This window comes from Streptosporangium sp. NPDC004379 (assembly GCF_042873875.1).
GTDB lineage: Bacteria > Actinomycetota > Actinomycetes > Streptosporangiales > Streptosporangiaceae > Streptosporangium.
The window spans coordinates 1-56,537 of record NZ_JBIAMC010000027.1 but is presented as its reverse complement, the minus strand read 5'-3'; the positions used below and the strand labels follow the sequence as shown (position 1 = coordinate 56,537).

The window sequence follows — 56,537 nt, the reverse complement described above, 5'->3', positions numbered from 1 at the left end:
CGGTGGTGGCGCCGGTCTCCTCCAGGTCGCGGAGGATGACACGGGCCAGGGTGCGCCGGCGGTGGACTGCTACGGAACGCGACAGAGTGCTCATATGCCTCACTCTGCCGCCTTCCACTTGCCGATCACTTAAAACCCTGTTGACGGCGATTGCGGAACGTGCCAAGCGGTGCCGGGAGACGTGCCGGATCGTGCCCTGGGACGCGGCGGGTCGGCCGCGCCGGGCGCCGGACGGTGGCCCGCCTTGGGCGATTGGCCCAAGGCACCCGACGGCACTAGTCTTTGCCGCAGATCATTCCGCCTTGCGTCCGCGGAGCTGCCTCGGCTCGGAGGAAGCTTTTCCCATGGCTCAAGGTGATGGACCATCCCGGCCCGTCGGCTACGACCCGGACCCCCGGCGCGGAGTTCCCCGCGCCGGCGCGCGCGGGCGGCACGTCGACCGGCCGCCGGGAACCCGGCGGCCGGGCCACCCGTGACCGAACCCCCGCACCCGGGTCGCCCCGGTCGCCGGCTCCGGACTCGAACCCGTACCCGGACTCGGACCGCCCCGGCTCCCGAGACCGGACCGGCGGTGAACGGCGGCCCGTGAGATCCCGGGCAGGAGAGCGTCCCATTGGACTCGGGGTGACCGCCCCAAAGATAATAACCGTTATTTCTCCTATTTCTGGGCAGTTATAACGCTCACGTCAAGTAGGTAGGCCGACGCTGAAAGGCGCCACACATATGACCCATGTCGATCCGGACTCACTGGTCGCGAGTCTCAGACGCCTCCAGACGGCCTCGTCCGCCCAGGGGAAGGGCATCATCCACCAGCTGGAGCGGGCCGTGGACGTTGTGGACACCCTCTTCGGCTACTCGGGCGCCGGCCTGATGTTCGCCGAGGAGGGCGGCAAACTGCGCTACCTGGTCGCCACCGACGACCGGGGACGCAGCCTCGAAGGCGCGCAGCTTCACCTCGGCCAGGGCCCGTGCGTGTCCGCCTACGCGGAGGACACCGCGGTCACCTCGACCGACGTCCGTTCGGACCGGCGCTGGCCGAAGCTCGCCGACCTGCTCCACCCGGAGGTGCGGGCGGTCGCCGGGGTCCCGGTGCGGCTCGGCGGCGACCCCGTGGGCACCCTGAACGTCTACCAGGCCGAGCCGTACGAGTGGGACGAATCGGATGTCCAGGCCCTCTACGCCTACGCCGACGTGATCGAGCAGCTTCTCAGCGCCGCGATGGCCGCCGAGGAGAAGAGCGCCCTGGCCGAGCAGCTCCAGTACGCCCTGGACTACCGGGTCGTCATCGAGCGGGCCATCGGCTACCTGATGGGGAAGCACGACCTCACCGCGGCCCAGGCGTTCACCGGCCTGCGCAAGCGGGCCAGGGACAGCCGCCGCCGGGTGGCCGACCTCGCGGCCGAGGTACTGGGCGAGGAGGCGGGCGAGCCGAGGTGAACGGGCGGCCCGCGGCGAGCCGTACCGCTCGCCGGGGGCACTAATCTGATCGGTGATGTATCGATTCGTGTTCACGCAGGTCCTCAGCCGCTTCGACCCGGAGGATGTGCACCATCTGACGGTCCGCGCGCTCCACCTCCTGTCGGCGACGCCCGTGGCCAAGCGGCTCGTCCACCGGCGGCTCGCCCCCCGTGACCCCGCCCTGCGCGTACGGGCGTTCGGCGTGCACTTCCCCGGGCCGTTCGGGCTGGCGGCGGGCTTCGACAAGGACGCCGGGTGCGTGGAGGCCATGTCCGCGCTCGGCTTCGGTCACGTCGAGGTGGGCACGATCACCGCGCACGCCCAGCCGGGCAACGCCAGGCCCCGCCTGTTCCGCGTCCCCCGGGCCCGGGGCATCGTCAACCGGATGGGCTTCAACAACGCCGGGGCGGACGCGGCGGCCCGGGCGCTGAGCCGGCCCCGGGGGGTCCCAGCCGTCGTGGGCGTCAACATCGGCAAGACCAAGGTCGTCCCCGAGGCCGAGGCCGTCCAGGACTACGTCGCCGGCGCCCGGAAGCTCGCCCCGCCGGCCGACTACCTCGTCGTCAACGTCAGCTCCCCGAACACCCCCGGCCTGCGCAGCCTCCAGGCCGTCGAGCTCCTGCGTCCGCTGCTCGCGGCGGTCAAGGAGGTTGCCGACGCCACCCCCCGCCGCACCCCGCTGCTGGTCAAGATCGCTCCGGACCTGACCGACGACGAGATCGACGCGATCGCCGACCTCGCCCTCGACCTCGGCCTCGACGGCATCATCGCCACCAACACCACGATCCGCCGCGACCTGGACGCCGGGCGGAACGGCCGAGCCGACGAGCACTGGGACGAGACCGGCGGGCTGTCCGGCCGCCCGTTGAAGGACCGCTCGCTCGCGGTCCTGCGCAGGCTGCATGCCCGGGTCGGCGACCGCCTGACGCTCGTCTCGGTGGGCGGCGTGGAGGACGCCGACGACGTCTGGGAGCGCCTGCTCGCCGGGGCCACCCTCGTCCAGGGCTACAGCGCGCTGATCTACGAGGGGCCGCTGTGGGCCCACCGGATCAACCGCGAGCTGTCCCGCCGGCTGCGCCGCCGCGGCGTCACCGACCTGCGCGAGATCATCGGCCTCACGGCGGACTGAGGCCGTACGGGGCGGACCGGGAGCCATGCCGGACCGAGGGCCCACGGCGGACCGGGGGCCCATACCGGGTCGAGGCCGTACGGCGGGCTGAGGCGTACGGCGGATCAGGGTCGTATCGCGCGAATCGGGTATCGCGCCACCTGGACCGCGGCGCGCCGGTCCGGGCGGATACCCTCACCGGAGGAAAACGAGGGTTGGAGGCGCCGATGAGCGTGATCACGTATACCGTCACCGGGATGACCTGCGGACACTGCGTCAGCTCGGTCAAGGAGGAGGTCGGCGCGGTCCCCGGGGTCACCGGGGTCGAGGTCGACCTGGGAAGCGGCCGGGTCGAGGTCTCCGGCGACTCCCCCGACGACGCGGCGATCCGCGCCGCGATCAAGGAAGCCGGCTACGAGGTCGCCGGCTGACCCATGCTGGGCCGGGTGGAGTCGGCGAGGTGGGTCATCTCCTCCAGCCGCCGCATGACCTCCTCCACCTTGACGGCCCGCGGCCGGTGACGGCGGTGGCCCGCGCCGCCCAGCTGCCAGGGGCGCGGCCCGGACGGCGGACGATACTCGACGCCCAGCGCGTCCAGACGCTCCAGGTGGCCGGTGAGCCGTCCGGGGAGGTCGGCGCCGGCCGCGCCGGACCAGGTGACCTCGGCCAGCGCGCAGCCGCGGGGCCAGGCGCGGTAGTCCACCGCCCGCCCGTCGGGCAGCCGCTCGCTCCACAGCTGGAACTGCGCCCCCAGCACGTGCCCGCGCTGCCCGGCCGTCCACGAGGCGGGCGCGGGGTCGAAGGCCGCCACGTCCGCCACGGTGATCGCGTCACCGATGGCGATCGGCTCGTCCTCCGAGGCGGACTCGGCGTAGTCGAAGTACAGCGGGAAGACCGGCGTCTGCACCACGTCGTGGCCCGCCTCGGCGGCGCGCCGGGCCACCCCCGTCCCGCGCCAGGGCATCACGATCGTGTCGGGCCGCAGCGCGCCGCTGACGAACGCCTCGTCCCAGACGACCGCCCGGCTGCCCCGGCCCGCCAGGTCGTCGGCCAGCCGCCGCAGGAACCAGGCGTGCAGGTCGCTCGGCCGGGCGAGCCCCAGCTCCTCGCGGAACGCGGTGATGGCCGGGGAGGCGGCCCAGTCGTCGAGCACGCACTCGTCGCCGCCGATGTGCACGTAGGGCGTCTCGCCCAGCGCGCCGAGCAGCTCGTCGAACACGGCGGTCAGGAACTCGATCGTCTCCGGCAATGGGGACAGGATCGCGGGGGAGATGCCCCAGCGGTCCAGCACGGCGAAGGGCTCGGGCTCCCCGCCGTCGGCGGCCCGCGCGCCGAGCGAGGGGTAGGCGGCGAGGATCGCCGAGGCGTGGCCGGGCACGTCGATCTCCGGCACGACCGTCACGGCCCTGGCCCTGGCGTAGGCGGCGATCTCCGCGAGGTCGGCGAGCGTGTAGTGACCGCCGTGCGGCACCTCGTCGAAGGCGTCCTCCTCGCCGCGGAGGCTGGTGATCGTGCGGGGCCGGTGCGAGCCGATCTCGTGCAGCCGGGGCGCGACGCGGCTCTCGGTCCGCCAGCCCTGGTCGTCGGCCAGGTGCAGGTGGAGCCGGTTCAGCTTGTGCGCCGCCATGAGGTCGACCATCCGCAGCACCTCGCGCTTGGGCAGGAAGTGCCGCGCCACGTCCAGGTGGACCCCGCGCCAGGAGAACGCGGGCGCGTCCTCGACCCGGCCGCACGGCACCGTCCAGGAGCCGCGGGCCGTCGCGGCGCGGAACGCCTCGGCGCCGAGCGCCTGCCGCAGGGTCTGGCCCGCGTAGAACGCGCCGGCCGGGCCGCCGGCCGCGACCCGGACGCCCTCGGGCGTCACCTCCAGCGTGTAGGCCTCCTCGCCCAGCGCCGGGTCCTCCGTCATCGTGACCGGTCCGTGCCCGGCGGGACGCAGGTCCAGCGCGGGCAGCGCCCGCCGCAGGGCGTCCACCGGCCCGGCGGGGCCCGTGACGCCCGCCCCGGCGGGGAGGTCGAAGGACCCGCCGGCCGGATCGAAGCGGACAGGACGCGGCAGAAGGTCAGTCATGCCTTCAGATCATGCCAACTCCGGCCGGACCACGCACCCCCGGGATCGCGCCGCGCGTCACCTCAGGTAGGTCTGCAGCCCGGCGGCCAGCGCGGCGGCGGCCCGCTGCCGGAACTCGGGGCTCTTCAGCTTGGCGGCGTCACCGGCGTTGCGCATGTTGCCGGTCTCGATGAAGACCTTCGGGACCGTGGAGAGGTTCAGCCCGCCCAGGTCGCTGCGGAAGCTCAGCGCCTTGGAGCCGATGTAGGTGGAGTACGGGACGCCGGTGCCCGAGCGGTAGGCGTTCCTGATGTCGAGGCCGAGCCGCCGGGAGTCGGCCACCACCGGGTCGACCGGTCCGCCGATCTTCTTCGGGATGATCACGTGGAAGCCGTGGTCGGCCGGGCCCGCGCCGTCGGCGTGGATGGAGATCGCCGCGTCGGCCTTCGCCTTGTTGCCGATCGCGGCCCGCTCGGTGATGCAGGGGCCCACGCCGTCGTTGCCGTGCCGGGTGAGCTTCACCGTCGCGCCCCGGCTTTCGAGGATCTTCGCCAGCCGCCGGGAGACGTCCCAGGTGAAGGCGGCCTCGCTGTAGCCGCTGTCGGTGGCGGTGCCGGTGGTGTCGCACGCCTTGCGCTGGGTCAGGACGTCGACCTGCTTGTTGATCTTCGCTGGGTACTTGTAGTTCATCCCGTTGTGGCCCGGGTCGATGACCACGGTCTTGCCGCTCAGCGGCTTCGCCGGGGTGCTCCCGGCCGCCGGCGGGGTGGTCCGCGCAGCGGTCGCCGGGGTCGCCGGGGTCGTCTCCGTCGCGGGGCCGCTCGGGGCCGCCGCCGGATTCGCCGCGCGGGGCGCGGGCTCCGCGTCGCGCGCCGGGCCCGCGGCGGCGGCGCCGCCACCGCACGCGGCGGCGCTCAGGCCGCAGGCGACGAGAACCGTCGCCAGTGCTTTGCTGGTCACGCTCATCCCCCTCGAAGGAGTCGTCAACCACCCAACTTACGTGGCTCGGAGCGTGACCGGCGCCACCGTCACCAGACGTGGTCGCCCATCTCCTGCTTGGTGAGGAGCGAGGCGAGCTCCCGGGCGTCCTCGGCGTCCAGCCCGAGGACCACGCGCGGGCGCCCCCACGGGTGGTCGATCGAATGGGCCACATAACTCGCCACGGACTCGGCGCCGACGTCCCCGGCGCGGCCTCGGGCGGCCCTCCAGTGTGCCCACGCCCGCTCCAGCTCGGCGGCCGCGCGCTGGGCGCATGAAACCAGTTCTGGATCACGCATCGTCAACCCCCTCCTGTCATCCAGGAGTGAACACCGGTGGCTTGCCGCCACTTCGGGGGTTGACCAGGTCTTGACGGGAATCTGGGGCCCGCCTGGGCGCGGTGCGGCGCATCCAGGCGGGCGCCTCAGTCCGGAGCCGGGCCGGTGGTGCGCCGTACGACCAGCTGCGGTGTCACCTGGCGCAGCCGCGAGGCCTTGCCGGGGTCGCCGATCCGGTCGCTGAGCAGTGCCGCGGCCGAACGGCCCATGTTCCGGCGCGGCTGCTCGACGGTGGTCAGCGAGATCGGCGCGGTCCCCGCGAGGTGGGTGTTGTCGTACCCGACCACCGACAGGTCCTCGGGCACCCGCAGGCCGAGCTCGGCCGCCGCGGTGAGCACGCCCATGGCGACCGTGTCGTTGGCGGCGAAGATCGCGGTCGGCCGGGGGGTGCGGGTGAGCAGGACGCGCGCCGCCGCGGCGCCGCCCTCCTCGGTGCAGTCGCCCTGCTCGACCATGATGTACGGCGCGAGCGCGCGGCGGCGCATCGCGACCAGGTATCCCTCGCAGCGGAACCACCCCGAGGAGAACCGGGAGCTCTCGATGTGGGCGATCCGGCGGTGGCCGAGCTCCACCAGGTGGTCGATCGCCAGGCGGGCGCCGAGTTGGTCGTCGTCGACGACGATGTCCACGCCGCCGAGGTCGGTCTCCCGCTCGCCCACCACGACCGTGGGCGTGTAGGAGGTGGCCTCGATCAGCGTCTCGCTGGTGGGCGCGATGCCGAGCAGCACCAGGCCGTCCACCCGCAGCTCCAGGAACGCTCCCACGGCCTCGTCCTCGAAGGCGGGGTCCCACTGGCTGTTGCCGATGAGCAGCCGGAGCCCGTCGCCGTGCAGGCTCTCCTGCAGGCCGTCCAGGAACTCGGCGTAGAACGGGTTGTGCAGGTCGGCGACGAGCGCGCCGACCAGATGGGTGCGGCCCTCGACGAGGCTGCGGGCGACCGCGTTGGGCCGGTAGCCGAGCTCCCTGGCCGCCTGCAGTACGGCCTGCCTGCGATGCTCGCTGACGTGCGGCGACCCCCGTAGGACGAGTGACACCAGCGATTTGGAGACACCGGCGCGTTCGGCGACGTTACGGATCGTCGGTCGCGGGCGGGGTCCGTAGCCGTCGGGCGCGACGGGCTCGGTGAGCCCTCGGGCTCGGGTGGCGGTGGCGTTGATCGGCGGACCTGACATGGCTCTCCCCCGTGATGGTGGATGGGCACCTGTCACTCAAAACGATCGAGAACCCGATGGGGTACGGCCTGTGTTCAGGAAGTCCGATCATGCGATGGCCGCGGTCGTCCGGCCCCGCGGGCGGGCCCCGGGCGGAGCGCCGCGCGGAGGGGGCCTCCGACCAGGCAGGACATCGCCGATGAGGATCGACGAGGGTGTCGTCCGCGCGGCGTGGCGCGCGGGGAAAACGGCTGCGGGCCGCCGGACGGATCCGGGAGGGCCCCCTCAGCCGGTTACGGAGCGGATACGGAACGATTCACCGGACAGACCGGACGGGGCGCGACACGCACGGACGGTACGGCCGTCGCACGACACGCACGACACGCACGACACACGCGGAGCATGACACACGCGACGCACGCGGACGGTACGGCCGGTGCCGTGCCGGGGCGGCGCCGGGCGGGCGGCGCCGCTCCCCACACAACCGGTGTGGTCTGCGCGCCCACGACGTGAGCGCGCGGTTGGTCCCCCTAGTTTCTGAAGCGATCGATCCCCGTCTTACTCGGAACGCTGTTGCGGAATCCCCGCGAGCAGCGCCCGGACCTCGGTCTCCCGGTAGCGGCGGTGACCACCCAGGGTGCGGATGGATGTCAACTTGCCCGCCTTCGCCCACCGTGTGACGGTCTTGGGATCGACGCGGAACATGGTTGCGACCTCCGCCGGGGTGAGCAGCGGCTCTGCCTCGGGTGTACGAGCTGACATTTGTGCGGCCTCTCCTCCATGTGGACCGGCGACAGCGATCCTGCGACTTGACGCTTGTCACGGATGTCCGCTTATGGCCCCTTGCGTGCGGCTGTTCGGACCATATGCGGCATCACCCGATGTGACCATACAGCCACGTAGAGCGATTGGCGAGCCTTTGCGGGGCTCATCTCTCTTGTGCACCTGTTGTTGTCACGCTCGGTGATTCTAGCGACACGTTTCGTGGTATCGCAGTGAAAACGGCAAACTACTCAGTTCGTAGATGTGTCACCGGTCATCGACTGAACTACTTATGCAGGTCAGAGGGATGATTTGCGACTCAGTTTGCTGATTCGAGAAGTTGTATTGATCTCCAGCGGAGAATCACCCGCCGGTACATGGCGAAGGCCAACTCTTCCTCGCCGGTTTCCAGACCCGTCAGGGCCGCCGAGATCTCCGCGACCGAGTGGTCGGCCTGCAGCGTGTCGTCGTCCATGAGGTGGACGATGCCGCCGTAGTCGAGCTCCACCAGCGAGTGGGGGTGGAACTCCTCCAGCCAGCGCGCCACCTCCTCGACCTCGGAGACCAGCGTGGCGTCGCCCACGTGCCTGCGGACGATCTGCAGGGCGCGGGCGCTGCGGCGCCTGGCGTGGGCCATGGACGTCACGTAGATCAGGTTGCGCGTGGTGGTCGCGCCGCTCCCGGGCCGGCCGTCGTCCAGGACGAGCCACCGCTCGTTGTGGTCGAAGGGGACGAACCACGCCGTGGGAACGTGCCACGTCGAGGTCCGGATGTTGGTGCGCAGCGCGGCCGAGCCGCCGCGCCGCTTGAACCTGTCGAAGTCGTCGGCCGTCTGCTGGGAGACGGTGAGCGGCACGAACCGCTCCGCGAGGCGGGGGGGCGTCGCCCCCCGGAACCGGGAGAAGGCCAGCCACGACCTCAGCCGGCTCTGCCAGGGGCAGACGTACAGCACGTCCTCCACGCGCCTGAGATAGGCGTTGGGGCTCTCGTGGGGAGGAGCGGGGGCCGGGGGCACGCCGAGCAGGCGCCGTACCGCCTCGCCGTGCTCGGCGCGCAGGGCGACCGCGCGGCGGGGCCGGTCGGAGGCCTCGGCGTAGGCGGTCCAGGACGCGCGTTCCCGTGGGGCGAACGCGGCCAGCGGTTCGTAGACGCGGAGGTAGGCGGCATAGGGCAGCACGACCGTAATCGTGTCATGAAGGACCGCTCCCTGTCCGGTGCCGACGCCGGGCCCGCCGGACGGGCCCGGCGTCGGCCCGCCGCCGTCCGGGCGTCCCACCTGGTGGAAAGGCGGGGTTTCCTCCTCCGCCGTCCCTGAAGTTGTGGTTACCCTGAGACTGATTTCCGCCGCGACGGAGCGGCGGACCTGACGACCGGGAGTCACCACAGTGACCGACGTCTTCGGGCTGTCCCACCAGGACACCAGCCCCTCGAACGGCCAGACCAAGCACGAGCAGGTGGTTTTCTGCTCCGACGAGCGCAGCGGTCTGTACGCGATCATCGCGATCTACAACACGGCCCTCGGGCCGGCGCTCGGCGGCACCAGGTTCTACCCCTACGAGAGCGAGCAGGCGGCGCTGGCCGACGTGCTCAACCTCTCGCGGGCCATGGCCTACAAGAACGCCCTGGCCGGACTCGACCTCGGCGGAGGCAAGGCCGTCATCATCGGAGACCCGTCGGCGGACAAGAGCGAGGCGCTGCTGCGCGCCTACGGCCGGTTCGTGCAGTCGCTGGGCGGCCGTTACTACACCGCCTGCGACGTCGGCACCTACAGCGAGGACATGGACGTCGTGGCCCGCGAGTGCTCCTTCGTGACCGGCCGCACGCCGGCGCAGGGCGGCGCGGGCGACTCCTCGATCCTGACCGCCTTCGGCGTGTTCCAGGGCATGCGCGCCGCGGCCGAGCACACCTACGGCTCGCCGAGCCTGCGCGGCAGGCGCGTCGGCGTCGAGGGCGTGGGCAAGGTCGGCCACCGCCTGGTCGAGCACCTCCTCGCGGACGGCGCCGAGGTCGTGATCTGCGACGTCAGCGAGCAGGCCGTCGAGCGGGTCAGGTCGCGGCACCCCGAGGTGGACGTCGTCGCCGACAAGGCCGAGCTCACCGGGGCCGACGTCGACGTCTACGCGCCGTGCGCGCTGGGCGGGGCGCTGGACGACGAGACGGTCGCCCGCCTGCGGGCCGGGATCGTCTGCGGCGGGGCCAACAACCAGCTCGCCCACCCCGGGGTGGAGAAGGAGCTCGCCGAGCGCGGCATCCTCTACGCGCCCGACTACCTGGTCAACTCCGGCGGGGTCATCCAGGTCGCCGATGAGATCGGCGGTTTCGACATGGACCGTGCGAAGGCAAAGGCCACCCAGATCTACGACACGACTCTCAAGATCTTCGCCATGGCCGCTGAGGACGGGGTCCCCCCGGCGGTCGCAGCCGATAGGCTTGCCGAACGCAGAATGTCGGAAGTCGGGCGAATTAGGGGCATTTGGCTGGGCCACTAGCGCCTCGCGCCCATACGGCGTACCGAGCCGGGCGTAAAACAGGTACGGTTGTAGTCGAACGAGAGCTGACGCCTCAAGTCAGGTGGCGTCAGTGCGTGGTGCGTTAGCGACGAGGGGTCGGGCACGACCCCACACGAGGGGGTCGAGCCAATGGGGCGCGGCCGAGCAAAGGCCAAGCAGGTCAAGGTTGCTCGCCAGCTGAAGTACAACAGCGGTGGCACTGATCTTGAGCGTCTTCGCAACGAGCTCGGGGTCAGGGACGACTCCAACCACGGTGACGACGCCGACGACGCCTACGACGAGCTGGCGGATCGCTATGCCGATTACGCCGACGACTTAGACGACGACCGCGACGGCGGCTCGTCCGGTCGCCGTTAGGCAGAACTTCAGACCGAGTATGAGCGGGACACCCGGTGGCCTCGGGCCACCGGGTGTTTTCTCCGTCTTCTGACCGAAGAGCGCCCCGGATCCCCGGGGCGCTCTTCGTCGTGTCTGGCGGTGGCCCGTCGTATCTAGCGGTAGCGGGCCAGGCCGGAGCCGGGGACGACCTCGCCGAGCACCCAGGCGGGGAGGTTCCGCTCCGCGAGCAGGGCGAGGGCGGCGTCGACGGCGTCCGGCGCGACGATCGCCGCCATGCCCACGCCCAGGTTGAAGGTGCGGTCCATGTCGGCCCGCGCCACCCCGCCGTGCCCGGCGAGCACCTCGAAGATCGCCGGAGGGGTCCAGGAGGACCGGTCGAGCAGGGCGTCCAGGGTCGGCGGCAGGGACCGCGACAGGTTGCCCTCCAGGCCGCCGCCGGTGATGTGGGCGTAGGCGTGGACGTCGACGGAGCGGGCCAGCTCCAGGCAGTCGAGGGAGTAGATCCTGGTCGGCTCCAGCAGCTCCTCGCCCAGCGTCCGGCCCAGCTCGGGGATCTCCGCCGAAAGGGAGAGACCGGCCAGCTTGATGATGTGCCTGACCAGCGAGTAGCCGTTGGAGTGCACGCCCGAGGAGGCCAGGGCCAGCACCACGTCGCCCTCGCGGACACGGGCCGAACCCAGCATCGCGTCGGCCTCCACCACGCCGGTGGCGGCGCCCGCGAGGTCGTACTCGTCGGCGCCCATGGCCCCGGGATGCTCGGCCGTCTCGCCGCCGATCAGCGCGCAGCCCGCGAGGCGGCAGCCCTCGGCGACGCCGCCCACGATCTCGGCGATCCGCTCGGGGACGACCTTCCCGCAGGCGACGTAGTCCGTCATGAACAAGGGCTCGGCGCCGCACACCACCAGGTCGTCCACGACCATGCCGACCAGGTCGATGCCGATCGTGTCGTGCTTGCCGAGCGCCTGCGCCAGCATCACCTTGGTGCCGACGCCGTCGGTGGAGGTGGTCAGCAGCGGCCGCCGGTAGGACAGCAGCGCGGAGGCGTCGAACAGGCCGGCGAAACCGCTCGGGTCGTCGACCACCTCGGGCCGCCGGGACCGCGCGACCTTCGACTTCATCAGCTCGACGGCGCGCTCGCCGGCGTCGATGTCGACGCCGGCCGCGGCGTAGCTGGTCACAGCTTGGCCTCCAGGACGTACTTGCCCACGTTGTCGCGGTCGATGGGAATCGGGTACACGCCGTCGAAGCAGGCCCGGCAGAGCCGCTCGGCGGGAAGCGTGGTGGCCCGGGTGAGGCCCTCCATCGAGATGTAGCCGAGGGAGTCGGCCCCGAGGGAGGCGCGGATCTCCTCCACGCTGAGCGAGCCGGCGATCAGCTCGGCCCGGGTGGCGAAGTCGATGCCGTAGAAGCAGGGCCAGGAGACCGGCGGGGAGGAGATCCGGACGTGGACCTCGCGCGCGCCCGCCTCACGCAGCATCTTGACGATCGCCCGCTGGGTGTTGCCGCGCACGATCGAGTCGTCCACGACGACCAGGCGCCTGCCCGCCACGACCTCCTTCAGCGGGTTCAGCTTGAGCCGGATGCCGAGCTGGCGGATCGTCTGGGACGGCTGGATGAAGGTCCGGCCGACGTAGGAGTTCTTGACCAGGCCCTGGCCGTACGGGATGCCGCTCTCCTCGGCGTAGCCGACCGCGGCCGGGGTGCCGGACTCGGGGGTCGGGATGACCAGGTCGGCCTCGACCGGGTGCTCGCGGGCCAGCACCCGCCCGACCTCGACGCGGGTGGACTGCACGCTGCGCCCGGCGATCGTGGTGTCGGGGCGGGCGAGGTAGACGTACTCGAACAGGCAGCCCTTGGGGTCGGCCGCGGCGAATATGCGCGAGCGCACGCCGCGCTCGTCGATGGTGAGAAGTTCGCCCGGCTCGACCTCGCGGACGAACGTGGCGCCCACGATGTCCAGCGCCGCGGTCTCGGAGGCGACCACCCAGCCGCGCTCCAGGCGGCCGAGCACGAGCGGGCGGATGCCCTGCGGGTCGCGGGCGGCGTAGAGGGTCTTCTCGTCCATGAAGACGAGGGAGTAGGCGCCCCTCACCTGGGGGAGGAGTTCGGACGCGGCCTCCTCGATGGGCTGGCTGCGGTCCTGCGCCAGCAGCGCCGCGAGCACCTCGGTGTCGGTGGTCGCCCTGGTAGAGCCGGGGGCGAGGCGCCGCGACAGCTCTGGGGTGTTGATCAGGTTGCCGTTGTGGGCGAGCGCGAGCCCGCCGTCCTCGGTGGAGCTCAGCGTCGGCTGGGCGTTCTCCCAGACGCTCGACCCGGTCGTCGAGTAGCGGCAGTGGCCGACGGCGATGTGGCCGCGCAGCGTGCCGAGCACCGACTCGTCGAAGACCTGGGCCACCAGGCCCATGTCCTTGTAGACGAGGATGCGGCTGCCCTCGCTGACCGCTATGCCCGCGGACTCCTGCCCGCGGTGCTGCAACGCGTACAGCCCGTAGTAGGTGAGTTTGGAAACTTCCTCTCCCGGCGCCCAGACACCGAAGACGCCACAGGCGTCCTTCGGCGGACGGTCTTGGGGATCAAGGTCATGGCTCAGCCGGCCGTCGCCCTTCAGCACATGCCTCAGTCTAGGTCGGCCGAATCGCTGCTCGTGCTCCGGGGGGCGCCCGGCCTTGGCCGAACTATGATCTGCCGTTTGCCGTGTCGGACTGTTTCGGGGCACAGGCCGGGGGGAGTGTGAGGTATCCGGCATATCTAGCGTCGGGAGAAGAGACGTGACAACACCTGAGGATCCGCACCGGCCCGACCCCCGGCGGGAGCCGGAGGAGGAGGGCCCGGAGGAGACCCGGCCGCGTTCTCCGGAACCGGACGTCCCCGACGAGGACACCGGGTGGCCGCCGGTCTCCACCCCCTCGGAGCCCACGCTGCCGGGTCACCCGGACGTGCCCGCCGCCCCGGAGGTCCCCGAGCCGATCCGCTCGGAGCCGGAGGGCGCCGCCGCACCGGGTGGGCCGCCTGACGTCCCGCCCGAGCGGCCGGAGCCCGAGCGGCCGGAGCCCGAGCGGCCCGGGAGCGAGCGACCGGAGCCCGAGCGGCCCGGGAGCGAGCGACCGGAGCCCGGACGACCGGAGCCCGGACGACCGGAGCCCGGACGACCGGAGACCGAGCGGCCGGAGACCGAGCGGCCGGAGCCCGGACGGCCCGAGCCCGGACGGCCCGAGCCCGGACGGCCCGAGCCCGGACGGCCCGAGCCCGGACGGCCGGAGACCGAGCGGCCGGAGACTCCCTATGTGGTGCCGGGTTCCACCCCGTCCGCCTACCCCGGGTGGGAGAGCGCGCCCGAGGGGACGGCCCACGAGCCGTTCGGCGAGCCGGGCGCACCGCCGGTCGCCGCGCAGCCCTCCCGCTTCGAACCCCCGTCGGGCGGGGAGGAAAGACCGGGCGGGGAGGAACGACCGGGCGGAGCGGAACGACCGGGTGAGGCGGGACGGCCGGGTGAGTGGGATGAGCCGGAGCGGCCGGGTGGGCGTGCCGAAGCGGGTGGAACAGGAGGACCGGGCGGAGTGAACGAGCCGAGCAGAGCCGGTGAACCGGGTGAGAGCGCAGGGCAGGGCGGAGCAGGCGGAGCAGGGCAGGGCGGAGCAGGCGGACAGGGCGGAGCGGGTGAACCCGGCCGGGCCGTGCCACCGCCAGCGGACGAGGAGCCGGGCCGGAGCGCCGCACCCCCGCCGGGCGGCGGGCCGTACGAAGGCGCTCCGCCGCACGAGGGGACTCCGCCCTACCAGGGGACTCCCCCCTACCAGGGGGCCCCGCCGTACGAGGGGACCCCGCCGTACCAGGGGGCTTCCGGCTATCCGGAGAGAGGCGCGGGGGAGACATCGGCCTATCCGGCCGCGGGCGGCGGCGAGCCGTACGGGACGGGCGGCGCCTACCCGGGATCGACGCCCTACCCGGCGTATCCCGGAGGTCAGTGGGCGCCGGAGAAGCCGAAGACGGGGCTCGGCACCGCCGCGCTCGTACTCGGCATCGTGAGCCTCTTCCTGCTCCTGGTGTGCGGCCTGGGCGTGCTGACGGCCGTGGTCGGACTGGTGATCGGCATCGTCGCGGTGGCGAAGAACTCCGGCCGAGGCCGCGCCTGGGCGGGCATCATCCTGAGCGCGCTGACCCTGATCATCGCTGTGATCCTCCTGAGCTGGCTCTACAGCAAGGTCGGTGACTGCGCGAACCTGCCACCGGAACTCCAGCGGCAGTGCATCGAGGACCGGCTCGGCATCCAGGTGAGCACGCCGTGACCACCGGACGGCGGCCATGAGGCGACCGTGGCCGCCGTGAGGCGACCGTGACGGCCGTGAGATGGCTGTGACGGCCATGAGGTGATCGTGACACCTGTGACAGCCGTGACACCTGTGACAGCCGTGACATGGCCGTGGCGGTCGTGAGGTGGCCGCGACGCCGTGACCGCCGTGGTCGCCGTGTGACCCGTCAGGACACCGGGAGATGCGCCGACAGGTCGGCCCTGGCCCCGCTCGCGGAGACCTTCCCGCCGGCCATGGCCTCGGCCCATGTCGCCCGTCCGGTGGCGAGCTCCAGCCAGGTCCGTGCGTCGGTCTCGATCACGTTCGGCGGGGTGCCGCGGGTGTGCCGGGGTCCTTCCACGCACTGCACGGCGGCGTACGGCGGGACCCGCACCTCGACGGTCCGCCCGGGAGCCTCCGCCGCCAGCCGGTCCAGCAGGTGCCGTACGGCCAGCCGCGCGATCTCCCGCTCGGGCCGCAGACCGCGGTCGTAGGCCCGCAGCACCACCGGCACGCACGCGGCCAGCAGCGCCGCGGGGCTCTCCGGCCCGTCGTAGGGCGGCTCGTCGAGCGCGGAGAGCTGGGCGTCCAGCGCGGCGCGTACCTTGGCGGGATCGGGCTTGTGAGGTGGCACGCCCCCATCATGCCCGGCCCCGGGAGCGGCGCGGCCGGTGGGACACAGGCCGTCATGCCCGTCCCCGGGACGGTGACCGGTGGGACACAGGCCACCGTCCCGGGGACGGGAGCGGTGCGGCAGAGGAGTCGCCTCGGCCTCACGCCCGTCCGCGGAGGGGTCAGGCTCCGGCGCGGGGGGTCACGAGCCCGTGGTCGTAGGCGGCGATGACGAGGTGGACCCGGTCCCGCGCGCCGAGCTTGGCGAGCAGGTGGGAGATGTGGGTCTTCACGGTCTTGACGGAGATCGTGAGGTGGTCCGCGATCTCTCCGTTGGAGAGCCCGGCGCCGATGAGCGCGAGTATCTCGACCTCCCTGGCGGTGAGCGCGCCGACCGGCGCCTGCTCGCGGACGGCCGGCGTCCTCAGGTAGTGCTCGACGAGCCTGGTGAGGATCGAGGGGGCGAAGAGCGCCTCGCCGGAGTGGGCGCGCCGGATCGCGGCGATGAGCTCGCCGGGCTGGATGTCCTTGAGGAGGAACCCGGACGCCCCGGCGCGGAGGGCCTCGTGGACGTACTCGTCGAGTTCGAACATGCTGAGCACGAGGACCCGGGTCGCCGTCAGAAGCGGGTCGGCGCATATCCGGCGGGTGGCCTGAATGCCGTCGAGCACGGGCATCCGCACGTCCATCAGCACGACGTCGGGGCGGGCGGCCCGGACGGCGGTGAGCGCGCCGACGCCGTCGTCGGCCTGGCCCACGACCGTGAGGCCGGGGTCATGGTCGATGACCATGGCGAGGCTGCGCCGGAGGAGCGGCTGGTCGTCGACGAGCACGACCCGGATCGGGGGGTCACCGCCGTCCGCGGTCATGCCGCCTCCTCGCCAGGGATCACGTCGCCTCTCCTCCCGCGGTCACGCCGCCTTCGTTCGCGGTCATGCCCCTCTTCGCCCGGCATCACGCCGTCTCTCCGTCCGTGGTCATGCCGCCTTCTCGCCCGGCATCACGCCGTCTCTCCGTTCGCGGTCATGCCGTCTCTCCGTCCGGGATGCGGGCGGTGACGTGGAAACCGTGCCCGGCGTGCTCCGTGCCGAGGACGCCGCCGAGCGCGGACACCCGCTCGTTCAACCCGAGCAGGCCGTGACCGGCGCCGGGCCTGGCCGTCCAGTGGCCCATGGGTCCGTCGTCGTCGACGGTGACGACGACGGTGCCCGCGTCGCGGCGGAGACGCACCCGGACATCGGTGGGGCCGGCGTGCCGCGCGGCGTTGTCGAGGGCCTCACGGATCACCTTGCACACCGCCAGCTGGACGCCCGGCGACACCTCCCCGACCGGTTCGAGGTCGAGCCGGACGCGCAGCCCGGCGAGCCGCGCGGCCCGGACGATCTCGGGGACCCGGCTCAGGTCCTCCACGGGGTCGAGGGTCTCGGGCCCGTCGGTCCGGCGGAGTACGGCGAGCATGCGGCGCAGCTCGGTGGTGGCGTTCCGGCTCGCCTCCTCGATGTCGGCCAGAGCCTCCCGCGCCTCGCGGGCGGCGACGCCACAGGCGGTCTCACAAGCGGTGCCACAGGCGGTCTCACAAGCGGTCTCACAAGCGGTGCCACAGACGGTCTCACAAGCGGTGCCACAGACGGAGCCACAGGCGGTCTCACAGGCGGTGCCACGGGCCGCGTCGCGGGTGGCGTCACGGACCGCACCACGGGCCGAGTGACGGGTGGTGTCACCGGCATCGATGACGTGCCGGGCCGCGGCGGCGCGGACGGTGACGAACCCGAGGCCGTGGGAGACGATGTCGTGCAGGTCGCGGGCGACGCGCAGCCGTTCGACCAGCACCGCCTCGGACGCCGCCCACTCCGTGAGCCGGGCCTCGTGGGCGGCGCGCTCGGCGCGGCCCCGGCGGACGGCCCACACCGCGACGCCGAACGCCGTCACCGTGATCACCAGGGGCATGACGACCGCGAGGGGCCCTCTCGCCCCGACCGCGAGGAGGGCCACGGCCAGTACGGCGAAAGCCGTCCCGGCGAGATATCGCACGCGTGACCGCCACACCGGCCGTCCCGGAGTGTTCATCGCCACGATCCTACGGTTCGCCCGCCCCGGCGGCATCGGACCGGGGTCTGACGTTCCGTGGGCCGAGCCCGTCCCGGCGGGCCCGCTCCGGGACCGATGCGCCCACCCGGGTGGGGGCCGTTGGCTGGGTTCCGTGGATCCCCGCCGTGTCGGGGGTCCACGGAACGGAGCCCAGGGACGGCGACGATCCGGCGACGACGGGAGACACATGATCACGATCGACCAGGTCAGCAAACGACGGGGGAGCAAGCGGGTCCTCACCGAGGTCGGTTTCGAGGCCCGCCCCGGACGGGTGACCGGGTTCCTCGGCCCGAACGGGGCCGGGAAGTCGTCCACCCTGCGCATCCTCCTCGGCCTGGACCGCCCCGACGCCGGGGTCGCCCTCGTGGCGGGGCGGCCGTTCGCCCGGTTGCGCCGGCCCCTGACGACGGTGGGCGCGGTGCTCGACGGCAGCGGCGCGCACCGCTCCCGCACCGGCCGCGGGCACCTGCGCTGGATCGCCGCCTCCAACGGGCTGCCCCGTGCCCGGGTGGACGAGGTCCTCGACCTCGTCGGTCTCACCGAGGCCGCCGGGCGGCGTGTGGGCGGCTACTCGCTCGGGATGGGCCGGCGCCTCGCCCTCGCGGCGGCCCTGCTGGGCGATCCGCCGGTGCTGGTGCTCGACGAGCCGGTCAACGGGCTCGACCCCGAGGGCATCCGCGCGCTCCGCGGGCTCCTCCGGGACCGCGCCGCGGCCGGCGGGACCGTGCTGCTGTCCAGCCACCTCATCGGTGAACTGGCCGAGACCGTCGACGACGTCGTGGTCATCGACCGCGGACGTGTCGTGGGGCTGGGCACCCTCGCCGAGGTCACCGGCGCCCACCGCAGCCTTGAGGACGCGTTCTTCGCCCTCACCTCGGGCGCGGATCTCCGAGCCGGGTACGGGGGCCGGCCGTGAGAGCGTTCCACGCGGAACTCCGCAAGCTCTCCGGGATCCCGTCGGCGTGGGTGGCGGTCGTGGTCGGCCTGGTCGTTCCCTTCGCCATCGCGGCCCTCAACGCCGGGGCACGGAACTCCGGCCGGGCCGCGGGGGGCTCCGACCCGGCCGGCGTCGACGCCGGGTTCCAGGAACTGGCCTTCGGCGTCATCGGCGTGATCATCCTCGGGGTCGTCGCGGCGAGCAGCGAGTACTTCGCCGAGGGAGGGGACTCGGCGGGCAGCCGGCAGATCACGGCGAGCCTGACCGCGGTGCCGTCCCGCGTCGGGTTCCTCGCCGCGAAGGCGGGTGCTCTGGCGTTGTCCGCCGCCGTCCTCGCCGTCGTCTCCACGGCGGCCACGCTCGCCGTCAGCCGGGCCGCGTCCGGAGGACCCGCGGCGCCGCTCGTCCTCGCGGACGCGCCGCGTGCCCTCGGCGTGGTCGCCTACTGGGTGCTGACCGCGCTGCTCGCCCACGGCCTCGCCCTCCTCACCCGCGGCGGCGTGGTGCCCCTCGTCGTGCTCATCCTGAACACCTCCGTCGTCAGCGTCACCTACCTGCTGACCCGGGTCACACCTCTGGCGAACTACCTGCCCGACATGGCCGGGGCACGGATGTTCATCCGGACGTTCCGGTCGTCCGTGGAGATCACGCCCCTCGTCGGCGGCGCCGTCATGGCCGCCTGGACCCTCGCGCTGCTCGGTGTCGCCGCCGCCGTCTTCCTCCGGAGGGACGCGTGACCGCCGCCGCCCGGTTTCCGGGGCCGGGCCCGTCCGGCGCTGCCGGCCCTTCCGGCAGGTCCGGCTCGACCCATCCTTCGGGCGGATCCGGTGGATCAGGTGGATCCGAGATGTCCGGCAGGCCCGACCCATCGGGCGTGTGCGGGATGTCCGGGGTGTCCGGCCTGCGCGCCGCGGCCCGCACGTTCCACGCGGAGGTCCTGAAGCTCCTCACCCTCCCGGCGCTGTACCTGACGGCCGCGGTCACCTGGGCGGCCACCCCGCTCCTCGCGGTCGCGTACGTCTCGGCCGCCGCCCGGGGAGGAGGCGGGTCCGGCACGGGGCAGGACGCGGGTCTGGCCCCGGTCGGATACGCGCAGGCCGGGTTCGTCGTCCTCGGCGTCCTCGCCGCCGCCTCCGAGTACCGGGGCGGGCAGATCAGGACGACGTTGACGTGCGTCCCCCGCCGGGTCGAGGCGCAGCTCGCGAAGGCGGCGGCCCTGGCCGTGACGGCCCTTCCCGTCGCCGTGGCGACCGCCGCGTCCGGCGTCCTCGCCGCCCACGCCGCGCATGCTCCGCCGTACGGCGCCGCCGTGCCGGTGGACGTGCCGGGAGCGGTCCGGGCCGTGGCGGGGGCGGCCGTCTACCTCGTCCTCACCGTGCTGCTCTCCTCCGCCGTCGCGACGTTGACGCGCGGGACGATTCCTGCCGTCACGGTGCTCCTCGGGCACTACTTCGTCGTCGGCCCCTATCTGGACGGCCGGACCGCACTCGCCGCGTACCTGCCCGGCACCGCCGGTCTGTGGCCCGGCGGCGGCGCGGACGTCGGCGGGGTGCCAGGCACAGGGGGGAGGTGGGTCGTCGTCACCGGGTGGACCGTCGCCGCGCTCTGCGTCGCGATCGTCTCGTTCCGGCGCCGGGACGCGTAGGGTCCCGGCGCACGGCCGTAACGCCGGACTCCGCACCGTCATATGACCGCACCGCCGTACAGTCGCGCCCTCGGATCCGGCCGCATCTCCGTACCGTTGTACGGGCGCGCCGCCGGGTCCCGTCCGCGCGGTGCGGCCCGCCCGGCTGACGGCCTCCGGGTTCACCGCTCCGGGAGGCGCCGCGCGTCCGGGAGGCGCCGGGCGTCAGGAGAGATGGCGGCCCGCCGGAGGTTCCGGGTCGGCGGCGCACCGGACGAGCCGGAGGCACGGATCGAAGAACTGCCAGATGCTGAACCTGCGGACGATCAGGGGCGCCGAGTCCCGGCCGACCACCCGGATGTGCCTGATGCGGGTCCTGAGGTTCATCGTGACCTTCACGCACCTCAGGCAGACCTCGTGGAAGCCCGGCAGGGCGTAGTAGGAGATCTGGGCGGCGCGGTGTCCCAGGCCCCTGTTCGACAGGCCCAGTCCGACCTCCCGGTAGATCCGGCGCGACCCTTTCAGGTTGAAGGCGGTCGAGCCGATGAGCGCGTGGTTCGCCGTCTTGGGACAGTGCACGAATATCCGGACGCTGCTTGCCTGACGGGGGTCGAAGGGCAGGACCCGGAGCGACGGGACCTTCTTCAACGGCCCGGGGATGTGGTTGCGTCCCCCGGTGAACGGTGTGGACACCGTCTGGTCGATCCGTGCCCTGACGTAGGCCGTGCTCGTGGCGCTGGCCGTGGCCGTGGCCGTGGCGGTGGCGGTGGCGCTCGCACTGGTACTCGGACTAGGGCTGGCACTGGCGCTCGGACTGGTACTGGCACTGGCGTCGGGACCGGCGCTCGGGGTGGCGCTCGCGCTTGAGCTCATGCCCGGATCGGCGCTCACACCCGCGCCCGTGCCGACGCGAGGGGTTTCACTCCTCCGGGCACCGGGGCCGGTGGCCGGACGCCCGCCCGCGCCGGGACCGGCGCCGGGGTTCGCGAGTGCTCTCGAACGGTTCGTGAGCGTTCCCGGGCGGTTCGCGAGTGCTCCAGGGCGGTTCGCGAGCGCTCCGGGGCTGGGGGCGGGAACAGCCGCGGAGCCGGGCGCGAGTGCGCCGGCGACCGGGGCGGTGCCGGGCCAGGTCACGACGGCCGGGACCGCCAGGAAGGCGGCGGCCACCCCGGTGCCGGCGACGAGACGCATGCGATCCTCCTGCCCGGACGGGTGCCCGTGCCGGTGGAGTGCTTCCGCCGGGCACGGCACGGGTGACGGTGGAGGGTGCTTCGCCGGGGCCACGCTCCGCGGGTCTCCGCCATGGCGTGGATCCACGGCCCGGGCCCCGGGCGATCCGGGCGAGAGCGCCCGGATCATCGCCCTGACCAGGCTGTTCGTCTTAATTATGTGTGCCCTGTCGCGAAAAAAGGGGAGGCACGCTGATCCGGCGTGCCGCGCCCTACCCGATCGGCGCCCCGGCGTTCGCGGTCCCGGCGGGCTCGGCCCCGGGCCCGACTTCGGTCCCGGGTCCGACTCCGGCGGTCTCGGCTCCGGACACCGCTCCGGCTACGGCCAAGGTTCCGGCGGGCTCGGCCCCGGGCACGGCTCCGGTCGCCGTCTCCGCTTCGGTCCGGGATCCGGTGGCTTCCGCGGGCTCGGCCCCGGGGACGGAGGGCCGGGCCGTCCGCAGGGCGAACAGGCTGATCGGCACGCCGGCCAGCACGATCGCCGCCGACACCACCAGCGCGTACCCGTAGGCGTCCAGGAAGGCCGCCGCCGGGGTGGCGCCGTCCGCGAGAAGCGAGCCCTGCCGGGTGCTGAGGATCGCGCCGAGGACCGTGACGCCGAGCAGCCCGAACACCTGCCGGGAGACGTTCAGCGCCCCCGAGGCGACCCCGGCGCGGCCGGCGGGCAGCGCGCCCAGGATGGCGGTGGTCAGCGGCACCAGCAGTCCGGCGCCGAGCCCGTAGAGCACGAACCACGGCAGCAGGTCGGCGAACGAGCCGCCCTCCCCGACGAAGGAGATCCCGAAGACCGCCACGGCCATCAGCAGCATCCCCGCGGCCACGGTGCGCGCGGTCCCGAGCCGTACGGTGACCCGGGGCGCGACCGCCGCGACCACCGACATGACCAGCGCCATCGGCACGAACGACGCCCCGGCCTCGGTGGGCGAGAACCCCAGCGCGTTCTGCAGGTACAGCGCGGTGAAGAAGTAGATCCCGAACACCGCGAACGACCACAGCCCCGTCACCAGGGTGCCGCCGCTGAACACCCGTGACCGGAACAGGGACAGGTCGATCATCGGTTCGGGCGTCCGGAGCTCGACCGTGACGAAGACCAGCGCCGATGCCAGCGCGAGGCCGAACGCGCCGAGGATCTCCGGCGAGGTCCAGCCGCTCTTCCCGCCCTCGATGAGGGCGTACGTCAGGGAGACCATCGCCAGGCTCGACGTGACGATACCGGGCAGGTCGAGGCGGCGCCGTACCGGATCCCGGGGGGTGGCCGTGATGGCCCACAGGCCGAGCCCGAAGGCCGCGATCCCGATCGGGACGTTGATCAGGAAGATCCACCCCCAGTGCCACCGCTCGCTGATCAGCCCGCCGGTCAGCGGCCCCAGGGCCATGGCCAGCGCGCCGACCGCGCTCCACAGGCCGACCGCGTTCGCGCGTTCTTTGGGATCGGGGAAGACCGTGGTCAGCAGGGCGAGGGCGGTGGGCGCCAGGAGGGCTGCGCCGACACCCTGGAACACCCGGGTGGCGGTCAGCACGCCGCCGTCAGTGGCCAGGCCGGCGGCGAGGGAGGACAGGGTGAAGGCGGTGAGGCCGATCAGGAAGACCCGCCGCCGCCCGAACAGGTCGGCCAGCCGTCCGCCGGCCAGCATCAGCCCGGCCGAGACGAGGACGTACACGCTCACGACCCATTCCAGGCCCGAGACGTCCAGTGAGAGGTCCCGCTGGATCGTCGGCAACGCGACGTTGACCACGTTGTTGTCCAGATAGGTCATGAAGGTGGCGAGGGAGATCGCCCCCAGCGCCCACCACCTGCGATCTTGCGACATGTCAACTCCTCTACGCTGTACTTGTACGGTGTACATGTACAGCGCACAATGGAACCTGTACCGCGTATAGTTGTCAAGCGTGATGGGAAAACTGACGCGTGAGGCGGTCGTCGAGCGGGCGCTGGAGATCGGTGACGCCGAAGGGCTTCAGGCGGTCACCATCCGGCGGCTCGCCCAGGAGCTGGGCGTCACGCCGATGGCGCTGTACTGGCACTTCAAGAACAAGGAACAACTGGTGATCGGCATGGCCGACCATCTGGTCGAGGGTTTCGAGATCACCCATGACGGCTCCCGCGCGTGGCAGGAGCAGCTCCGCGAACTCGTCGGCCGCCTGATCCGGGTGCTGCGGCGTCACCCCTGCGCGGAGGACGTGCTGAAGGAGGTCGACAAGATGGACGTGCCGGCCTTCCTGCGGGTGTGGGACACCGCCCTCGGCCTGGCCCTGCGCGCCAGGTTCGGCCCCCAGGAGAGCTGCCTGATCACCCGGTACATCCTCCAGGGGGCCATCGCCCTCGCCGGAGGCTCGACGGAGCACTTCCCGGGCAGGCCGGACGAGGAGCGCGAGGAACGCGTACGCCTCAAGCGCGTCCGCTTCCAGTCGCTTCCGCCGGACGCCTACCCGACCATCGTGCGGATGGCCGAACCCCTCTCCGAGGGAGGCGACGCCGAGCTCTACGACGCGTTCGGCGTGGACCTGCTGCTGTCCGGCATCGAGTCGATGGCGGCCCGGCTCGGCGACTGAGCGCCGTACGTCCCGGATATGCCGTACGCCCCGGACGATCCGGACGGTCCGCCGCCGTTCCCGCCGCGCCGCCGCGGCCGGGCGAGCGCCGCGCACACGGCCCCGCACAGCGCGACGCCCAGCAGTACGGCGTAGGTGTTGCGGAAGCCGGTCATCAACTGCTCCACGGCGGCGGGAGAGACACGGGAGAGCGTGCCCGCGTACACCCGGCCGCGCAGCTCGGCGCTGACCGGCCCGGTCAGCACGCTCAGCGTGAGCGCCACGCTGAGCACGATCCCGACGTTCATGATCATGAGCCGGAAACCGTTCACCAGACCGAGGTTGCCGGCCGGCAGCGCGGCCATGACCTGGGTGGTGTTGCCGGTGAGGAACGTCCCGCTGCCGCACCCGCACAGGAACAGTCCCACCCCCACGACCCAGTACGGCGTGCCCGGCGCGGCGGACGGCATCAGTACGGCGAGCCCGGCGGCGCTCAGCAGCGCCCCTCCGACGGACAGCGCGTGCGGGGAGATCCGGCGGCCCAGGGCGCCGGCGAGCGGCGAGGCGACGGCCATGCCGACCGGGACCGGCAGGACGGACAGGGCGGCGGTGATCGGCCCGGCGTCCCTGGCGGCCCGGAAGTAGAGGGCGGCCAGCAGGATGAGCGACGCGCGGGCCAGCGCGTTGCAGAACGAGGCGGCGTTGGCGAAGGCCAGCATGCGCTCACCGAACAGCCGGACGTCGAGCACCGGCCGCGCGGCCCGGCGCTCCACCGCCACCAGCACCGGCACCAGGACCACCGCGACGACGGCGCCGGCGAGCGCGACGGGGCTGGACGGGCCGCGTGACCCCGCCTCCGACAGCGCGACGAGCGCGGCCGACAGCATGGCGAAGACGACCAGGTTCCCGGCCGCGTCCACCGGCTCGCGGGGGCCGGGGGCGACCCGGCGCAGCACGAACGCGCCCCAGACGAGGGCGAGCAGACCGGCGGGGACGTTCATCCAGAAGATCCACCGCCAGCCCGCCGTCTCGGCGACCAGGCCGCCCAGCGTGGGGCCGGCGAGCTGGGCGACGGAGAGGGTTCCGATGTAGACGCCCATGCCCTGGCTGAGCCGGTCGGGCGGGAAGGCGGCGGTGATGATCACCGTTCCGTTGGCCAGGATCATCGACGCCCCGATCGCCTGCACGGCCCGCATGGCGATCAGGAACCACACCCCCGGGGAGAGCCCGGCCAGCAGCGACCCCGCGGTGAAGAGCGCGAAACCCGCCAGGTAGACCTCCCTGCGCCCGAGCAGGTCGGCCACCCGGCCGAAGAACACCAGGCTGGCGGTGTTGACCAGCATGAAGGCCAGCAGGATCCACCCCGCGGCGAACGCGTCGGCATGGAAGTGCCCGACCACCTCGGGGAGCGCCACGTTGAGCGTGTTCCCCGCCACGCCGATCAGCACCAGGCCGAGACCGGTCACGGAGCAGACCAGCCACGCGTGGCGGAGCCGGGCGGCGTACTCGGGCGAGCCCGGCGTGTCCCGCGGGTCCGGCCGGTCCGGCGCGTTCCGCAGGTTCGGTGTGTCCGGCGGGTCCGAGGCTGCCCGGTCGCCGGGACGCGGGTCCTGGGGGGCGGAGACCATGCCGCCAGTCTGACGTACGGCGTGCCGGCGGCCCGGCCCCGGCGGCCAGACCGGACCGTAGCCGGTGGAGGACATACGGTGATGCCGAACTGTGATGTTTGCCACGTCATCTTTTGGAACGGTTCAAACGTGTATCAAGCGTATCCATAGATCACGCCAGTCCCTGGCGTCGCAGAAAGGAAGCCCAGTGGCTATCAAGTTGCCGGGCAGGCGCGCGATCACCGTCACGGCCGTCGGAATGCTGGCCGGAACGATGCTGACGGTCGGTGGCGGCAGCGCCGTCGCATCCTCGGCGGGCGAGGAGATCCACGCGTGCGTGAACAAGAAGACGCGCTACGCGCGCATCGTCAACGCCTCGGCCAGGTGCCGGACCACCGAGGTCCGGGTGACCTGGGGCGGGGAGGGCGGCGGCTCCCAGACCGTGAGCACCGCCGGCCCTCAGGGTCCCCAGGGTCCGCAGGGCAGGCCCGGTCCCGCCGGTCCGCAGGGTCCCCAGGGGCCGCGCGGCCTCCAGGGCAAGCAGGGTCCGCAGGGCGTGCCCGGTAAGGACGGTGCTCCCGGGGCGAAGGGTGAGCAGGGCGAGCGCGGCCTGCCCGGCAAGGACGGCCAGGACGGTGCTCCGGGCAAGGACGGTGCTCCCGGCAAGGACGGCGCCCCCGGCAAGCAGGGCGAGCGCGGCCTCCAGGGTCCCCGCGGCCTCCAGGGTCCCCGCGGCCTCCAGGGTGAGCGCGGTCTTCCGGGTAAGGACGGCCTCCCGGGTAAGGACGGTGCTCCCGGGGCGAAGGGCGAGCAGGGTGAGCAGGGCGAGCGCGGCCTGCCCGGCAAGGACGGTAAGGACGGCGCTCCGGGCAAGGACGGCACCCCCGGCAAGGACGGTCAGGACGGCGGCCTGGCGGCGGTCACGACCCGCCAGCAGAGCCAGCTCTTCAAGAGCGACGGATCCGTCTCGGTGAACTGCCAGGCCGGCGAGCTGGCCACCGGCGGCGGTTACTCCATCACCGGTGACGACAACTTCTCGATCGTGGCGTCGATGCCCAGCGGCAACGGCTGGTCGGCGAAGGTGAACAAGACCGGCCTCTTCCTCTCCGGGAACGGCTCCCAGGAGTCCGCCAAGAGCAGCTCTCCCGACTCCACCGGCTCCGCCAGGAGCTCCTCCACCCCCAACCCCACCCCGGGGGCCGGCGGCAAGGCGCAGGGCCTCGCCGCGCAGACCTTCACCTCCGCCACGGTCACCGTCTACGTGGTCTGCGCCAAGAAGGGCTGACACCCCGTACAGGATCGATGCCCGTGAACGGGCGACGCTCCGGGCGTGAGCGTCTCGCGCGCCGTATGTGACGACCGGCCGGGTCTCCTTTCGGAGGGGAGAGGCGACCCGGCCGGTCCCGTGCCCACCGTGCCCACCTTCGGCCGTCGAAGGCCCGTGGACGGGCTGTGGACGGGCTGTGGACGGACGACATGCCATCCGGCCGGTCGTCCGGGCAGGCGGGACGGCAGGCGGGACGGGCCGGCGGTTCCGGTGCTCGGGGGCGAGGACGCCCGCCGGTTCCGGAGCCCGCGGGCATGCCGTTCCGCCGGTCTGTCCGACCACCCGGCGTTATCCGGTCGGAGCGTTGACTATTGTCCGGTTCATGAGCTCTCACTATGACGTCGTCGTTCTCGGTGCCGGCCCCGGCGGATACGTGGCCGCCGTCCGGGCCGCCCAGCTGGGCCTCCGCACCGCGATCGTCGAGGAGCGGTACTGGGGCGGTGTCTGCCTCAACGTGGGGTGCATCCCCTCCAAGGCCCTGCTGCGCAACGCCGAACTGGCCCACCTGTTCACCCACGAGGCCAAGACGTTCGGCATCCAGGTCGACGGCCAGGTCACCTTCGACTACGGCGCCGCCTTCCAGCGCAGCCGCAAGGTGGCCGACGGACGCGTCAAGGGCGTCCACTACCTGATGAAGAAGAACGGCATCACCGAGTACGACGGGCGCGGCACCTTCACCGACGCCAACACGATCGAGGTGGCCAAGAGCGACGGCGGCACCGAGACGGTGACGTTCGACCACTGCATCATCGCCGCCGGAGCGACCACGAGGCTGCTGCCGGGCACCTCGGTGAGCGACCGGGTCGTGACCTACGAGGAGCAGATCCTCACCGAGAAGCTCCCCGAGAGCATCATCATCGCCGGAGCGGGCGCGATCGGCGTCGAGTTCGCCTACGTGATGCGCAACTACGGCGTCAAGGTGACGATCGTGGAGTTCCTCGACCGCATCGTCCCGCTGGAGGACGAGGAGGTCTCGGCGGAGCTGGCCAAGCGCTACAAGCGGCTCGGCATCGAGGTGCTGACCTCGACGCGGGTGGAGTCCATCGACGAATCGGGCGACAAGGTGCGCGTGACGGTCTCGCGGGACGGCTCGCAGCAGGTCCTGGAGGCCGACAAGGTCATGCAGGCGATCGGCTTCCAGCCGCGCGTCGAGGGCTACGGGCTGGAGCGGACCGGGGTCGCGCTGACCGAGCGCGGGGCCATCGAGATCGACGGCCGGTGCCGTACGAACGTGCCGCACATCTTCGCCATCGGCGACGTGACCGCCAAGCTGATGCTCGCGCACACGGCCGAGGCCATGGGCGTCATCGCGGCGGAGACCATCGGCGACGCCGAGACGATGGAGCTCGACTACGTCATGATCCCGCGGGCGACGTACTGCCAGCCCCAGGTCGCCAGCTTCGGCTACACCGAGACGCAGGCCCGGGAGCTGGGCTACGACGTCAAGGTCGCGAAGTTCCCCTTCACCGCCAACGGCAAGGCCCACGGACTGGGCGACGCCACCGGGTTCGTCAAGCTCATCAGCGACGCCCGGTACGGCGAGCTGATCGGCGCCCACATGATCGGCCCGGACGTCACCGAGTTGCTGCCCGAGCTGACCCTGGCCCAGCAGTGGGACCTCACGGTCCACGAGGTGGCCCGCAACGTCCACGCCCACCCCACGCTCAGCGAGGCGGTCAAGGAGGCGGTCCACGGGCTCGCCGGTCACATGATCAACATGTGAGGCATCCGGGGGAGGCCGCCGGAGACGGCAGGGGAGGCGCGGGCCCGGCCCGCGCCTCCCCTTCGCTTTCTCCGGAGGACCGTTTTCCTCCGGAGGGCCGCCTGCTTCCGGAAGGCCGGCTCATTCCTGAGAGCCGCCTTCTTCCGGGAGGGGCCGGCCCTCAGGAAACGGCCGGCCCCTCCCGGAAGACCGGCCCCTTTGAAGAGATCAGCCGAAGATGCCCGGCAGGGTGGCCTCGTGGGTCTCCCGCAGCTCGGCGACCGGGATGGCCGGAACGCCCTCGACGGCCAGCGAGGAGCCGCCGGTGACGCCCAGGTTCAGGCAGGGCACCTCGTGGGCGGCGCACAGCTCGGCGAAGGCGTCGAAGGACTCGGGCCGCACCGTCACCAGCGCGCGCGCCGGCGACTCGCTGAACAGGTCGGTGAACGCGTCGTCACCCGGCAGCGAGACCGAGCAGCCGATGCCGTGGGCGAGGACGGCCTCGGCCAGCGCGACGGCCAGCCCGCCGTCGGACAGGTCGTGCGACCCGGTCAGCAGGCCCCGGGTGGCGGCGTCGGTCAGGACGCGGGCGAGGGCGCGCTCGGCCTCCAGGTTCGCCTGGGGCGGCAGGCCGCCGAGGTGGCCGTGGAGGACGTGGGCCCACTCCGAGCCGCCGAACTCCGGAAGGGTGTCACCCAGCAGGACGACCCGGTCGCCCTCGCCGGTGAAGCCGTTCCTGACCCGCAGGGCCACGTCGTCGATCACGCCCAGCACGCCGACGACCGGGGTCGGGTGGATCGCGGTGGTGCCCGTCTGGTTGTAGAACGACACGTTCCCGCCGGTCACCGGCACGCCGAGGGTCTTGCAGGCGTCGGCCAGGCCGCGGGTGGCCTCGGCGAACTGCCACATGACCTCCGGGTCCTCCGGGGAGCCGAAGTTCAGGCAGTCGGTCACCGCGAGCGGCCGCGCGCCGGTCACGGCGACGTTGCGGTACGCCTCCGACAGGGCGAGCTGGGCCCCGGCGTAGGGGTCGAGGCGGGCGTAGCGGCCGTTGCCGTCGGTGGCCAGCGCGATGCCCCGGACCGTCTCCTCGGCGCCCGGCATGACCTCGCTGATCCGCAGCACGCCCGCGTCGGCGGGCTGGGCCAGCACGGTGTTGCCCCGGACGTAGCGGTCGTACTGGGAGGTCACCCACTCCTTCGACGCGAGGTTCGGCGAGCCGAGCAGCGTGAGCAGCGTCGCCCGCAGGTCGTCGGGGCGCGGCAGGCGGGCCGGGTCGTCGGCGTTCAGCGCGGCCTGGCCGGCGGGCTCGTGGAACGGCCGCTCGTAGACCGGGCCCTCGTCGGCGGCGGTGCCCGGCGGGATGTCCACGATGGTCTCGCCGTACCAGGTCATCACCAGCCGGCCGCCGTCGGTGACCTCGCCGATGACGGTGGCGGGGATGTCCCACTTGGCGCAGATCGCCATGAAGGCGTCGATGTCGTCGGGGGTGATGACCGCCATCATGCGCTCCTGCGACTCGCTCATCAGGATCTCCTCGGGCCGCAGCGACGGATCGCGCAGCGGGACGAGGTCGAGCCGGACGTCCATGCCGCCGGTGCCCTTGGCCGCGAGCTCGGTGGTGGCGCAGGAGACGCCGGCCGCGCCGAGGTCCTGGATGCCGACGACCACGTCGGCCTGGTACAGCTCCAGGCAGCACTCGATCAGCAGCTTCTCCATGAACGGGTCGCCGACCTGGACGCTGGGCCGCTTGGCCTGCGACTCGTCCTCGAAGGTCGCGCTGGCCAGCACGGACGCGCCGCCGATGCCGTCGGGGCCGGTCAGCGCGCCGAACAGCACGACCTTGTTGCCCGGCCCGGGGGCGGTGGCCAGCTTGATCTGGTCCTTGCGGAGCAGGCCCACGCACAGGGCGTTGACCAGCGGGTTGCCGATGTAGCAGGGGTCGAAGACGACCTCGCCGCCGATGTTGGGCAGGCCCAGGCAGTTGCCGTAGTGGCTGATGCCCTCCACCACGCCGGGCAGCACCCGCCGGGTGTCGGGGGCGTCGGCCGCGCCGAACCGCAGGGCGTCCATCACCGCGATCGGCCGGGCGCCCATCGACATGATGTCGCGGACGATGCCGCCGACGCCGGTCGCCGCGCCCTGGTGCGGCTCGACGTACGACGGGTGGTTGTGCGACTCGATCTTGAAGGTGGCGGCCCAGCCGTCGCCGATGTCCACCACGCCGGCGTTCTCGCCCATGCCGACGAGCAGCGCGTCGGAGGCGGGGGCCTTGGCGCCGAACTGGCGCAGGTGCACCTTGGAGGACTTGTAGGAGCAGTGCTCGCTCCACATGACGCTGTAGATGGCCAGCTCCGAGCTCGTCGGGCGGCGGCCGAGGATCTGCCGGACCCGCTCGTACTCGTCGGTCTTCATGCCCAGCTCGGCGTACGGCTGGCGCTCGTCGGGGGTGTCCTCGGCCCGCTTGACGGTGTCGAGGGTCACGCCGTGCTCGCCGGGTCGCTCGCTCACAGGTTCACCAGCCTCTTCAGGATCGAGGAGAAGAATCCGCGGCCGTCCGTGCTCGGGGCGCCGGTGAGGTCCTCGACCGCGTGCTCGGGGTGGGGCATGAGACCGACGATGTTGCCCGCCTCGTTGCGGATGCCCGCGATGTCGTTCATGGAGCCGTTGGGGTTGCCCCCGGCGTAGCGGAAGACGACCTGGCCACCGGCCTCCAGCGCCGCCAGGGTCGCCGCGTCGGCGACGTAGCGGCCCTCGCCGTGCTTGATCGGCAGCACGATCTCCTGGCCCTCGGTGAAGTCGGAGGTCCAGGGGGTGCCGGTGCTCTCGACGCGGACGCGCTGGTCCCGGCAGATGTAGTGGAGTCCGGCGTTGCGCATCAGCGCGCCGGGCAGCAGGTGGGCCTCGCAGAGGATCTGGAAGCCGTTGCAGGTGCCGAGGACCGGGAGCCCGGCCCTCGCGGCGGGGATCAGCTCCTCCATCAGCGGCGCGAACCGGGAGATGGCCCCGCACCGGAGGTAGTCGCCGTAGGAGAACCCGCCGGGCAGGAAGACCGCGTCCACCCCCTTGAGGTCGGGGTCCGCGTGCCAGAGCGGCACGGCCTCGCCACCGGCGTGCCGTACGGCACGGGCCGCGTCCTGATCGTCAAGAGTCCCGGGAAAAGTGACGACGCCCACGCGGGCAGCACTCATGACAGCGTTCCCCTCCACAAACGAGCGCCGCGCCGGCCGTCTCACCCAGCGGACGGCGGTCTGCGGCGGTGCGCCCAGGCTATCCGCTCGCCGGAGATGAGGACGCACGGGATCCGTCCGATCGCACAACCCGCCGCATCCCACGGAGGCGCACCTTGGAGGATCGCACAAACCGTCCCTGTCAGGTCACACCCGGAAAGGCCCGGCCGTACGGCGGGTCAGACGGCGGCGAGCGCCCGCTGACGGGGGATGACCGGCTCGTCGTCCCAGGCCAGGTGCTTGCACAGGTGCACGGTGGTCCCCTGGCCGGGGGTGATGCCGAAGGAGATCTCGTCCACCACGGCCTGCATGATCAGGATGCCCCGGCCGTGCTCGGCGTCCGTCGGGGGATACTGCTCGGGCACCCTCGGCAGCCCGTGGCCGCGGTCGATGATGCGGACGTCGCAGCGGCCGTGCCCGATCGAGACCTCGACCAGATAGCGGTTGGCGGGCCCGCCGTGACGGACCGCGTTGGCGCACGCCTCGGTCACCGCGAGGAGGATGTCGGAGACGCAGCTCTCGGCGACGCCGAGCGAACGCAGGGCGTCGCCCAGCGCCCGCCGGACCATGGGAATACCCATGGCCTCCCTCGGCAGTGCCAATGAGAACTCGATATCCACCGGATTCCTCCCGGGGCCAGACGTCACCCTGTCAAGGCTTCCCCACAGATTCCGGGCTAACCGCAAAATAACCCTGATCTTATTTAGCGTTGGTCAAGCCGTGGGATTACGGCCATCCATCACGGAACCCTCCCGGCGGAATGCCGCGTGAACCGCGCCGTGGTGACACGGCGCGGTCCGGCGGGCGGAACACGCCGCCCGGCGGCGTCATCCCCGGCTCCCGCCACGGCCCGCGACCCGCGAAACCGCCTCGCGGACCGGCAGGGGGCCCTACGACTCGGCCGGCTCCACGGTGACGGTGTAGTCCTCGATCACGGTGTTGGCCAGCAGGGTCTCGGCCATCTTCCGGACGTCGGCGAGTGCGGCGTCGTCGGCGGGGCCGTCGAGTTCGACCTCGAACCGCTTGCCCTGCCGTACCGAGGCGACGCCGGAGAAGCCCAGCCGCGGCAGCGCGCGGGCGATCGCCTGACCCTGCGCGTCGAGAATCTCGGGCTTGAGCATGACGTCGACGATGACGCGCGCCACGGTGTTCCTCCTGCTGGGAGCGGGGACGGATCGGGGCCTCAAGCGTAGCCGCCCGCGGCGGCGACTCGTCGCCGGGCCGGGCGTCCCGGCGTGCGGGCGTGGGCCGGGGCCGGGCGTCCCCGGGCGGGCGTAAGCGGGGCGCCTGTCGGGAACGGGGAGCTTATGGATGCCGGGACAGGTCTTGCGCGCAGGTATGTGACCTCTGCCACGATGTCCACAAACGCATACGAACCACCATCATTCGGTTCGCATGCTTCCCTGACCGGCCGGGCAGAGGCGGAGAACCCGTCCCGACGGCCCCGAGCACACAGGAGAGGCGCGTGACAACCGAGGCCCCTCGTGGTGCGGAAGCACCCCCGGAACTCGTCCAGCTGCTGACCCCCGAAGGCGAACGGGTCGAGCATCCCGACTACGACATCGATCTGACCCCCGAGGAGGTCCGCGGCCTGTACCGGGACCTGGTCCTGGTGCGCCGCGTCGACCTGGAGGCGGTCGCCCTGCAACGCCAGGGGGAGCTGGGGATCTGGGCCTCGCTGCTCGGCCAGGAGGCGGCGCAGATCGGCTCGGGCAGGGCGCTCGCCGAGTCGGACATGGTCTTCCCGACCTACCGCGAGCACGGCGTGGCCTGGTGCCGGGGCGTCGACCCGGTCAACCTCCTCGGACTGTTCCGCGGGGTCAACCACGGCGGCTGGGACCCCGCCGAGCACAACTTCCACCTCTACACCATCGTGATCGGCAGCCAGACCCTGCACGCCGTCGGCTACGCCATGGGCGTCCAGCGCGACGGCGCCGTCGGGGAGAACGGCGCCGCCACGATCGCCTACTTCGGCGACGGCGCCACCTCCCAGGGGGACGTGAACGAGTCGTTCATCTGGGCGTCGGTGTTCAACGCGCCGATCGTGTTCTTCTGCCAGAACAACCAGTGGGCCATCTCCGAGCCGCTGGAGAAGCAGTCGCGGATCCCGCTGTACCGGCGGGCCAGCGGCTTCGGCTTCCCCGGCGTCCGGGTCGACGGCAACGACGTCTTCGCCTGCCTGGCGGTCACCCGCAAGGCGCTGGCCGACGCCAGGTCCGGGCAGGGCCCGATGATGATCGAGGCGTTCACCTACCGGATGGGCGCCCACACCACCTCCGACGACCCGACCCGCTACCGCCTGGCCGACGAGCTGGAGGCGTGGAAGCTCAAGGACCCGATCGAGCGGGTCCGCGCCTACATGTTCAAGAACCGGATCGCCGACCAGGACTTCTTCGACGCGATCGACGCCGAGGCCGACGAGCTGGGTCGTGACGTGCGCAAACGCTGTCTCGAACTGCCCGATCCTGAGCCCCTGGCCATCTTCGACCACGTCTACGCCGAGCCCCACCGGCTGATGGACGAGGAGCGCGCTCAGTTCGCCGCCTACCTGGAGGGGTTCGAGGGATGACGACTCTCACGCTGGCGAAGGCGCTCAACGAGGGCATGCGCAAGGCCATGGAGGACGACCCCAAGGTCCTCGTCATGGGCGAGGACGTGGGCAAGCTCGGCGGGGTGTTCCGGGTCACCGACGGGCTGCAGAAGGACTTCGGCGAGCAGCGGGTCATCGACACCCCCCTGGCCGAGTCCGGCATCATCGGCACCGCGATCGGCCTGGCGCTGCGCGGCTACCGCCCGGTCTGCGAGATCCAGTTCGACGGCTTCGTCTTCCCCGCGGCCGACCAGATCATCACCCAGCTCGCCAAGATGCCGCTGCGCTCGCTGGGCAAGCTGAAGCTGCCCGTCGTCGTGCGCATCCCCTGCGGCGGCGGCATCGGCGCGGTGGAGCACCACAGCGAGTCCCCCGAGGCGTACTTCACCCACACCGCCGGCCTGCGGGTCGTGGCCTGCTCCAACCCCGCCGACGGCTACACGATGATCCAGCAGGCGATCCGGTGCGAGGACCCCGTCATCTTCTTCGAGCCCAAGCGGCGCTACTGGGAGAAGGCCGACGTCGACACCTCCGCCCCCGCCGACGGCTGGACGCCGTTCGACCAGGCCCGCGTCGTACGGCCCGGCGCCGACGCCACCCTGCTGGCGTACGGACCCATGGTGCGGACCTGCCTGGAGGCCGCGGCGGCGGCCGAGGAGGACGGCCGCTCCGTGGAGGTCGTCGACCTGCGCTCGCTCAACCCGCTGGACATCGACCGGGTCGCCGAGTCGGTCGTCAGGACCGGGCGCTGCGCGGTGGTGCACGAGGCGCCGGTCTTCAACGGGTTCGGCGCGGAGATCGCCGCCCGGCTCACCGAGCGGTGCTTCTACAACCTGGAGGCCCCGGTGCTGCGCGTCGGCGGGCCGTCCACGCCGTACCCGCCCTCCCGGCTGGAGGACCACTACCTGCCCGACCTGGACCGGGTCCTCGACGCCGTCGACCGCCTGTTCGCGTTCTGAGGGGGGACGAGGATGAAGGAGTTCAAGCTCCCCGACGTGGGCGAGGGTCTGACCGAGGCGGAGATCGTCCGCTGGCACGTCAAGCCCGGCGACCCGGTCAAGGTCAACCAGATCATCGTGGAGATCGAGACGGCCAAGGCCGTCGTCGAGCTGCCCTGCCCGTTCGAGGGCGTGGTGGCCGCCCTGATGGCCGACGAGGGCGAGACCGTCGACGTCGGCAGGCCGATCATCTCGGTGGACGACGGCTCCGGCCCCGCCGCGGCCCCGGCCGCCGGTACGGCCGCCCGCGCGGAGGCCCTGGCCGAGGACATGGTGCCCGAGCCCGCCGCGGCGGACGAGCCGCCCGAGGGGAAGCGCCAGCCCGTCCTGGTCGGCTACGGCGTCAAGCCCGGTGCGGCCCGCCGCCGTCCCCGGAAGTCCTCGGCGGCCCCTCCGGCGGTCTCGTCCGCGGGGGCCTCCGCCGCCCCTCCGGCGGCTCCGGAAGCGGCTGCGGCGGCTCCGGAGGCGGTCCCGCCGGCGTGGGGAGGCGTTCCGGCGGCCCCGGCCGTTCCCGCCGTCCCGGCGCAGCCGGCCGCGGGCCCGGCGGCGCGGCGGGCCGCCGTGCTCGCCAAGCCCCCGGTGCGCAAGCTGGCCAGGGACCTCGGGGTCGACCTGGCGGCCGTGGCCCCGACCGGCCCGCACGGCACGATCACCCGCGAGGACGTCCACGCCGCGGCCGAGGCGGCGTCCGGAGCCGGCCGTACGGCCCCGCAGGCGGCCGAGCGGGCGGTCCCGGCCGGGCGCGGCGGTGAGGAGCGGATCCCGATCAAGGGGGTGCGCCGGGCGACCGCGCAGGCCATGACGGCCTCGGCGTTCACCGCGCCGCACGTCACCGAGTTCCTCCAGGTGGACGTCACCGGCACGATGGAGGCCGTGGCCCGGCTGCGGGCGCTGCCCGACTTCGCCGAGGTGAAGGTCTCGCCGCTGCTGCTGGTGGCCAAGGCGGTGCTCGTCGCCGCGCGGCGGTACCCGATGATCAACTCGACGTGGGACGAGGCCGCCCAGGAGATCGTGGTCAAGCACTACGTGAACCTCGGCATCGCCGCGGCCACCCCGCGCGGCCTGCTCGTTCCCAACGTCAAGAACGCGCACGAGCTGTCCCTGCCGGACCTCGCCCGGGCCATCGGCTCCCTCGCCGAGACGGCCAGGGCCGGCCGTACCCAGCCCGCCGACATGTCCGGGGGCACGATCACGATCACGAACGTGGGCGTGTTCGGTGTGGACGCGGGCACCCCGATCCTCAACCCGGGCGAGTCGGCGATCCTGGCGTTCGGCCAGGTCAGGGACCTGCCCTGGGTGGTGGACGGGCAGGTCGTGCCCCGCAGGGTCTGCACGCTCGCGCTCTCCTTCGACCACCGGGTCATCGACGGTGAGCTCGGCTCGCTCTTCCTGCGCGACATCGGGGCCATGCTGGAGGACCCGCTCCGCATGCTCGCCTGGAGCTGACCCCGTAGAACGAGCAGAAGGCGGCCGGTTTCTTTGAACAGGCCGGTTTCCGCGAAACGCGGGCCCGTCCCCGGGAAAAGGGGACGGGCCCGCGGCGGGGCTCCGATCCTGGGAAATACCACCCCGTGAAACAGCGTCCCGAAACCTTTTGGCCTGTTTCTTGGGGTGTTTTTTCCATATGGGCCGGAAAGGCGGGCGCGCCCTTCCGGCCGTGCGGTTCTCAGACGCCCGTCAGGCGCCGCGGGTTTTTACCACCAGTCGTCCCAGCCCCAGCCGCCGCCACCGCCGCAGCCGCCGCCGCAGCCGCCGCACCTGCGCCACCCGCAGCCGCAGCGACGGCAACCGCAACCACGGCGGCAGCAGCCGCATCCGGTGACGAAGTTGGAGGCGGTGACCCCCTGGACGGCCGGGGTCGAGGTGGTGGTCGAGGACGACGCCTGCGCCGGCCCGGCGACGAGGGCTCCCGCGATGAGCCCGGCGCCCATCAGGCCCGTGACGAACGAGGCGGCCGTTCTGCTTTTCATGCGGTCCTCCGATTCCACGAGAAGACGTGACCCGTCCTCCTGGATTGCTGGACAGTTCACAGCGTGCCGGAGGCGGAGCGATCAAGTCACCGCAAATCACCTATAGGTTGGCAAAGGCGCACAGATGTGTATAAATAACAAATAAATAGCAGATATCCAGGCATTTCAGACAGATAGTACGGCGGGGTCGAACGCCGGGGTGGAACGGTTGCGGCGGGGTGCCGGAGGGCCGCGGAGGGCCCGGCCGTACGCTGACGGGGCATCCGAGCGAAGGGAAGCCCATGTTCCGTCACGTCGTGCTGTTCACCTGGTCCGAGACGGCCACCGAGGAGCAGAAGGCCGCGGTCGCGACCGAGCTGCGCCGGCTCCCGGGGATCATTCCGGAGATCCGCTCCTACGCCGTCGGGGCCGACGCGGGCGTGAACCCGGGCAACCACGATTTCGCGGTCGTCGCCGACTTCGACAGCTCCGAGGACTACCTGGTCTACCGCGATCACCCGGCCCACCAGGCGGTGATCGCCGAGCACGTCAAGCCGATCCTGGCCTCACGGGCGGCCGTGCAGTACGTCGGCTGACCTCGGCCGGAGGTACGGCGGGCCCCGGGAGCGCCGTCTAGCCGGTCGTGTCGTCAGGCCGCCGTCACAGCTCCGGCGGGTGGTTCTCCCGGTGCATCAGGCGGCCCTCCGACGTCGCCCCGCGCCGGGGCGCCAGCACCACGCTCAGCACCACTCCGACGGCGCCGACGATCATGAAGATGACCCCGATGACGTCGATGTGCACGTTGTCGCCGAGGACGTCGGGTTCGATGGCGAACCGGAGGATGGCGCCGATCGTGAGGAAGAAGATGCTGACCCCGACACCCATCGGACCCTCCGGACACACGTAGTGAGCAGGCAAAGAGAGCGTCTGCGATCTCTCATACCCCTTCCCGCGCGATCCCACCACCGGCGCGGTACGGGCCCGTCCGGAAGACCCGGGAGCGGAGGACCGGAAAGGGCTCGGGGCGGCGGGCGGGGCGAAGCGCCGGGTGGCCGGAGGCGGCGGTGAGCCGAGGGGCGGGACACGGCGGGGAGGCCGGGAACCCGGGAGGCGGCGGGGAGGCCGGGAGCCGGGAGGCGGCGGGTAGGCCGGGAATCCGGAACCGGCGGGAACCCGGAACCGGCGGGAACGCGGACGGGGGGCGGTCCCGCGGGCGGGACCGCCCCCCGTCACCGCCTGCCGCGGGAGCGGGGCGTCTTCGGGAAGGGCCGGGATCGGCGGGCCGGAAGGCCGGGCCGGCGGATCAGAAGGCCTCTTCGGGCAGCTCCATCAGGTCCTGGTTCGTCGCGGCGAGCACCCGGCGCTCGGCGGCGAGGCGGGGCAGGACGGTCTGGGCGAAGAACGAGGCCGCCGCGACCTTCCCGGCGTAGAACGCCTTGTCCCGGTCGGACTCGCCGAGCGCGGAGAGGGCCACCTCGGCCTGGCGCAGCAGCAGCCAGCCGATCACCACGTCGCCCAGGGCGAGCAGGAACCGGGTGGTGTTGAGGCCGACCTTGTAGACCTCCTGCGGCGTCTCCAGCGAGGCGATGGTCCAGCCGGCCATCGTGTCGGCCATGGCCTTGACCTCGTCCGCGGCCTCGCCGAGGAGCTTGCGCCCCTCCTTGAGGCGGCCGTTGCCGGCGTCGGAGGCGGCGAACGCCTTGATGTCGCCGTACAGCGTGCCGAGGGCGACGCCCTGGTTGCGCATGACCTTGCGGAAGAACAGGTCCATGCCCTGGATCGCGGTGGTGCCCTCGTAGAGGGAGTCGATCTTGGCGTCCCGGATGTACTGCTCGATCGGGTAGTCCTGGAGGTAGCCGGAGCCGCCCAGGGTCTGCAGCGAGCGGGCGAGCAGCTCGTAGGAGCGCTCGGAGCCGACGCCCTTGACCAGCGGGAGCAGCAGGTCGTTCATGGCCTCGGCGTGCTCGTCGCGACGGCCCTCGAACGCGGCGATCTGCACGTCGTCCTGGTAGGTCGCGGTCAGCAGGACCAGTGCGCGCATGCCCTCGGCGTACGACTTCTGGAGCATGAGCTCGCGGCGGACGTCCGGGTGGTGGGCGATGGTGACGCGCGGGGCGGTCTTGTCGGCCATCTGGGTGAGGTCGGCACCCTGCACCCGCTGCCTGGCGTACTCCAGGGCGTTCAGGTAGCCGGTGGAGAGAGTGGCGATCGCCTTGGTGCCGACCATCATGCGGGCGTGCTCGATGATCATGAACATCTGCTTGATGCCCTCGTGCACGTCGCCGACCAGCGTGCCGATGGCCGGGTGCTTCTCGCCGAAGGTGAGCTCGCAGGTCGTGGAGACCTTCAGGCCCATCTTCTTCTCGACGTTGGTGACGTAGACGCCGTTGCGCTCGCCCGGCTCCCCGGTCGCGAGGTCCACGTGGTACTTCGGGACCAGGAACATCGACAGGCCCTTGGTGCCGACGCCGTGCCCCTCGGGACGGGCCAGCACGAGGTGGAAGATGTTGTCGGCCATGTCGTGCTCGGCGCTGGTGATGAAGCGCTTGACACCCTCGATGTGCCAGGTGCCGTCGGGCTGCTGAACGGCCTTGGCGCGGCCGGCGCCCACGTCGGAGCCGGCGTCGGGCTCGGTGAGGACCATCGTGGCGCCCCACTGGTGCTCGATGGCCAGCTCGGCGAAGCGCTTCTGGTCCTCGGTGCCGATCGTGTGCAGCACGTGGGCGAAGGCGGGGCCGCTGGAGTACATCCAGATTGCCGGGTTGGCGCCGAGCACCAGCTCGGCGATCGCCCAGTTGACGCTGCTGGGCAGGCCGGGGCCGTTCAGCTCGGCGGGCAGGCCGAGGTTGGTCCACCCGGCGTCACGGTAGGCGGCGAAGGACCTCTTGAAACCCTCCGGCATGGTGACGGTGCCGGAGGCCGGGTCGAACACCGGCGGCCGGCGGTCGCCCTCCTCGAAGGAGTCGGCCAGCACACCGGTGGCGAGGCGGTTCACCTCGTCCAGGACGCTGCGCACGACGTCCTCGTCGATGTCGGCGAACAGGCCGCCGCCCAGGATGTCCCGGCGCCCGAACACCTCGAAGAGATTGAACTCCAGGTCACGGATGTTGCTCTTGTAGTGGCCCATGGGGTCGGCTCCTTCACACGGGTGAACCGGGACGCTTGCATACTCGCCAGTAACCTTACCGACAATGCTACCCGCGAGTAACCCCTAAAAAACGGCAACGATGGGACGTTTGTCACACCTCCTCGGGGAAGCCTTCTCCCATGGGGCTTCCTGGGTTCCGCCATGCCGACCTGCCGGACGCGCAACCGCTGCGCAAAGTGCTCGGGCCGGGGGTGATCGCCGCGGGAGTGGGCCTGGCCTCGGGGGAGTTCGTCATCTGGCCCTACATCTCCGCCAACGTCGGCCTCGTCTTCCTGTGGGCCGCGGTCGTGGGCGTGGTCGCCCAGTACTTCCTCAACATGGAGATCGAGCGCTACACCCTGGCCACCGGGGAGACCGCGCTCACCGGGTTCAGCCGGCTCGGCCGCCACTGGGGCCTGGTGTTCGCCCTCATGGCGGTGCTGGCCAACATCTGGCCCGGCTGGGCCACCAGCTCGGCCACCGTCCTCACCTACGCCGTGGGCCGCGGCGACGTCACGATCATCGCGGTGGTGGAGCTGCTGGTGATCGCGGCGGCGCTGACCCTCTCCCCGGTCGTCTACCGGACCCTGGAGGCCACCCAGTTCATCAAGGTCGGCGCGGTCCTCCTCTTCCTGGTCATCGCGCTGTTCCTGGCCATCACCGGCGACGCCTACCGCGGGCTGGGCGAGGCGGTCACCCACGTCGGCCAGGTCCCGGGCCAGCTCGGCGCGGCCCTCGTGCTCGGCGCGATGGCCTTCGCCGGCGCCGGAGGCGGGCAGAACCTGGTGCAGAGCAACTGGATCAGGGACAAGAACATGGGGATGGGCGAGCGCATCCCGCGCCTGGTCTCCCCGGTGACCGGTGAGGACCAGGCCGCCCCCGCCACCGGCTACACCTTCGAGCCGGACGAGGGCAACCTCGGCCGCTGGCGCGCGTGGTGGCGGGTGGCCAACACCGAGCAGCTCGTCTCGTTCGTGGCCATCACCATCGTCACGATCTTCCTGATGTCGATGCTGGCCTACTCCATGGTCTTCGGCGCCCAGACCGCGAACGACATCACCTTCCTCAAGACCGAGGGTGAGGTGCTCGGCCAGCGGCTGTCGTGGTTCGGCGTCTTCTTCTGGGCGGTGGGCGCGCTGTCGCTGTTCGCGGCCAGCATGGGCATCTGCGACTACGTCGCCCGGATGGTCGCCGACGTGGTCAAGACGGTCTACCTGCCCGAGAGCACCCGCTGGACCGAGAGCCGCGTCTACAGCCTCGTCGTCTGGTTCATCGTGCTGTTCGGCATCGCGATGCTCACCGTCGGCTTCGACCAGCCGATCACACTGCTGGTCATCTCGGCCAGCGTCGGCGGGATCATGATGTTCCTGTACTCGGCGCTGCTGGCCCTGCTGAACCGCAAACTGCTCCCCGGGCCCATCAGGATCCGCGGGTACCGGCTGGTCATCGTGCTGCTGACCTTCGCCTTCTTCGGCTACTTCTCCGTCCTGACGCTGATCGACCAGTTCGGCAAGCTTTTCTGACGCCGGTCCCGGGCCCTCCGGAGCCGCGGTCCGGGACACGCCCGGACGTGCCGCTCGCGGTCACGGGACGCCGCGGACGCGCCGCCGTACGCTCGGGACATGACGAAGTCGTACGGCGGGGCGGGCGGACGAGGGCCGGTGGATGACGCGCCGGTGGACGGGCGGCCGGTCAACGGCCTGGCGGCCGACGAGCGGGCGGTGGACGAGGGGTGGCGCGCGGACCTCGCGCGGTGGGACATCCCCGAGCACATCCTCAGGCGGGCCCCGGGGAGTCCCTGGGGGCACTCCCCGGCGCGGTTCGCCCAGCGCACCGAGCACGCGCTCGCCGCCCCCGAGGGCCCGTCCCTGGACAGGGTCGCCGAGGCCCTGCCCGCCGGGGGGAGTGTGCTCGACGTGGGCGCCGGCACCGGGGCGGCCTCGCTGCCGCTGGCCGGCCGCCTGGGGGAGCTGGTCGCGGTGGACGTCTCCGCGGAGATGCTGGCCGAACTGACGCCCCGGGCCGAACGGCTCGGCGTCCCGGTCCGCACGGTGCCGGGCCGCTGGCCCGACGTGGCGGACCGCACCCCGGTGGCCGACGTCGCGATCGCCGCCCACGTCGTCTACAACGTCCCCGACCTGGCCGCGTTCCTGTCCGAGCTGACCCGTCACGCCCGGCGCCGGGTCGTCCTGGAGCTCACCGAGCGCCACCCGATGAGCTGGCTCGCCCCGCTGTGGCGGCACTTCCACGGCCTTCCCCGTCCCGCCCGGCCGACCGTCCACGACCTGGTGGCCGTCGCCGGGGCGCTCGGCCACGAGGTCGGCCACGAGTCCCGCGCGGCTCCGCTGCCCCGCTACGCGTCGCTGGACGAGCTCGCCGAAAGCGCCTGCCGCCGGCTCTGCCTCGCCCCGAACCGGGCGGGGGAGGTGGCCGAGGCCGCGGTCGCCCTGGGGATGTGGCCGCTCCCGCGCGATCGGTGGTTCACGGTGTGGTGGGAGACGGCCTGAGAGCCGCACCGCGTAACCTGTTTGACGGCTTAGGTGGTGTCGCGGTTAGGTGGCGGGCATGATTGAGATCCCCTACGTGACCTTCGACTGCGCCGAGCCGTACGAGCTTGCGACCTTCTGGAGCCAGGCCACCGGGCGGCCGATCCACCCCGACGACGACGCCTCCGACGACGAGGTCCTCGTGCCGGGCACGCCCGGCCTGCTGTTCATCAGGGTCCCCGAGGGCAAGACGGTCAAGAACCGGGTCCACCTGGACGTCACCGGGTCCGGCGGCACGACCCGGGAGGAGGAGGTGGAGCGCCTGCTGAAACTCGGCGCCACGGTCCACGACGACCGGCGCGCCGCCGATGGCAGGGGCTGGGTGACCATGCTCGACCCCGAGGGCAACGAGTTCTGCGTCTGCCGCGCCGAGTACGAGAAGTCCTGACGCGCCGGTCCCCGCGCGCGGCGCGTGACGGTCCGGGAAGGCGCGCTGGTCCCGGGAAGGCGTGACGGTTCCGGGAAGGCGTGACGGTCCCGGGAGGCGCGCTGGTCCCGGGGGGCGTCGCGATCCCGTGGGGGCCGGAGCTCTTGAGGAGGCGCCGGTCCCGGCACGGCGGCGGGGTCTTGCCGGAATGATGTTCGCTCCGGAATGCTGCGGTCATGAGCCCCCCGAGCGCGTCCGCGAGCATCAGCGTCTCGGCGCCGCCCGAGACGGTCTACGAGCTCGTCACCGGTGTCACGGACATGAGCGGCTGGAACGTCGAGTGCGAGAGCGCCGAGTGGGTCGGCCCGATCCGCGGGCCGCGACCCGGCGCGAGGTTCCGCGGGCACAACAGGAACGGCCGGCGGCGGTGGTCCACGCTCTGCACGGTCACCGTCGCCGATCCCCACCGGGTCTTCGCCTACGGCGTCCGCGCGGGCGGCCTGCTGGACGTGGCGATCTGGCGCTTCGAGATCACCCCCTCCGAGACCGGTTGCCACGTGGAGCAGAGCACCTGGGACACCCGCGGTCCCGTCATGCGGCTGCTGGGCGGACTCGTCTCAGGGGTCCGCGACCGGGCCGCCCACAACCGGGCCAACATGCTGCGGACCCTGGAACGCCTGAAGGCGGCGGCGGAGGCGGCCGCGCCGCCGTCCACGGGCGGCTGAACGCCCCGCCCGCGCTCAGCCGCCGTACGGCAGGGAGCGCTGGTCGCGGCCACGCCCCCGGAAGAACAGGGTCAGGAACGCGGTGATGAGGTACACCGCGACGCCGCCCTGGAGCGCGTCGAGCGCCGCGCCGAACACGCCCTCGCCGTCCACGACGAGCTGGACCGGATACATGAGCGCGGCGGCCCCGAGCGCCGGGTAGAGCGAGAAACGCCAGGGGTGGCGCAGGGCCCAGAGGCGGGCCTGCCGGGTCACCCGGTCCCCCTTCTCGGGCCTGGAGACCGCGCCGATCGACGCGACCAGGCTGAACAGGCCGATGCCGAGCACCAGCGCCCAGGTCAGGTCGGCGCTTCCCAGCAGGATCACGCCGAGGCCGAAGTTGACGGCCGCGACGGTGCCGCCGGTCACCGCGGCGGCCTTCCAGGGCGCGCCGTGCAGGGCGGCTCCGGCGAGTGAGATCTCGTCACGTCGAGTCAGTTCGTTGCTCATGCACTCAGGGTGCCTTCCGCGTCCCCCTGCCCGCATCGGGGAGAGACCCTGATTTCGACCCTGACCCCGCACCCCGCGCCTCCGCACCCCCCTCCTCCTGCGATTCCGCGCCTCCGTACGCTGCGGCTCCTCACTCCCGTGTCCTGCGGCCCCGTGCCCACGCCCCCTGCGGCCCCGCCGTACCCCGCCCCGGTAGGTTGGCCGTCATGCCCGTGGAACTCCGCCTCGCCCGCCCCGGCGACCTGCCGGCCATCGTGACCCTGATCGCCGACGACGCCATCGCGGCCGCCCGTACCGGTGAGCTCGGCGACGAGCACCGCGCCGCCTTCGACGCCATCGAGGCCGATCCCGGCAACGAGCTCGTCGTCGCCGAGCTGGACGGCGAGGTGGTGGGCACGATGCAGCTGACCTACATCCCCGGCATCTCCCGGCGCGGCTCCCTGCGGCTGCAGATCGAGGCGGTCCGCGTCGCCGCCCCGCTGCGCGGCCGGGGACTGGGCCGCCGGATGATGGAGTGGGCCGTCGAGCGGGGCCGCGCCCGCGGCTGCGCGCTGGTCCAGCTCACCACCGACAAGGCACGCAAGGACGCCCACCGGTTCTACGACTCGCTCGGCTTCGTCGCCTCCCATGAGGGATACAAGCTCACCCTGGGCTGATCGTTATCCTCGTCCCCACCGCTACACACGAGCCGACGGGATGGGCGATATGAGACGACACGTGTTGGGGCTGGGAGCCCTGGCCATGCTGCTGACGGCCTGCGGCGGGAACACCGGCGACCCGGTGGCGACCCCGGCCGGCACCGCGAGCGCCGCCGCGAGCGCCACCGGTGACGCGGCCGCGAGCCCCACGGGGAGCACCGCGAGCCCCACCCCGGCCGGCCTGCCGAGCCCGCAGCCCAGCCCCACCGGGGAGAACATCGCCGGCTGCGTCACCGCGGACATGGGCAAGATCTTCAAGTACACCCGCGACGGCACCGTCACCAAGGGTGTGATCATGGGCAAGGGGAAGGTCGGCGCGGTCGTCTCCTACGAGCGCCGCGGCACCGTATGCGACTGGCTGCCGCTGGCCGAGCGGCTGGTCGCCGAGGGCCGCCGCGTCCTGCTGTTCGACCGCAACGACGTGGTGAACCCCGAGAAGGACACCGTGGAGATGGCCCGGCGGCTGCACGACGCGGGCGTCGAGAAGGTGTTCCTGGTCGGCGGCTCCATGGGCGGCCGGCAGTCCGTGCTCGCGGCCGGGATGCTGAAGTTCCCGGTGGCCGGGGTCATCAGCGTCTCCGGCGGCACCACCCTGCCCGAGGACGTCACCGCCCTCAAGGCGCCCTTCCTCCAGGTCACCGCCGACGAGGACTCGACCGCCCCGCTCGACCAGGTACAGGCCGTCTACGAGGAGGCCAAGAAGTCGGCCGACCGCCAGCTCCTCGTGCTGAACGGCCGGGAGCACGCCAGCGCCCTGTTCACCGCAGCGCAGGGCGACAAGGCGCTCCAGGCGATCACGGCGTTCGTCACGAAGCACTCGCGCTGATCTCGACCAGGTTGTCGTGGTAGACGGCGCCACGGCCCAGGTCGGCGTCGCGCGCCTCCACCGCGGCGTTCACCGTCGAGCCACCGGCGCTCAGCTTGCGCCAGTGGCCCTTGGTGGCGGCCACCACGCCGGGCCGTACCCGGTCGCTGATCTCCACCACGGCCTCGAACCCGCCGACGTCGTTGAACACCCGGGCCCGCTGTCCGTCGGCGAGCCCCCGGGGCCCGGCGTCGGCCGGGTTGACCAGGACCCGCGGGCCCCGGGAGCGCCGCAGCAGCTCGGGGTTGTTGCCGAAGGTGCTGTTCAGGAACATGTGCGCGGCCGGGGTGACCAACGCCAGCGGGTACGGCCCGCCGTCGGCCGAGGCCGTACGAGGGGGGACGTAGGCGGGTCCGGAGCCGAACCGGAGTCTCCCCGAGGGGGTGGGGAAGCCGTCGGCGAACGGCGTGAACGGCTGCGGCACGTTCAGCCGGACCCACCCCTCCTTGCGCAGCCGGTCCACCGTGATCCCGGCCAGCGACGGATGGCCGGAGGACAGGAGCTGCTCGGCCAGCTCCAGGTCGGAGTCGTACAGCGACGGCTCGGTCAGCCCCATGTGCCGGGCCAGCCGGCGGAACGTCTCCATGGTCGACAGGCACTCGCCGGGCGGCGGAACCGCGGGCTCGTTCCACATCAGGTACATGTGCCCGTAGCCGGCGTGCAGGTCGGTGTGCTCGATCTGCATGGTCGCGGGCAGCACGATGTCGGCGTAGTCGACGGTGTCGGTGGGGAAGTGCTCCATCACGACCGTGAACAGGTCCTCGCGCAGCAGCCGCTCGCGGATGCGGTTCTGGTCGGAGGTGGAGGCCATCGGGTTGGCGCCGTACACCCACAGGCACTTCACCGACTCGTCCAGCTCGTCGGCCAGCCGGGTCATCGTCCGCCGCCGCACCGGCCGGGCGAGCAGGTCGTCGCGGGTGTCGATGTTCAGGTGGACGTATCCGCTGGTGGAGTAGGCGACTCCGCCGCCGGGACGACGCCAGTCGCCGGTCACCGCCGGGATGGCGGCGATCGTGCGCAGCGCGGCGCCGCCGCCGGCGTGCCGCTGGATGCCCATCGTGGTCCGGATGCCGGTGGGCCGGGTGTGCGCCAGCCGCAGCCCCAGGGCGCGGATGTCCGCCTCGGGCAGCCCGGTGATCTCCGCGACCGTCTCCGGCGGGTGGCGGAGGATCTCCTCCCGGAAGCCCTCCCAGCCCTCGGTGTGCCGGTCGAGGTAGTCGCGGTCCTCCGCGCCCTCGGAGAGGACCACGTTCAGCAGCCCCAGCGCCAGCGCCGCGTCGGTGCCGGGCCGGATCGGCAGGTACTCGTCTGCCTGGTCGGCCGTACGGGTGCGGATCGGGTCGATCGCGACGACGTGCGCCCCGTCCGCGCGGGCGTCCTGGATGAACTTCCACAGGTGGTGGCCGCTGGTCAGCGTGTTGGTGCCCCACAGCAGGATCAGCTTCGACAGCGCGAAGGTCTCGGGGTCCATCCCGCCGGGCGTGCCGTTGATCTCGGTCAGGCCGGCGTTTCCGGCGGCCGAGCAGATGTTCGCGACGTGCCGGGAGGCGCCCAGCACGTTCCAGAACCGGCGCCCGGCCTCACCCTCGACACCCTGGACGTAGCCGAGCGTCCCGGTGCCCTGGTACGGCCAGATCGCCTCACCGCCGTGCTCGTCGACGATCCCGCGCAGCCGTACGGAGATCTCCTCCAGGGCCTCGTCCCAGGTGATCCGCTCGAACTCGCCCGACCCCTTGGGGCCGGTGCGGCGCAGCGGATAAAGAAGGCGCTCGGGCGACTTCACCTGCTCCAGGTAGCGGTTGACCTTCACGCAGAGCGCGCCCCGGGTGTAGGGCTGGTCGGGGTTGCCCCGCAGCCCGACGGCCTCACCGTCCCGCACCGTCACGACCCACGAGCACGTGTCGGGGCAGTCCAGCGGACAGGCCCCCAGAACGCGCAGTTCGCCTGATTCACCTATTTCACCCAGCGGCATGGCTTCGACTTTAGCCGCGGGCGCCGAAGGGGGGTACGGCCGGCGCGGCCGTACCCCCCGTGGGTCACTGCGAGACGCCGCCGTGGTCGTGGTCGGCTCCGAGGCCGCCGCCCCCGGTGCCCGCCTGCGTGGCGCCGGGCGTGCCGCCGCCGGGCAGGTCACGGCTGTAGGCGTAGACGAACGCCGCCGTCGCCACCGCGCCGGTGTTGATCGCCAGCGCCTTGTCGTTGACGTTGGCGATGGTGTCGCACGCCTGGTGGTAGCACTTGTCGTAGGCGACCCCGGCCTCACCGCCGAACTTGGCCGCCTCCTCAGGGCTCTTCACGCCCTCCGCGCCGGTGAACAGGCCGCCGGACGGGATGCCCACCGCGATGAAGGGCCCGTAGTCGGACCGGCCGGTGAAGTCGGTGCCGACGTACGGCTGGCCGATCGCCCTGTAGTACGTCTCGAAGAGCTTCTCGATCTCGCCCGACCCCGCCGGGCCCGCCGGGGCGCCCGTCTTGTCGGAGTCGTCGCCGTCGTAGATCCCCAGCGTGTAGTTCGGCGAGGCGATCATGTCGAAGTTCAGGTACAGCTTGATCCGGGCCTTCTCGGCCGCGGAGAGGCTGTCCACGTAGTGCTCGGAGCCGAGCAGGCCGAGCTCCTCGGCGCCCCAGAAGGCGAAGCGGAGCCGGTTGCGGGTGGGCAGGTGACCCGCCCGCAGCGCGGTCTCCAGGATGGCCGCGCTGCCCGAGCCGTTGTCGTTGATGCCCGGCCCCTCGGGGACGCTGTCGAGGTGGGCGCCCAGCATGACGACCTTGCCCGGGTCGCCCTTGCGGCTCTCGGCGATGACGTTGCGGGTCTTGCGGTGCAGGTCGCTCTCGGCGCTCACCGCGAGCCGCACCGTCGTCCCGGTCGCGGCCAGCTCGTTGCCGACCGCGAAGGTGGTGCCGACGACGGGGATGTGCGTGGTGGGCTCGTTGAGGGTGCCGTTCAGCAGGGTCGTGCGGTCGTTGGGGCCTTCGCCCGGCTGCCCCTCGTTGAAGATGATCACTCCGGCGGCCCCGGCCGCCTGGGCGTTCTCGGCCTTGACCTGGAAGTTGCAGGTGCCGCGCTGCATCAGGGCGATGTTGCCCGGGGTGAAGCCCGCGAAGTCGCTCGCCTCACAGCCCGAGGACGAGCCGTTGGGAGCCGGGCTCGGCGGCAGCACCAGGTCCACGCCCTGCACCGCGGCCGTGACGCTTCCCGAGCCGGAGTAGGTCATGACCCTGAAGTCGGTGCCGCGCGCGTAGTTCTTCGCCGCGGGGGAGACCCGGTCCAGGACGGACGGGGTGAGCTCGCGGAAGAACGGGAACTCGAACTCCTGGAGGGTCACGTCGTACCCGGCGGCACGCAGCTTGCCGGCGACATAGGACACCGACGCCTCGTGACCGGGGGTGCCCGACGCCCGGGTGCGGCCGTTGGCGTCGGCGATCTGCTGGAACTTCACCAGATGCTGCTTGACGGACGGGACCTTGACCGAACGGCTGAGCCCTTCCGGGTTCGGATCGGCGCTCGCCGGGACGGCGGAGACGACGGGCAGGGCCAGGGCCGCGGTGGTGACCGCGGCTACCAGACCCCTCGACGCGCGTACGCGCATGCGGACTCCTTTGAGAACAACGGTGGTGCCGAAAATCCCCCGTGATCGCGATGGGACAGAACGTAACCCGGACAATCTTGATCTTTAAAGACCGCTCCGACATTCGTTATCGAGCGGAGTCGAATCAGCGTTCGGGGCGTTCCCCATCCCTACTTGACCGGCCGCCCCCGGTGGCGTAGGCGCGCGGGGCACCGAGGGCGGGGCCCGCCCGCCGTGATCCCACTGGTCCTGCTGATCCCGCTGATCCCGCTGATCCCGCTGGTCCCGCTGACCCCGCCGGCCACCCGCCGCCCGCCGCCCGAAGCCCCGTGACCGGGGGCGGGACTTCTTTTCCGGTTCCACGCAGCAGAATGGAGGCCACCCGCAGGACGGCCGGAAGCCCGTCCGGCACGGTGTTCACGACTCCGGTCACCGACGCGAAAGGAAGATCGGTGACGTATCCGTAATGAAGATCGATGACGCAGCAGCAATGGAGAACGTGCAGAATCGCGAGTGGTGACCGAAATCAGAGAGCACGGAGAAGTGCCGTCCGCCGACGGTGAGAGCCCCCCGGCGAACGGCGATCCCGTCGTGCTCGTCGACGAGCCGCTGCTCCCGCAGCGCATCCGGCGCCCCTCCGACCTGCTGCGCTTCCTCGCCACGGTCGTCGTGCTGGCGGCCGTGGTCCTCCTCGCGCTCGTGGCGCAGAAGACGCTCAACGGCCTCGAGGGCGACGTGGCCGACAGCACCAACCACCTGCCGTTCCTCCTCGGCGGCGTGGTGGGCGTGCTGAGCGGGGCCGCCATGCTCGGCGTCCCCGGCGCGTACGCGATCGAGCGGGTGCTCCATCGCGACGGCCTGCGGATCGCCGAAGGCGTCTTCGCGGCCATCGCCGGCATGATCCTCTCCTTCGCCCTCGGCGAGTGGATCATCAAGTTCGGCTCCGCCGAGCTGCGGTTCCTGTTCACCAGCGGACGCGGCGACGTCGAGCCGCTCAACACGCTGGTCACCTCGGTCATCGCCTACGTCACCGCGGTGCGCATCTCCCGCCGCCCCACCTGGCGCGCGGCCCTGTGGAGCGCGGTCACGCTCAACACCATCGCCCTCTTCGCCGGCAGCGCCGCCACCCTCCTCGGCGTCGCCGTGTCCATCCTGGTCGGCCTGGCCGTCGGCTACGCCACCCTGTACGGCCTGGGCAGCCCCAACACCCGCCCGCCGGGCGGCGCGATCGTCGCCACACTCCGCAAGCTGGGCTTCCAGCCCGTCAAGGCCCGGCGGATGGACGACGACCACCAGAGCAGCAGACGCTACGCCGTCGACCTCAAGGACGGCACCCGCCTCGACGTCACCGTCCTCGACCGTGACCGCCAGGTCGCCGGGCTGCTCTACCGGCTCTGGCGGCGGATCAGGCTCAACAGCGAGACCCGCCGCCGCGCCATCCGCTCGCTACGCGCCGAACTGGAGCGCGAGGCCCTGATGGCGTACGCCGCCCAGGCCGCCGGGGCCAGCACGCCCCGGCTCGTCGGCACCAGCGAGATCGGCACCGAAGCGGCGCTGCTCGCCTACGAGCACGTCCCCACCCGCCCCCTCGACGACATCCCCGACGAGGAGATCGACGACAACCTGCTCGCCCAGGTCTGGGAGCAGGTCCTGCTCCTGCAGGTCCAGCGGCTCGCCCACCGGAGGCTGACCGGCGACAGCATCCACGTCGACGACGACGGCCGCGTCATCCTCATGGACGCCCGCAGCGGGGAGATCGCCGCCGGTGACCTGCTGCTCCGCCTCGACGTCGCCCAGCTCCTGACCTACCTCAGCCTGCGCGTCGGCGCCGAGCGCGCGGTCGACGCCGCCGCCACCGTCGCCGGGCCCGGCGTGCTGGCCGGCGCGCTGCCGCTGTTGCAGCCCATCGCGCTCACCCGCGAGACCCGGGCGGCGCTCAACCGGAACAAGGGACTGCTGCCGGCCATCCGGGAGCGGATCGTCGAGCTCGCCCCCAAGGTGGAGGGCGAGGAGGTCCGCCTGGAGCGCTTCCGCCCGCGGACCCTCGTCACGATCATCGCCAGCACCGTCGCCGCGTACTTCCTGGTCGGCTCGCTCAGCCAGATCAACCTGAACGTCCTCAGTTCCGCCAAGTGGGGCTGGACCGTCGTCGCCCTCGCCGCCGCGATGCTGAGCTACGTCGCCGCCGCCCTGATGCTCAAGGGCTTCGTGCCGGAGAAGCTGCCGCTGGGCCGTACGGTGCTCGTCCAGTTCGCCGGGTCCTTCGTCAAGCTCGTCGCGCCCGCCGCCGTCAGCGGCGTCGCCATCAACACCCGCTACCTGCAGAAACGCGGCATCCCCCCGGGGCAGGCGGTGGCCAGCGTAGGCGCCTCCCAGGTCATCGGCCTGGCCTTCCACGTCGGCCTGCTGCTGCTGTTCGCCTACGTCACCGGCTCCCGGACCGCCGAGTCGTTCACGCCCTCGCGGACCCTGGTGTTCGCGCTGCTGGCCGTCGCCGGGGCGGCGCTGATCGCGCTGGGAGTCCCGCGGGTGCGCCGGCTGGTCACCACCCGGGTCCGCAGCCTGTTCTCGGGCGTCGTCCCACGCCTGCTCGACGTCCTGCAGACGCCCAGCAAGCTCCTCGAGGGCTTCGCCGGCACGCTCCTGCTGACCATCTTCTTCGTGACCTGCCTCGACGCCTCCATCCGGGCGTTCGGCGGCTCCCTCGACTTCACCGCCGTGGCGATCGTCTTCCTCGCGGGCAACGCCATCGGCTCCGCCGCCCCCACCCCCGGCGGCCTCGGCGCCGTCGAGGTCTCCCTCGCGGCCGGCCTGACCCTCGCCGGCCTGCCCAAGGAGGTCGCCACGTCGGCCGTACTGCTGTTCCGGCTGTTCACCTTCTGGCTGCCGGTCCTGCCGGGGTGGGCCTCGTTCGCCTACCTCCAGCGGCACGAGGCGCTGTAGGACGCTCCCGCCCGTCGTCCGGCGGATGCAGGGCGGGCGCGGATGAGCGTCTCCCGGGCGGCTCCGCCGGTCCCGTTTCTCCCGGACGGCTCCGGCGGATCCCGCCCGGGGACCCGGGACCGGTCAGGCCCCGGGTCCCCGGGACGGGCCCCGCCGGGAGACGCCCGTCCGCGTCGTCACCGTCAGGACTCGCTCGACCGGGCCCAGATGTTGATGCCCGCCTCGACCGCGTCCTTGTCGACGGCCGCGAGCTCGTCGTCGGTGAACGACAGGTTCCGCACCGCACCGAGGCTGTCCTCGAGCTGCCGGACGCTGCTCGCGCCGATCAGCACGGACGTCACGCGGCTGTCGCGCAGCGCCCAGGAGAGCGCCATCTGGGCGAGCGTCTGGCCCCGCCCCTCCGCGATCTCGTTGAGCCGGCGGACGTGCCGCATCGTCTCCTCGGTCAGCATCTCGGGGGTGAGGAACCTCCCCAGCGAGGCCCGCGACCCCTCGGGGATCCCGTCGAGATAGCGGCTGGTCAGCATGCCCTGGGCCAGCGGCGAGAACGCGATGCAGCCCATGCCCTCCTGCTCCAGGGTGTCGAGCAGGCCGCCCTCGATCCACCGGTTGAGCATCGAGTAGGACGGCTGGTGGATGAGCAGCGGCGTGCCCATCTCCCGCATGATCCGCGCCGCCTCGGCGGTGTGCTCCGGAGAGTAGGAGGAGATGCCCGCGTACAGCGCCCGGCCCGACCGGACCGCGTGGTCCAGCGCGCCCATCGTCTCCTCCAGCGGAGTGTCCGGGTCGAACCGGTGGCTGTAGAAGATGTCGACGTAGTCCAGCCCCATCCGCTTCAGCGACTGGTCCAGGCTGGAGAGCAGGTACTTGCGCGACCCCCACTCGCCGTAGGGGCCGGGCCACATGTCGTACCCGGCCTTCGTCGAGATGACCAGCTCGTCGCGGTACGGAGCGAAGTCGTCCCGCATGTGCCGGCCGAAGTTGGTCTCCGCCGAGCCGTACGGCGGGCCGTAGTTGTTGGCCAGGTCGAAGTGGGTCACCCCCAGGTCGAACGCCCGGCGCAGGATGGCCCGCTGGGTCTCGAAGGGCTTGTCGTCGCCGAAGTTGTGCCAGAGCCCCAGCGAGACGGCGGGCAGCCTCAGCCCGCTCCTGCCGACCCTGTTGTACGGCTGCCGCCCGTCGTAGCGGTCATCCGCCGCGATGTATGTCACTTGGTCACCTTGGCTGTGTCGAGGATCCAGGAGAGGACGAGGGCCTCCTCGCGCCAGGCGTCGTACCTGCCGCTGCGCCCGCCGTGGCCGGCGCCCATCTCCGTCTTGAGCAGGAACGGCCCGCCCCGCGCGATGTCGCGGAGCTTCGCGACCCACTTGGCGGGCTCGTGGTAGAAGACCCGGGTGTCGTTGAGACTGGTGATCGCGAAGATCGGCGGGTAGACCCGGTCGTCCACGTTCTCGTAGGGCGTGTACGACTTCATGTACTCGTACACGCCGGCGTCGTGCAGCGGATCGCCCCACTCGTCCCACTCGATCACCGTCAGTGGCAGGGACGGGTCGAGGATCGTGTTGAGCGCGTCCACGAACGGCACCTGGGCGACGACGCCGGCGAAGCTCTCCGGCGAGAGGTTGGCCACGGCCCCCATCAGCAGCCCCCCGGCCGAACCGCCGCGGGCGACGATCGAACTCGACCACCCCTCGGCCTTCAGATGCTCGGCGGCGGCGACGAAGTCGGTGAAGGTGTTCTTCTTCTGCTGGAACTTGCCGTCCTCGTACCAGCGGCGGCCCATCTCGCCGCCGCCCCGGATGTGCGCGATGGCGAAGGCGAAGCCCCGGTCGAGCAGGCTGAGCCTGGGGATGGAGAACGACGGGTCGATCGACACCTCGTAGCTGCCGTAGCCGTACAGGAGGGTGGGCGCGGGCCGCTCGGTGCCCTTCCTGACCACGATCGAGATGGGGACGCGGGTGCCGTCGGAGGCCGTCGCCCACTCGCGGAACTGCTCGTAGTCGTCCGGGTCGTAACCGCCGAGCACCGGCTTGCGCTTCAGCAGGATCAGCTCGCGCGTCCGCAGGTCGTAGTCGTAGACCGACGCCGGGGTGACCATGCTGGTGTAGCCGAGGCGCAGCCGCTCGGTGACGAACTCCGGGTTGCCCGCGGGTCCGACCTCGTAGATCGGCTCGGGGAAGGAGATCTCGTACGGCTCGCCGTCCCCGGGGAGGACGCGGATGCCGGTGAGGCCGTCCCGGCGGAAGTGAACGACGGAGTGGCTCTGGAACGCGTCGACGTTCAGCAGCCGGGTGTCGGTCCGGTGCTCGATCAGCGGGGTCCAGGCGGCGGGATCGTCGAGCGGCGCGGTGGCCAGCTCGAAGTTCTCCGCGTTCCGGTTGTGCAGGACCAGGAAGCGGTCGCCGGCGTGCTCGACGCCGTACTCGACGCCCGTCTCGCGGGGCCGCACGACGCGGAACTCGCCGGTGGGGTCGTCCGCCTCCAGGATCCTGACCTCGCTGGTGATCTTGCTTTCGGCCGCCAGCATCAGGTAGCGCTCGCTGCGGCTGAGGCCGATGCCCAGCCAGAACCGCTCGTCGGTCTCCTCGTGGACCAGCACGTCGTCCTCGGCCGAGGTGCCGATCGTGTGCCTGTGGACCCGGTACGGCCGCCAGCTCTCGTCCACCGTCGTGTAGAAGAAGGCGGTGCCGTCCGCCGACCAGGCGCCGCCGTAGAAGATGCCGGGGATCTCGTCGGGGAGGATCTCGCCGGTGACGAGGTTCTTCACCCTCAGGGTGAAGCGCTCGTCGCCGGTGAAGTTCACCGCGTAGGCCAGCATGGTGCCGTCGGGGCTGACCGCGCTGGTGCCGACGGCGAAGAAGTCGCTGTCCCCGGCCAGCTCGTTGCCGTCGAGGAGGACCTCCTCGCCGGGGAGCGGCTCGCCGGCCTTCAACTCGGGCGGTGTCTCCCCGGTGGCCGCCACACGGCACTGGATGCCGTACTGCTTGCCCTCCTCGGTCCGGGAGTAGTACCACCAGCCGTTCTTCCTGCCGGGGACCGAGAGGTCGGTCTCCAGCGTCCGGCCCTTGATCTCCTGGAAGATCGTCTCCTGCAGGGGCTTGAGATGAGCGGTCGCCTGCTCCGTGTAGGCGTTCTCCGCTTCGAGGTAAGCGATGGTGTCGGGATCGTCCTTGACCGTCAGCCACGCGTACTCGTCGACCACGGTGTCTCCGTGGTGCACGCGCTCGCTGGGAACCTTCTTCGCCTTGGGCGGCATCTGACTGCTCACCCCGCCGAGTCTATGTTTCCCGCCGGACCTCTCCCGGGGGCCGGGGCGGGTCGGGTCGACCTGGGCAGGGTCGCGGTGGCTCGGGTCGCGGGGAGGCTGGTCGCGGCGGGACGGATCGGGTCGGGGAGGGGCGGGTCGCGATGGGACGGATCGGGTCGGGGAGGGGCGGGGAGAGGTTCTGCGATTACGGCTCAAGCGGTCCGCGAGGGCTGCTAATCTTTCGTGGTCGGCAGGGGCCGGCAAACCACTCCAATCACTCCGGTGACTTCGACGTGGCTTGTTCCGTGTTCCCCGATATCCCCTTGAAACGCACCGCCGCGGAGATCGGTTCGCAGAGCCGCTCAGAGGCTGGTAAGTTTAAGGGGTTGCCTCCGAAAGAGGCGGCCCGAATTCCCTTCGGGACGGTTGGATCAAAGCAAATCGCTCCGAAAGAGCGATTTGACACGAAAAAGCCGGTCTGAAAGAATAAAGGCACAACGAAACGAACGAAACGCCCCGGAGAGACGGGCCTGAGGGTCCGGTTCGACGGTGA

Annotated in this window: 50 protein-coding genes (1 of these 50 running past the window's edge); 23 read left to right on the top strand and 27 right to left on the bottom strand. The window is 72.0% G+C overall.

The window, feature by feature from the left end:
• Nucleotides 1-94 carry the 5' portion of a hypothetical protein gene (locus ACFYSC_RS35425; RefSeq protein ID WP_362935875.1) on the bottom strand. It extends 290 nt beyond the left edge of the window, so only the first 94 of its 384 coding nucleotides appear in the window; it begins with the start codon at nt 92-94; the stop codon falls past the left edge of the window.
• Between the two features lie 629 nt (nt 95-723).
• Between ACFYSC_RS35425 and ACFYSC_RS35420 the strand changes: the two genes are divergently transcribed.
• The 3 genes from ACFYSC_RS35420 to ACFYSC_RS35410 all read left to right on the top strand — a co-directional run bounded on the left by ACFYSC_RS35420 (nt 724) and on the right by ACFYSC_RS35410 (nt 2,997).
• Entirely contained in the window at nt 724-1,437 is a 714-nt protein-coding gene (locus tag ACFYSC_RS35420) for an ANTAR domain-containing protein (RefSeq protein ID WP_389970296.1), read from the top strand.
• Between the two features lie 55 nt (nt 1,438-1,492).
• On the top strand, nt 1,493-2,587 hold the full coding sequence (locus ACFYSC_RS35415) for a quinone-dependent dihydroorotate dehydrogenase (protein WP_389970293.1): 1,095 nt from the start codon (nt 1,493-1,495) through the stop codon (nt 2,585-2,587).
• Nucleotides 2,588-2,793: 206 nt separating this feature from the next.
• Nucleotides 2,794-2,997 (top strand): heavy-metal-associated domain-containing protein, encoded by a 204-nt coding sequence (locus tag ACFYSC_RS35410; RefSeq protein WP_389970291.1) that lies wholly within the window; start codon nt 2,794-2,796, stop codon nt 2,995-2,997.
• On the opposite strand, the gene ACFYSC_RS35405 is transcribed toward ACFYSC_RS35410, so the two are convergent.
• The 6 genes from ACFYSC_RS35405 to ACFYSC_RS35380 all read right to left on the bottom strand — a co-directional run bounded on the left by ACFYSC_RS35405 (nt 2,979) and on the right by ACFYSC_RS35380 (nt 9,022).
• Nucleotides 2,979-4,637 (bottom strand): beta-N-acetylhexosaminidase, encoded by a 1,659-nt coding sequence (locus tag ACFYSC_RS35405; RefSeq protein WP_389970288.1) that lies wholly within the window; start codon nt 4,635-4,637, stop codon nt 2,979-2,981. The genes ACFYSC_RS35410 and ACFYSC_RS35405 overlap by 19 nt on opposite strands.
• A gap of 57 nt (nt 4,638-4,694) precedes the next feature.
• Entirely contained in the window at nt 4,695-5,582 is an 888-nt protein-coding gene (locus ACFYSC_RS35400) for an N-acetylmuramoyl-L-alanine amidase (protein ID WP_389970362.1), read from the bottom strand.
• 62 nt (nt 5,583-5,644) lie between these two features.
• Complete coding sequence (locus tag ACFYSC_RS35395) at nt 5,645-5,893, bottom strand: hypothetical protein (RefSeq protein ID WP_179822413.1); 249 nt, start codon at nt 5,891-5,893, stop codon at nt 5,645-5,647.
• Nucleotides 5,894-6,018: 125 nt separating this feature from the next.
• Nucleotides 6,019-6,966, bottom strand: coding sequence for a LacI family DNA-binding transcriptional regulator (locus tag ACFYSC_RS35390; RefSeq protein ID WP_389970284.1), 948 nt, complete (start codon nt 6,964-6,966; stop codon nt 6,019-6,021).
• Nucleotides 6,967-7,641: 675 nt separating this feature from the next.
• The gene (gene bldC / locus ACFYSC_RS35385; RefSeq protein ID WP_013133571.1) at nt 7,642-7,845 is read right to left on the bottom strand and encodes a developmental transcriptional regulator BldC; all 204 of its coding nucleotides are present in this window, start codon (nt 7,843-7,845) and stop codon (nt 7,642-7,644) included.
• A 319-nt stretch (nt 7,846-8,164) separates the two neighbouring features.
• Nucleotides 8,165-9,022: a hypothetical protein gene (locus tag ACFYSC_RS35380; protein WP_389970281.1), complete on the bottom strand. Its 858-nt coding sequence runs from the start codon at nt 9,020-9,022 to the stop codon at nt 8,165-8,167.
• A 208-nt stretch (nt 9,023-9,230) separates the two neighbouring features.
• Between ACFYSC_RS35380 and ACFYSC_RS35375 the strand changes: the two genes are divergently transcribed.
• Both ACFYSC_RS35375 and ACFYSC_RS35370 read left to right on the top strand, forming a co-directional pair.
• On the top strand, nt 9,231-10,334 hold the full coding sequence (locus ACFYSC_RS35375) for a Glu/Leu/Phe/Val dehydrogenase dimerization domain-containing protein (RefSeq protein WP_362935899.1): 1,104 nt from the start codon (nt 9,231-9,233) through the stop codon (nt 10,332-10,334).
• A gap of 150 nt (nt 10,335-10,484) precedes the next feature.
• Nucleotides 10,485-10,712, top strand: a complete 228-nt coding sequence (locus ACFYSC_RS35370; protein WP_362935902.1) for a DUF3073 domain-containing protein — start codon at nt 10,485-10,487, stop codon at nt 10,710-10,712.
• 134 nt (nt 10,713-10,846) lie between these two features.
• Here the strand turns inward: ACFYSC_RS35370 and purM are convergent, their stop codons facing one another.
• Both purM and purF read right to left on the bottom strand, forming a co-directional pair.
• Complete coding sequence (gene purM / locus ACFYSC_RS35365; protein ID WP_389970278.1) at nt 10,847-11,872, bottom strand: phosphoribosylformylglycinamidine cyclo-ligase; 1,026 nt, start codon at nt 11,870-11,872, stop codon at nt 10,847-10,849.
• The gene (purF, locus tag ACFYSC_RS35360) at nt 11,869-13,305 is read right to left on the bottom strand and encodes an amidophosphoribosyltransferase (protein ID WP_389970275.1); all 1,437 of its coding nucleotides are present in this window, start codon (nt 13,303-13,305) and stop codon (nt 11,869-11,871) included. Before purF ends, purM begins: the two co-directional genes overlap by 4 nt.
• Nucleotides 13,306-14,368: 1,063 nt before the next feature.
• On the opposite strand from purF, the gene ACFYSC_RS35355 reads away from it, so the two are divergent.
• Complete coding sequence (locus ACFYSC_RS35355; RefSeq protein WP_389970272.1) at nt 14,369-14,980, top strand: DUF4190 domain-containing protein; 612 nt, start codon at nt 14,369-14,371, stop codon at nt 14,978-14,980.
• Nucleotides 14,981-15,170: 190 nt separating this feature from the next.
• Here ACFYSC_RS35355 and ACFYSC_RS35350 read toward each other — a convergent pair whose 3' ends face one another.
• The 3 genes from ACFYSC_RS35350 to ACFYSC_RS35340 form a co-directional block, all read right to left on the bottom strand.
• Nucleotides 15,171-15,617, bottom strand: coding sequence for a sterol carrier family protein (locus tag ACFYSC_RS35350; protein WP_389970269.1), 447 nt, complete (start codon nt 15,615-15,617; stop codon nt 15,171-15,173).
• Nucleotides 15,618-15,777: 160 nt separating this feature from the next.
• A complete protein-coding gene (locus ACFYSC_RS35345) occupies nt 15,778-16,464 on the bottom strand; it encodes a response regulator transcription factor (RefSeq protein ID WP_362935917.1) in 687 nt (228 codons plus the stop codon).
• Between the two features lie 154 nt (nt 16,465-16,618).
• On the bottom strand, nt 16,619-17,662 hold the full coding sequence (locus ACFYSC_RS35340; protein WP_389970265.1) for a histidine kinase: 1,044 nt from the start codon (nt 17,660-17,662) through the stop codon (nt 16,619-16,621).
• Nucleotides 17,663-17,870: 208 nt separating this feature from the next.
• Between ACFYSC_RS35340 and ACFYSC_RS35335 the strand changes: the two genes are divergently transcribed.
• The 3 genes from ACFYSC_RS35335 (at nt 17,871) to ACFYSC_RS35325 (ending at nt 20,265) form a co-directional block, all read left to right on the top strand.
• A complete protein-coding gene (locus ACFYSC_RS35335) occupies nt 17,871-18,599 on the top strand; it encodes an ATP-binding cassette domain-containing protein (protein WP_362935923.1) in 729 nt (242 codons plus the stop codon).
• Nucleotides 18,596-19,357: an ABC transporter permease gene (locus ACFYSC_RS35330; protein ID WP_389970260.1), complete on the top strand. Its 762-nt coding sequence runs from the start codon at nt 18,596-18,598 to the stop codon at nt 19,355-19,357. Before ACFYSC_RS35335 ends, ACFYSC_RS35330 begins: the two co-directional genes overlap by 4 nt.
• Before the next feature lie 110 nt (nt 19,358-19,467).
• Complete coding sequence (locus ACFYSC_RS35325) at nt 19,468-20,265, top strand: ABC transporter permease (RefSeq protein WP_389970257.1); 798 nt, start codon at nt 19,468-19,470, stop codon at nt 20,263-20,265.
• Nucleotides 20,266-20,469: 204 nt separating this feature from the next.
• Here ACFYSC_RS35325 and ACFYSC_RS35320 read toward each other — a convergent pair whose 3' ends face one another.
• Together ACFYSC_RS35320 and ACFYSC_RS35315 are read right to left on the bottom strand one after the other, a co-directional pair.
• Entirely contained in the window at nt 20,470-21,117 is a 648-nt protein-coding gene (locus ACFYSC_RS35320) for a hypothetical protein (protein WP_389970255.1), read from the bottom strand.
• A 568-nt stretch (nt 21,118-21,685) separates the two neighbouring features.
• The gene (locus tag ACFYSC_RS35315) at nt 21,686-23,284 is read right to left on the bottom strand and encodes a DHA2 family efflux MFS transporter permease subunit (RefSeq protein ID WP_389970252.1); all 1,599 of its coding nucleotides are present in this window, start codon (nt 23,282-23,284) and stop codon (nt 21,686-21,688) included.
• Between the two features lie 82 nt (nt 23,285-23,366).
• Between ACFYSC_RS35315 and ACFYSC_RS35310 the strand changes: the two genes are divergently transcribed.
• The gene (locus tag ACFYSC_RS35310) at nt 23,367-24,026 is read left to right on the top strand and encodes a TetR/AcrR family transcriptional regulator (RefSeq protein WP_389970359.1); all 660 of its coding nucleotides are present in this window, start codon (nt 23,367-23,369) and stop codon (nt 24,024-24,026) included.
• Here ACFYSC_RS35310 and ACFYSC_RS35305 read toward each other — a convergent pair.
• Nucleotides 23,957-25,633 (bottom strand): MFS transporter, encoded by a 1,677-nt coding sequence (locus ACFYSC_RS35305; protein ID WP_389970249.1) that lies wholly within the window; start codon nt 25,631-25,633, stop codon nt 23,957-23,959. The genes ACFYSC_RS35310 and ACFYSC_RS35305 overlap by 70 nt on opposite strands.
• Nucleotides 25,634-25,820: 187 nt before the next feature.
• Here ACFYSC_RS35305 and ACFYSC_RS35300 point away from each other — a divergent pair, with 187 nt between their 5' ends.
• Nucleotides 25,821-26,897 (top strand): hypothetical protein, encoded by a 1,077-nt coding sequence (locus tag ACFYSC_RS35300; RefSeq protein ID WP_389970246.1) that lies wholly within the window; start codon nt 25,821-25,823, stop codon nt 26,895-26,897.
• Between the two features lie 364 nt (nt 26,898-27,261).
• Nucleotides 27,262-28,662 (top strand): dihydrolipoyl dehydrogenase, encoded by a 1,401-nt coding sequence (lpdA, locus tag ACFYSC_RS35295; RefSeq protein WP_362935944.1) that lies wholly within the window; start codon nt 27,262-27,264, stop codon nt 28,660-28,662.
• 207 nt (nt 28,663-28,869) lie between these two features.
• On the opposite strand, the gene purL is transcribed toward lpdA, so the two are convergent.
• The 4 genes from purL to purS form a co-directional block, all read right to left on the bottom strand.
• Nucleotides 28,870-31,056 (bottom strand): phosphoribosylformylglycinamidine synthase subunit PurL, encoded by a 2,187-nt coding sequence (purL, locus tag ACFYSC_RS35290; RefSeq protein WP_389970356.1) that lies wholly within the window; start codon nt 31,054-31,056, stop codon nt 28,870-28,872.
• A 92-nt stretch (nt 31,057-31,148) separates the two neighbouring features.
• On the bottom strand, nt 31,149-31,832 hold the full coding sequence (gene purQ / locus ACFYSC_RS35285) for a phosphoribosylformylglycinamidine synthase subunit PurQ (protein WP_362935947.1): 684 nt from the start codon (nt 31,830-31,832) through the stop codon (nt 31,149-31,151).
• 218 nt (nt 31,833-32,050) lie between these two features.
• Nucleotides 32,051-32,452 (bottom strand): ATP-binding protein, encoded by a 402-nt coding sequence (locus ACFYSC_RS35280; protein WP_389970242.1) that lies wholly within the window; start codon nt 32,450-32,452, stop codon nt 32,051-32,053.
• A 309-nt stretch (nt 32,453-32,761) separates the two neighbouring features.
• Nucleotides 32,762-33,016 carry a phosphoribosylformylglycinamidine synthase subunit PurS gene (gene purS, locus ACFYSC_RS35275; RefSeq protein ID WP_362935953.1) on the bottom strand — a complete coding sequence of 85 codons (255 nt, stop codon included), beginning with the start codon at nt 33,014-33,016 and terminating at the stop codon, nt 32,762-32,764.
• A 320-nt stretch (nt 33,017-33,336) separates the two neighbouring features.
• Here purS and pdhA point away from each other — a divergent pair, with 320 nt between their 5' ends.
• Genes pdhA through ACFYSC_RS35260 form a run of 3 tightly spaced genes read left to right on the top strand, consistent with a single transcriptional unit; the run spans nt 33,337 to nt 36,905 of the window.
• A complete protein-coding gene (pdhA, locus tag ACFYSC_RS35270) occupies nt 33,337-34,440 on the top strand; it encodes a pyruvate dehydrogenase (acetyl-transferring) E1 component subunit alpha (RefSeq protein ID WP_389970238.1) in 1,104 nt (367 codons plus the stop codon).
• Complete coding sequence (locus ACFYSC_RS35265) at nt 34,437-35,420, top strand: alpha-ketoacid dehydrogenase subunit beta (RefSeq protein ID WP_389970235.1); 984 nt, start codon at nt 34,437-34,439, stop codon at nt 35,418-35,420. Before pdhA ends, ACFYSC_RS35265 begins: the two co-directional genes overlap by 4 nt.
• 12 nt (nt 35,421-35,432) lie before the next feature.
• Entirely contained in the window at nt 35,433-36,905 is a 1,473-nt protein-coding gene (locus ACFYSC_RS35260) for a dihydrolipoamide acetyltransferase family protein (RefSeq protein ID WP_389970232.1), read from the top strand.
• A gap of 248 nt (nt 36,906-37,153) precedes the next feature.
• Here the strand turns inward: ACFYSC_RS35260 and ACFYSC_RS35255 are convergent, their stop codons facing one another.
• Complete coding sequence (locus ACFYSC_RS35255) at nt 37,154-37,429, bottom strand: hypothetical protein (RefSeq protein ID WP_362935966.1); 276 nt, start codon at nt 37,427-37,429, stop codon at nt 37,154-37,156.
• Between the two features lie 281 nt (nt 37,430-37,710).
• Here ACFYSC_RS35255 and ACFYSC_RS35250 point away from each other — a divergent pair, with 281 nt between their 5' ends.
• A complete protein-coding gene (locus ACFYSC_RS35250; RefSeq protein WP_389970230.1) occupies nt 37,711-38,004 on the top strand; it encodes a Dabb family protein in 294 nt (97 codons plus the stop codon).
• 64 nt (nt 38,005-38,068) lie between these two features.
• Here ACFYSC_RS35250 and ACFYSC_RS35245 read toward each other — a convergent pair whose 3' ends face one another.
• Nucleotides 38,069-38,293 carry a DUF6458 family protein gene (locus ACFYSC_RS35245; protein ID WP_179822481.1) on the bottom strand — a complete coding sequence of 75 codons (225 nt, stop codon included), beginning with the start codon at nt 38,291-38,293 and terminating at the stop codon, nt 38,069-38,071.
• Between the two features lie 418 nt (nt 38,294-38,711).
• Nucleotides 38,712-40,535 (bottom strand): acyl-CoA dehydrogenase, encoded by a 1,824-nt coding sequence (locus tag ACFYSC_RS35240; protein WP_389970228.1) that lies wholly within the window; start codon nt 40,533-40,535, stop codon nt 38,712-38,714.
• Between the two features lie 140 nt (nt 40,536-40,675).
• Here ACFYSC_RS35240 and ACFYSC_RS35235 point away from each other — a divergent pair, with 140 nt between their 5' ends.
• The 4 genes from ACFYSC_RS35235 to ACFYSC_RS35220 all read left to right on the top strand — a co-directional run bounded on the left by ACFYSC_RS35235 (nt 40,676) and on the right by ACFYSC_RS35220 (nt 44,173).
• Entirely contained in the window at nt 40,676-42,058 is a 1,383-nt protein-coding gene (locus ACFYSC_RS35235) for an Nramp family divalent metal transporter (protein ID WP_389970226.1), read from the top strand.
• A gap of 99 nt (nt 42,059-42,157) precedes the next feature.
• Entirely contained in the window at nt 42,158-43,042 is an 885-nt protein-coding gene (locus ACFYSC_RS35230) for a class I SAM-dependent methyltransferase (RefSeq protein WP_389970224.1), read from the top strand.
• 58 nt (nt 43,043-43,100) lie between these two features.
• Nucleotides 43,101-43,469 (top strand): VOC family protein, encoded by a 369-nt coding sequence (locus tag ACFYSC_RS35225; protein WP_389970222.1) that lies wholly within the window; start codon nt 43,101-43,103, stop codon nt 43,467-43,469.
• A gap of 215 nt (nt 43,470-43,684) precedes the next feature.
• The gene (locus tag ACFYSC_RS35220; protein WP_389970218.1) at nt 43,685-44,173 is read left to right on the top strand and encodes an SRPBCC family protein; all 489 of its coding nucleotides are present in this window, start codon (nt 43,685-43,687) and stop codon (nt 44,171-44,173) included.
• A 15-nt stretch (nt 44,174-44,188) separates the two neighbouring features.
• On the opposite strand, the gene ACFYSC_RS35215 is transcribed toward ACFYSC_RS35220, so the two are convergent.
• Nucleotides 44,189-44,662 carry a hypothetical protein gene (locus ACFYSC_RS35215; RefSeq protein ID WP_389970215.1) on the bottom strand — a complete coding sequence of 158 codons (474 nt, stop codon included), beginning with the start codon at nt 44,660-44,662 and terminating at the stop codon, nt 44,189-44,191.
• A 206-nt stretch (nt 44,663-44,868) separates the two neighbouring features.
• Between ACFYSC_RS35215 and ACFYSC_RS35210 the strand changes: the two genes are divergently transcribed.
• Both ACFYSC_RS35210 and ACFYSC_RS35205 read left to right on the top strand, forming a co-directional pair.
• The gene (locus tag ACFYSC_RS35210; RefSeq protein WP_389970212.1) at nt 44,869-45,318 is read left to right on the top strand and encodes a GNAT family N-acetyltransferase; all 450 of its coding nucleotides are present in this window, start codon (nt 44,869-44,871) and stop codon (nt 45,316-45,318) included.
• Nucleotides 45,319-45,379: 61 nt separating this feature from the next.
• Nucleotides 45,380-46,186, top strand: coding sequence for an alpha/beta hydrolase (locus tag ACFYSC_RS35205; protein ID WP_389970209.1), 807 nt, complete (start codon nt 45,380-45,382; stop codon nt 46,184-46,186).
• Here ACFYSC_RS35205 and ACFYSC_RS35200 read toward each other — a convergent pair.
• Together ACFYSC_RS35200 and ACFYSC_RS35195 are read right to left on the bottom strand one after the other, a co-directional pair.
• Nucleotides 46,167-48,197, bottom strand: a complete 2,031-nt coding sequence (locus ACFYSC_RS35200; protein ID WP_389970206.1) for a molybdopterin-dependent oxidoreductase — start codon at nt 48,195-48,197, stop codon at nt 46,167-46,169. The genes ACFYSC_RS35205 and ACFYSC_RS35200 overlap by 20 nt on opposite strands.
• A 64-nt stretch (nt 48,198-48,261) precedes the next feature.
• Complete coding sequence (locus ACFYSC_RS35195) at nt 48,262-49,815, bottom strand: M28 family metallopeptidase (protein ID WP_389970203.1); 1,554 nt, start codon at nt 49,813-49,815, stop codon at nt 48,262-48,264.
• Between the two features lie 495 nt (nt 49,816-50,310).
• On the opposite strand from ACFYSC_RS35195, the gene ACFYSC_RS35190 reads away from it, so the two are divergent.
• Nucleotides 50,311-52,737, top strand: coding sequence for a YbhN family protein (locus tag ACFYSC_RS35190; RefSeq protein WP_389970201.1), 2,427 nt, complete (start codon nt 50,311-50,313; stop codon nt 52,735-52,737).
• 182 nt (nt 52,738-52,919) lie between these two features.
• On the opposite strand, the gene mgrA is transcribed toward ACFYSC_RS35190, so the two are convergent.
• A complete protein-coding gene (gene mgrA / locus ACFYSC_RS35185) occupies nt 52,920-53,948 on the bottom strand; it encodes an L-glyceraldehyde 3-phosphate reductase (RefSeq protein ID WP_389970198.1) in 1,029 nt (342 codons plus the stop codon).
• Complete coding sequence (locus ACFYSC_RS35180; protein ID WP_389970195.1) at nt 53,945-56,005, bottom strand: S9 family peptidase; 2,061 nt, start codon at nt 56,003-56,005, stop codon at nt 53,945-53,947. The genes mgrA and ACFYSC_RS35180 overlap by 4 nt, the downstream gene beginning before the upstream one ends.
• Nucleotides 56,006-56,537: the final 532 nt, after the last annotated feature.

Coding starts and splice junctions, on each gene's coding strand:
- ACFYSC_RS35420 (WP_389970296.1), top strand. CDS start 724: ATGACCCATGTCGATCCGGACTCACTGGTCGCGAGTCTCAGACGCCTC.
- ACFYSC_RS35415 (WP_389970293.1), top strand. CDS start 1,493: ATGTATCGATTCGTGTTCACGCAGGTCCTCAGCCGCTTCGACCCGGAG.
- ACFYSC_RS35410 (WP_389970291.1), top strand. CDS start 2,794: ATGAGCGTGATCACGTATACCGTCACCGGGATGACCTGCGGACACTGC.
- ACFYSC_RS35405 (WP_389970288.1), bottom strand. CDS start 4,637: ATGACTGACCTTCTGCCGCGTCCTGTCCGCTTCGATCCGGCCGGCGGG.
- ACFYSC_RS35400 (WP_389970362.1), bottom strand. CDS start 5,582: ATGAGCGTGACCAGCAAAGCACTGGCGACGGTTCTCGTCGCCTGCGGC.
- ACFYSC_RS35395 (WP_179822413.1), bottom strand. CDS start 5,893: ATGCGTGATCCAGAACTGGTTTCATGCGCCCAGCGCGCGGCCGCCGAG.
- bldC (WP_013133571.1), bottom strand. CDS start 7,845: ATGTCAGCTCGTACACCCGAGGCAGAGCCGCTGCTCACCCCGGCGGAG.
- ACFYSC_RS35370 (WP_362935902.1), top strand. CDS start 10,485: ATGGGGCGCGGCCGAGCAAAGGCCAAGCAGGTCAAGGTTGCTCGCCAG.
- ACFYSC_RS35345 (WP_362935917.1), bottom strand. CDS start 16,464: ATGACCGCGGACGGCGGTGACCCCCCGATCCGGGTCGTGCTCGTCGAC.
- ACFYSC_RS35340 (WP_389970265.1), bottom strand. CDS start 17,662: ATGAACACTCCGGGACGGCCGGTGTGGCGGTCACGCGTGCGATATCTC.
- ACFYSC_RS35335 (WP_362935923.1), top strand. CDS start 17,871: ATGATCACGATCGACCAGGTCAGCAAACGACGGGGGAGCAAGCGGGTC.
- ACFYSC_RS35325 (WP_389970257.1), top strand. CDS start 19,468: ATGTCCGGCAGGCCCGACCCATCGGGCGTGTGCGGGATGTCCGGGGTG.
- ACFYSC_RS35320 (WP_389970255.1), bottom strand. CDS start 21,117: ATGAGCTCAAGCGCGAGCGCCACCCCGAGCGCCGGTCCCGACGCCAGT.
- ACFYSC_RS35315 (WP_389970252.1), bottom strand. CDS start 23,284: ATGTCGCAAGATCGCAGGTGGTGGGCGCTGGGGGCGATCTCCCTCGCC.
- ACFYSC_RS35310 (WP_389970359.1), top strand. CDS start 23,367: ATGGGAAAACTGACGCGTGAGGCGGTCGTCGAGCGGGCGCTGGAGATC.
- ACFYSC_RS35305 (WP_389970249.1), bottom strand. CDS start 25,633: ATGGTCTCCGCCCCCCAGGACCCGCGTCCCGGCGACCGGGCAGCCTCG.
- lpdA (WP_362935944.1), top strand. CDS start 27,262: ATGAGCTCTCACTATGACGTCGTCGTTCTCGGTGCCGGCCCCGGCGGA.
- purL (WP_389970356.1), bottom strand. CDS start 31,056: ATGAAGACCGACGAGTACGAGCGGGTCCGGCAGATCCTCGGCCGCCGC.
- purQ (WP_362935947.1), bottom strand. CDS start 31,832: ATGAGTGCTGCCCGCGTGGGCGTCGTCACTTTTCCCGGGACTCTTGAC.
- ACFYSC_RS35280 (WP_389970242.1), bottom strand. CDS start 32,452: ATGGGTATTCCCATGGTCCGGCGGGCGCTGGGCGACGCCCTGCGTTCG.
- ACFYSC_RS35265 (WP_389970235.1), top strand. CDS start 34,437: ATGACGACTCTCACGCTGGCGAAGGCGCTCAACGAGGGCATGCGCAAG.
- ACFYSC_RS35260 (WP_389970232.1), top strand. CDS start 35,433: ATGAAGGAGTTCAAGCTCCCCGACGTGGGCGAGGGTCTGACCGAGGCG.
- ACFYSC_RS35255 (WP_362935966.1), bottom strand. CDS start 37,429: ATGAAAAGCAGAACGGCCGCCTCGTTCGTCACGGGCCTGATGGGCGCC.
- ACFYSC_RS35250 (WP_389970230.1), top strand. CDS start 37,711: ATGTTCCGTCACGTCGTGCTGTTCACCTGGTCCGAGACGGCCACCGAG.
- ACFYSC_RS35245 (WP_179822481.1), bottom strand. CDS start 38,293: ATGGGTGTCGGGGTCAGCATCTTCTTCCTCACGATCGGCGCCATCCTC.
- ACFYSC_RS35240 (WP_389970228.1), bottom strand. CDS start 40,535: ATGGGCCACTACAAGAGCAACATCCGTGACCTGGAGTTCAATCTCTTC.
- ACFYSC_RS35235 (WP_389970226.1), top strand. CDS start 40,676: ATGGGGCTTCCTGGGTTCCGCCATGCCGACCTGCCGGACGCGCAACCG.
- ACFYSC_RS35230 (WP_389970224.1), top strand. CDS start 42,158: ATGACGAAGTCGTACGGCGGGGCGGGCGGACGAGGGCCGGTGGATGAC.
- ACFYSC_RS35225 (WP_389970222.1), top strand. CDS start 43,101: ATGATTGAGATCCCCTACGTGACCTTCGACTGCGCCGAGCCGTACGAG.
- ACFYSC_RS35220 (WP_389970218.1), top strand. CDS start 43,685: ATGAGCCCCCCGAGCGCGTCCGCGAGCATCAGCGTCTCGGCGCCGCCC.
- ACFYSC_RS35215 (WP_389970215.1), bottom strand. CDS start 44,662: ATGAGCAACGAACTGACTCGACGTGACGAGATCTCACTCGCCGGAGCC.
- ACFYSC_RS35210 (WP_389970212.1), top strand. CDS start 44,869: ATGCCCGTGGAACTCCGCCTCGCCCGCCCCGGCGACCTGCCGGCCATC.
- ACFYSC_RS35200 (WP_389970206.1), bottom strand. CDS start 48,197: ATGCCGCTGGGTGAAATAGGTGAATCAGGCGAACTGCGCGTTCTGGGG.
- ACFYSC_RS35195 (WP_389970203.1), bottom strand. CDS start 49,815: ATGCGCGTACGCGCGTCGAGGGGTCTGGTAGCCGCGGTCACCACCGCG.